General features: G+C 69.0%; 53 protein-coding genes and 7 pseudogenes (1 of these 60 only partly in view). 29 read left to right on the forward strand and 31 right to left on the reverse strand.

Features of this window, described 5'->3' with window-relative positions:
* Positions 1–342: 342 nt before the first annotated feature.
* Positions 343–489, reverse strand: a pseudogene (locus ACWD6R_RS21275) (DNA mismatch repair protein MutT); the annotation flags it as partial.
* Here ACWD6R_RS21275 and ACWD6R_RS21280 point away from each other — a divergent pair.
* Entirely contained in the window at positions 471–1,436 is a 966-nt protein-coding gene (locus ACWD6R_RS21280; RefSeq protein ID WP_451820117.1) for an FG-GAP and VCBS repeat-containing protein, read from the forward strand. The pseudogene ACWD6R_RS21275 and the gene ACWD6R_RS21280 sit on opposite strands and share 19 nt — an antisense overlap.
* 142 nt (positions 1,437–1,578) lie before the next feature.
* On the opposite strand, the gene ACWD6R_RS21285 is transcribed toward ACWD6R_RS21280, so the two are convergent.
* The 11 genes and pseudogenes from ACWD6R_RS21285 to ACWD6R_RS21335 all read right to left on the reverse strand — a co-directional run.
* Positions 1,579–2,103 carry a DUF6099 family protein gene (locus tag ACWD6R_RS21285; protein WP_451820118.1) on the reverse strand — a complete coding sequence of 175 codons (525 nt, stop codon included), beginning with the start codon at positions 2,101–2,103 and terminating at the stop codon, positions 1,579–1,581.
* 124 nt (positions 2,104–2,227) lie between these two features.
* Positions 2,228–2,587: a nucleotide pyrophosphohydrolase gene (locus ACWD6R_RS21290; protein ID WP_451820119.1), complete on the reverse strand. Its 360-nt coding sequence runs from the start codon at positions 2,585–2,587 to the stop codon at positions 2,228–2,230.
* Complete coding sequence (locus ACWD6R_RS21295; protein ID WP_451820120.1) at positions 2,584–3,813, reverse strand: AAA family ATPase; 1,230 nt, start codon at positions 3,811–3,813, stop codon at positions 2,584–2,586. Before ACWD6R_RS21295 ends, ACWD6R_RS21290 begins: the two co-directional genes overlap by 4 nt.
* Positions 3,814–3,868: 55 nt before the next feature.
* A complete protein-coding gene (locus ACWD6R_RS21300) occupies positions 3,869–4,267 on the reverse strand; it encodes a cell division protein SepF (RefSeq protein WP_366136485.1) in 399 nt (132 codons plus the stop codon).
* Between the two features lie 98 nt (positions 4,268–4,365).
* Positions 4,366–4,866 (reverse strand): hypothetical protein, encoded by a 501-nt coding sequence (locus tag ACWD6R_RS21305; protein ID WP_451820121.1) that lies wholly within the window; start codon positions 4,864–4,866, stop codon positions 4,366–4,368.
* Between the two features lie 49 nt (positions 4,867–4,915).
* A complete protein-coding gene (locus tag ACWD6R_RS21310; protein ID WP_451820122.1) occupies positions 4,916–5,206 on the reverse strand; it encodes a hypothetical protein in 291 nt (96 codons plus the stop codon).
* A 71-nt stretch (positions 5,207–5,277) separates the two neighbouring features.
* Positions 5,278–6,276 (reverse strand): MBL fold metallo-hydrolase, encoded by a 999-nt coding sequence (locus tag ACWD6R_RS21315; RefSeq protein ID WP_451820123.1) that lies wholly within the window; start codon positions 6,274–6,276, stop codon positions 5,278–5,280.
* A gap of 300 nt (positions 6,277–6,576) precedes the next feature.
* Complete coding sequence (locus ACWD6R_RS21320; RefSeq protein ID WP_451820124.1) at positions 6,577–6,753, reverse strand: hypothetical protein; 177 nt, start codon at positions 6,751–6,753, stop codon at positions 6,577–6,579.
* Positions 6,750–7,754, reverse strand: a complete 1,005-nt coding sequence (locus ACWD6R_RS21325; RefSeq protein WP_451820125.1) for an IS5 family transposase — start codon at positions 7,752–7,754, stop codon at positions 6,750–6,752. Before ACWD6R_RS21325 ends, ACWD6R_RS21320 begins: the two co-directional genes overlap by 4 nt.
* A gap of 75 nt (positions 7,755–7,829) precedes the next feature.
* Complete coding sequence (locus tag ACWD6R_RS21330; protein ID WP_451820126.1) at positions 7,830–8,168, reverse strand: YciI family protein; 339 nt, start codon at positions 8,166–8,168, stop codon at positions 7,830–7,832.
* Positions 8,169–8,268: 100 nt separating this feature from the next.
* Positions 8,269–8,973: pseudogene (locus tag ACWD6R_RS21335) on the reverse strand (Gfo/Idh/MocA family oxidoreductase); the annotation flags it as partial.
* A 281-nt stretch (positions 8,974–9,254) separates the two neighbouring features.
* Between ACWD6R_RS21335 and ACWD6R_RS21340 the strand changes: the two are divergent.
* Together ACWD6R_RS21340 and ACWD6R_RS21345 are read left to right on the forward strand one after the other, a co-directional pair.
* Positions 9,255–10,922 carry an IS200/IS605 family accessory protein TnpB-related protein gene (locus tag ACWD6R_RS21340; protein ID WP_451820127.1) on the forward strand — a complete coding sequence of 556 codons (1,668 nt, stop codon included), beginning with the start codon at positions 9,255–9,257 and terminating at the stop codon, positions 10,920–10,922.
* A gap of 555 nt (positions 10,923–11,477) precedes the next feature.
* Positions 11,478–11,660: pseudogene (locus ACWD6R_RS21345) on the forward strand (hypothetical protein); the annotation flags it as partial.
* Between the two features lie 117 nt (positions 11,661–11,777).
* Here the strand turns inward: ACWD6R_RS21345 and ACWD6R_RS21350 are convergent.
* Positions 11,778–12,578 (reverse strand): DeoR/GlpR family DNA-binding transcription regulator, encoded by an 801-nt coding sequence (locus ACWD6R_RS21350; RefSeq protein WP_345514160.1) that lies wholly within the window; start codon positions 12,576–12,578, stop codon positions 11,778–11,780.
* A gap of 185 nt (positions 12,579–12,763) precedes the next feature.
* Between ACWD6R_RS21350 and ACWD6R_RS21355 the strand changes: the two genes are divergently transcribed.
* Entirely contained in the window at positions 12,764–13,648 is an 885-nt protein-coding gene (locus ACWD6R_RS21355) for an SIS domain-containing protein (protein WP_451820128.1), read from the forward strand.
* Between the two features lie 453 nt (positions 13,649–14,101).
* Here the strand turns inward: ACWD6R_RS21355 and ACWD6R_RS21360 are convergent, their stop codons facing one another.
* Both ACWD6R_RS21360 and ACWD6R_RS21365 read right to left on the reverse strand, forming a co-directional pair.
* Complete coding sequence (locus ACWD6R_RS21360) at positions 14,102–14,485, reverse strand: hypothetical protein (RefSeq protein ID WP_451820129.1); 384 nt, start codon at positions 14,483–14,485, stop codon at positions 14,102–14,104.
* Complete coding sequence (locus ACWD6R_RS21365) at positions 14,482–15,078, reverse strand: RNA polymerase sigma factor (protein WP_451820130.1); 597 nt, start codon at positions 15,076–15,078, stop codon at positions 14,482–14,484. Before ACWD6R_RS21365 ends, ACWD6R_RS21360 begins: the two co-directional genes overlap by 4 nt.
* Positions 15,079–15,861: 783 nt before the next feature.
* Here ACWD6R_RS21365 and ACWD6R_RS21370 point away from each other — a divergent pair.
* Positions 15,862–16,179, forward strand: coding sequence for a hypothetical protein (locus tag ACWD6R_RS21370; protein ID WP_451820131.1), 318 nt, complete (start codon positions 15,862–15,864; stop codon positions 16,177–16,179).
* Here the strand turns inward: ACWD6R_RS21370 and ACWD6R_RS21375 are convergent.
* Positions 16,166–16,966, reverse strand: a complete 801-nt coding sequence (locus ACWD6R_RS21375) for an alpha/beta fold hydrolase (protein WP_451820132.1) — start codon at positions 16,964–16,966, stop codon at positions 16,166–16,168. The two genes, ACWD6R_RS21370 and ACWD6R_RS21375, sit on opposite strands and share 14 nt — an antisense overlap.
* 134 nt (positions 16,967–17,100) lie before the next feature.
* Between ACWD6R_RS21375 and ACWD6R_RS21380 the strand changes: the two genes are divergently transcribed.
* Entirely contained in the window at positions 17,101–17,694 is a 594-nt protein-coding gene (locus tag ACWD6R_RS21380; RefSeq protein WP_451820133.1) for a TetR/AcrR family transcriptional regulator, read from the forward strand.
* Positions 17,695–17,873: 179 nt separating this feature from the next.
* On the opposite strand, the gene ACWD6R_RS21385 is transcribed toward ACWD6R_RS21380, so the two are convergent.
* On the reverse strand, positions 17,874–18,458 hold the full coding sequence (locus ACWD6R_RS21385; protein ID WP_451820134.1) for a hypothetical protein: 585 nt from the start codon (positions 18,456–18,458) through the stop codon (positions 17,874–17,876).
* 54 nt (positions 18,459–18,512) lie between these two features.
* On the opposite strand from ACWD6R_RS21385, the gene ACWD6R_RS21390 reads away from it, so the two are divergent.
* Positions 18,513–18,683 carry a hypothetical protein gene (locus ACWD6R_RS21390; RefSeq protein WP_451820135.1) on the forward strand — a complete coding sequence of 57 codons (171 nt, stop codon included), beginning with the start codon at positions 18,513–18,515 and terminating at the stop codon, positions 18,681–18,683.
* Positions 18,684–18,723: 40 nt separating this feature from the next.
* Here ACWD6R_RS21390 and ACWD6R_RS21395 read toward each other — a convergent pair whose 3' ends face one another.
* A complete protein-coding gene (locus tag ACWD6R_RS21395) occupies positions 18,724–19,065 on the reverse strand; it encodes a hypothetical protein (protein ID WP_451820136.1) in 342 nt (113 codons plus the stop codon).
* 549 nt (positions 19,066–19,614) lie between these two features.
* On the opposite strand from ACWD6R_RS21395, the gene ACWD6R_RS21400 reads away from it, so the two are divergent.
* Entirely contained in the window at positions 19,615–20,967 is a 1,353-nt protein-coding gene (locus tag ACWD6R_RS21400; protein ID WP_451820173.1) for a helix-turn-helix domain-containing protein, read from the forward strand.
* Positions 20,968–20,988: 21 nt separating this feature from the next.
* Here the strand turns inward: ACWD6R_RS21400 and ACWD6R_RS21405 are convergent, their stop codons facing one another.
* Positions 20,989–21,936 (reverse strand): adenosine kinase, encoded by a 948-nt coding sequence (locus tag ACWD6R_RS21405; protein WP_451820137.1) that lies wholly within the window; start codon positions 21,934–21,936, stop codon positions 20,989–20,991.
* A gap of 226 nt (positions 21,937–22,162) precedes the next feature.
* On the opposite strand from ACWD6R_RS21405, the pseudogene ACWD6R_RS21410 reads away from it, so the two are divergent.
* A pseudogene (locus ACWD6R_RS21410) lies at positions 22,163–22,582 on the forward strand (helix-turn-helix transcriptional regulator); the annotation flags it as partial.
* Here ACWD6R_RS21410 and ACWD6R_RS21415 read toward each other — a convergent pair.
* Positions 22,576–23,064 carry a carboxymuconolactone decarboxylase family protein gene (locus tag ACWD6R_RS21415; protein ID WP_451820138.1) on the reverse strand — a complete coding sequence of 163 codons (489 nt, stop codon included), beginning with the start codon at positions 23,062–23,064 and terminating at the stop codon, positions 22,576–22,578. The pseudogene ACWD6R_RS21410 and the gene ACWD6R_RS21415 overlap by 7 nt on opposite strands.
* A gap of 122 nt (positions 23,065–23,186) precedes the next feature.
* On the opposite strand from ACWD6R_RS21415, the gene ACWD6R_RS21420 reads away from it, so the two are divergent.
* Positions 23,187–24,170 carry a pirin family protein gene (locus ACWD6R_RS21420; protein ID WP_451820174.1) on the forward strand — a complete coding sequence of 328 codons (984 nt, stop codon included), beginning with the start codon at positions 23,187–23,189 and terminating at the stop codon, positions 24,168–24,170.
* A gap of 27 nt (positions 24,171–24,197) precedes the next feature.
* On the forward strand, positions 24,198–24,539 hold the full coding sequence (locus ACWD6R_RS21425) for a GNAT family N-acetyltransferase (protein WP_451820175.1): 342 nt from the start codon (positions 24,198–24,200) through the stop codon (positions 24,537–24,539).
* A 324-nt stretch (positions 24,540–24,863) separates the two neighbouring features.
* Here ACWD6R_RS21425 and ACWD6R_RS21430 read toward each other — a convergent pair.
* The 5 genes and pseudogenes from ACWD6R_RS21430 to ACWD6R_RS21450 all read right to left on the reverse strand — a co-directional run.
* Positions 24,864–26,903: pseudogene (locus ACWD6R_RS21430) on the reverse strand (MMPL family transporter); the annotation flags it as partial.
* A 322-nt stretch (positions 26,904–27,225) separates the two neighbouring features.
* Positions 27,226–27,813 carry a LuxR C-terminal-related transcriptional regulator gene (locus ACWD6R_RS21435; protein ID WP_451820176.1) on the reverse strand — a complete coding sequence of 196 codons (588 nt, stop codon included), beginning with the start codon at positions 27,811–27,813 and terminating at the stop codon, positions 27,226–27,228.
* Between the two features lie 195 nt (positions 27,814–28,008).
* A complete protein-coding gene (locus ACWD6R_RS21440) occupies positions 28,009–28,149 on the reverse strand; it encodes a hypothetical protein (protein WP_451820139.1) in 141 nt (46 codons plus the stop codon).
* A gap of 4 nt (positions 28,150–28,153) precedes the next feature.
* Positions 28,154–29,386 carry a HupE/UreJ family protein gene (locus tag ACWD6R_RS21445; protein ID WP_451820140.1) on the reverse strand — a complete coding sequence of 411 codons (1,233 nt, stop codon included), beginning with the start codon at positions 29,384–29,386 and terminating at the stop codon, positions 28,154–28,156.
* A 93-nt stretch (positions 29,387–29,479) separates the two neighbouring features.
* A complete protein-coding gene (locus ACWD6R_RS21450) occupies positions 29,480–33,370 on the reverse strand; it encodes a metallophosphoesterase (protein ID WP_451820141.1) in 3,891 nt (1,296 codons plus the stop codon).
* Between the two features lie 471 nt (positions 33,371–33,841).
* Between ACWD6R_RS21450 and mptB the strand changes: the two genes are divergently transcribed.
* The 3 genes and pseudogenes from mptB to ACWD6R_RS21465 all read left to right on the forward strand — a co-directional run.
* Positions 33,842–35,308: a polyprenol phosphomannose-dependent alpha 1,6 mannosyltransferase MptB gene (mptB, locus tag ACWD6R_RS21455; protein ID WP_451820142.1), complete on the forward strand. Its 1,467-nt coding sequence runs from the start codon at positions 33,842–33,844 to the stop codon at positions 35,306–35,308.
* 228 nt (positions 35,309–35,536) lie between these two features.
* Complete coding sequence (locus ACWD6R_RS21460; RefSeq protein WP_451820143.1) at positions 35,537–36,745, forward strand: glycosyltransferase 87 family protein; 1,209 nt, start codon at positions 35,537–35,539, stop codon at positions 36,743–36,745.
* Positions 36,746–36,894: 149 nt separating this feature from the next.
* Positions 36,895–37,082: pseudogene (locus ACWD6R_RS21465) on the forward strand (nucleotidyl transferase AbiEii/AbiGii toxin family protein); the annotation flags it as partial.
* A 490-nt stretch (positions 37,083–37,572) separates the two neighbouring features.
* Here the strand turns inward: ACWD6R_RS21465 and ACWD6R_RS21470 are convergent.
* Positions 37,573–37,710, reverse strand: a pseudogene (locus ACWD6R_RS21470) (3'-5' exonuclease); the annotation flags it as partial.
* A gap of 555 nt (positions 37,711–38,265) precedes the next feature.
* The gene (locus ACWD6R_RS21475) at positions 38,266–39,735 is read right to left on the reverse strand and encodes a hypothetical protein (protein WP_451820144.1); all 1,470 of its coding nucleotides are present in this window, start codon (positions 39,733–39,735) and stop codon (positions 38,266–38,268) included.
* A 218-nt stretch (positions 39,736–39,953) separates the two neighbouring features.
* On the opposite strand from ACWD6R_RS21475, the gene ACWD6R_RS21480 reads away from it, so the two are divergent.
* The 4 genes from ACWD6R_RS21480 (at position 39,954) to ACWD6R_RS21495 (ending at position 43,964) form a co-directional block, all read left to right on the forward strand.
* A complete protein-coding gene (locus ACWD6R_RS21480) occupies positions 39,954–40,412 on the forward strand; it encodes a hypothetical protein (protein ID WP_451820145.1) in 459 nt (152 codons plus the stop codon).
* Between the two features lie 13 nt (positions 40,413–40,425).
* Positions 40,426–42,720, forward strand: a complete 2,295-nt coding sequence (locus ACWD6R_RS21485; protein WP_451820146.1) for a hypothetical protein — start codon at positions 40,426–40,428, stop codon at positions 42,718–42,720.
* 3 nt (positions 42,721–42,723) lie between these two features.
* Entirely contained in the window at positions 42,724–43,422 is a 699-nt protein-coding gene (locus ACWD6R_RS21490; RefSeq protein WP_451820147.1) for a hypothetical protein, read from the forward strand.
* Positions 43,423–43,487: 65 nt separating this feature from the next.
* Positions 43,488–43,964: a hypothetical protein gene (locus ACWD6R_RS21495; RefSeq protein WP_451820148.1), complete on the forward strand. Its 477-nt coding sequence runs from the start codon at positions 43,488–43,490 to the stop codon at positions 43,962–43,964.
* A gap of 3 nt (positions 43,965–43,967) precedes the next feature.
* Here the strand turns inward: ACWD6R_RS21495 and ACWD6R_RS21500 are convergent, their stop codons facing one another.
* Both ACWD6R_RS21500 and ACWD6R_RS21505 read right to left on the reverse strand, forming a co-directional pair.
* Positions 43,968–45,026: a VWA domain-containing protein gene (locus tag ACWD6R_RS21500; protein WP_451820149.1), complete on the reverse strand. Its 1,059-nt coding sequence runs from the start codon at positions 45,024–45,026 to the stop codon at positions 43,968–43,970.
* A gap of 289 nt (positions 45,027–45,315) precedes the next feature.
* On the reverse strand, positions 45,316–46,425 hold the full coding sequence (locus ACWD6R_RS21505; protein WP_451820150.1) for a cell wall protein: 1,110 nt from the start codon (positions 46,423–46,425) through the stop codon (positions 45,316–45,318).
* A 113-nt stretch (positions 46,426–46,538) separates the two neighbouring features.
* Here ACWD6R_RS21505 and ACWD6R_RS21510 point away from each other — a divergent pair, with 113 nt between their 5' ends.
* The 4 genes from ACWD6R_RS21510 to ACWD6R_RS21525 all read left to right on the forward strand — a co-directional run bounded on the left by ACWD6R_RS21510 (position 46,539) and on the right by ACWD6R_RS21525 (position 48,807).
* Complete coding sequence (locus tag ACWD6R_RS21510) at positions 46,539–46,811, forward strand: hypothetical protein (RefSeq protein ID WP_451820151.1); 273 nt, start codon at positions 46,539–46,541, stop codon at positions 46,809–46,811.
* Between the two features lie 183 nt (positions 46,812–46,994).
* On the forward strand, positions 46,995–47,303 hold the full coding sequence (locus ACWD6R_RS21515; protein WP_451820152.1) for a hypothetical protein: 309 nt from the start codon (positions 46,995–46,997) through the stop codon (positions 47,301–47,303).
* A 452-nt stretch (positions 47,304–47,755) separates the two neighbouring features.
* The gene (locus ACWD6R_RS21520; RefSeq protein ID WP_451820153.1) at positions 47,756–48,625 is read left to right on the forward strand and encodes a helix-turn-helix domain-containing protein; all 870 of its coding nucleotides are present in this window, start codon (positions 47,756–47,758) and stop codon (positions 48,623–48,625) included.
* Positions 48,622–48,807, forward strand: coding sequence for a DUF397 domain-containing protein (locus ACWD6R_RS21525; protein ID WP_451820154.1), 186 nt, complete (start codon positions 48,622–48,624; stop codon positions 48,805–48,807). Before ACWD6R_RS21520 ends, ACWD6R_RS21525 begins: the two co-directional genes overlap by 4 nt.
* A gap of 194 nt (positions 48,808–49,001) precedes the next feature.
* Here the strand turns inward: ACWD6R_RS21525 and ACWD6R_RS21530 are convergent, their stop codons facing one another.
* On the reverse strand, positions 49,002–49,286 hold the full coding sequence (locus ACWD6R_RS21530) for an SHOCT domain-containing protein (protein ID WP_451820177.1): 285 nt from the start codon (positions 49,284–49,286) through the stop codon (positions 49,002–49,004).
* Positions 49,287–49,444: 158 nt separating this feature from the next.
* Here ACWD6R_RS21530 and ACWD6R_RS21535 point away from each other — a divergent pair, with 158 nt between their 5' ends.
* Positions 49,445–49,585 carry a hypothetical protein gene (locus ACWD6R_RS21535; protein WP_451820155.1) on the forward strand — a complete coding sequence of 47 codons (141 nt, stop codon included), beginning with the start codon at positions 49,445–49,447 and terminating at the stop codon, positions 49,583–49,585.
* Positions 49,586–49,812: 227 nt separating this feature from the next.
* Here ACWD6R_RS21535 and ACWD6R_RS21540 read toward each other — a convergent pair whose 3' ends face one another.
* Positions 49,813–50,571: a GntR family transcriptional regulator gene (locus ACWD6R_RS21540; protein ID WP_451820156.1), complete on the reverse strand. Its 759-nt coding sequence runs from the start codon at positions 50,569–50,571 to the stop codon at positions 49,813–49,815.
* Between the two features lie 216 nt (positions 50,572–50,787).
* Here ACWD6R_RS21540 and ACWD6R_RS21545 point away from each other — a divergent pair, with 216 nt between their 5' ends.
* The 6 genes from ACWD6R_RS21545 to ACWD6R_RS21570 all read left to right on the forward strand — a co-directional run.
* Entirely contained in the window at positions 50,788–51,945 is a 1,158-nt protein-coding gene (locus tag ACWD6R_RS21545) for an ABC transporter substrate-binding protein (RefSeq protein WP_451820157.1), read from the forward strand.
* Positions 51,942–52,868: an ABC transporter permease gene (locus ACWD6R_RS21550; RefSeq protein ID WP_451820158.1), complete on the forward strand. Its 927-nt coding sequence runs from the start codon at positions 51,942–51,944 to the stop codon at positions 52,866–52,868. Before ACWD6R_RS21545 ends, ACWD6R_RS21550 begins: the two co-directional genes overlap by 4 nt.
* Positions 52,856–53,683, forward strand: coding sequence for an ABC transporter permease (locus ACWD6R_RS21555; protein ID WP_451820159.1), 828 nt, complete (start codon positions 52,856–52,858; stop codon positions 53,681–53,683). Before ACWD6R_RS21550 ends, ACWD6R_RS21555 begins: the two co-directional genes overlap by 13 nt.
* The gene (locus tag ACWD6R_RS21560) at positions 53,680–54,816 is read left to right on the forward strand and encodes an ABC transporter ATP-binding protein (RefSeq protein WP_451820160.1); all 1,137 of its coding nucleotides are present in this window, start codon (positions 53,680–53,682) and stop codon (positions 54,814–54,816) included. Before ACWD6R_RS21555 ends, ACWD6R_RS21560 begins: the two co-directional genes overlap by 4 nt.
* Before the next feature lie 122 nt (positions 54,817–54,938).
* Positions 54,939–55,628 carry an HAD family hydrolase gene (locus tag ACWD6R_RS21565; protein WP_451820161.1) on the forward strand — a complete coding sequence of 230 codons (690 nt, stop codon included), beginning with the start codon at positions 54,939–54,941 and terminating at the stop codon, positions 55,626–55,628.
* Between the two features lie 4 nt (positions 55,629–55,632).
* Positions 55,633–56,595, forward strand: partial view of a phosphocholine-specific phospholipase C gene (locus tag ACWD6R_RS21570; RefSeq protein ID WP_451820162.1) — the 5' portion only. Its footprint extends 924 nt past the window's final position; 963 of the gene's 1,887 nt are visible here — the first part of the coding sequence; its start codon is at positions 55,633–55,635; the stop codon falls past the right edge of the window.

Below are 56,595 nucleotides of genomic sequence, written 5' to 3' on the forward strand. Positions count from 1 at the left end.
CCCAACGTCTCCGCCCACCCCGGCTGCACCTCATCCGTCACCCCCGCATCCTAGGGGTCAACGGCATCCATAAGCCGAGGAGTTATTAATCGACAGCCCCCAGGGCCCCGGCGTTTGCCGGGATCGTCCGATCTTGAGCGGGTTGGGGGTGGCGGCCGACCCCGGAAACAGGCGAACACGGCCCCTGTGGCCGGAGTCTGTCCCGCCAGCACATAGTACGTGTGCTACGCGGACCCCTCTACCTGCTTTTCCGCAGGTCAAGTGTTGTTTGCTGGTCCGGTGAAGTACGTGGGTGTCCGTGGTTGTGCGGGGTTGTTGCCGTCACTACTGCCGTCAGTTGGTTCAGCCCAAGTACGGGCTCTCGCGCTGTTCCAGGAAGTGCTGGAGCCTGAGCCGTTGGGTGTGGTGCATCGACAACTGCTCGATCTCGTCCGGCGGCACGAGCCGAAGCTCGGTGGACTCGTCGGAGATTGCCAGTCGGCCGCCGGTGGCTGGGAGCCGCAGTCACCACCGGCGACTTCAACGCCGACGGCAAGGCCGACATCTTCGCCGCGGGCACCGGCAACGGCGGCACCTGGAACGCTCACCTCACCGGCGCCGCCACCCAGTACGGCGCCCTGACCACCGCCACCGGGTCGCTCGCCTACGAGGACGCCGCGTCCGGCGACTTCAACGCCGACGGGTACGCGGACGTCGCTCTCAACTACCGCGACAGCACCGGCGTCGGCCGCGTCGTCTGGTTCAAGGGCGGGTCGGGCGGGCTCACCAAGGTGGCTGTCCTGTCCGTGAAGGGCGGACGCTCCATCGCCGCGGGCGACATCAACGGCAACGGCGCCGACGACATCGTCATCGGCCGGCCCTCCACCGCCGAGTCCGGTGCGACCGCTGGCGGCGAGGTCACCGCGGTCTACGGCACCGCGGGGACGGGCCTGTCCTCCACCGGCGCCACGAGCATCTCCCAGGCCACGTCCGGCGTACCGGGCGCTGACGAGTCCGGCGACGCGATGGGCGCCTCGGTCTCCGTCGGCGACTACAACAACGACGGCTACGCCGATGTCCTGGCCGGTGTCCCGAACGAGGACATCACCCGCAGCGATATCAACCGCTCCAACGCGGGTACGGCCCTGCTTCTCAAGGGCACCTCCGCCGGCCTCTCCGGCACCGGCGCCATCGCCGTCTCGCAGGACACCTCGGGCATCCCCGGATCCACCGAGACCGACGACAAGCTCGGCTCCGCGGTTTCCCTGACCGACCTGTCCGGCTACGGCCGCGCCGACCTGATCATCGGCGCCGAGGGCGAAGACGCGGGCAATGGCACGCTCCTCTACATCCCGAGCAACAGCACCGGCCTGGGCGTGTCGACGTCCGTCTACTACGGCAGGACCCAACTCGGCACCGCGACCGGCGTCCACCTGGGAGCGAACCTGAGGCACTGAGCACCAGGGTGCCGACTTGACAGTCCGGCTCAATGGGTGGGCGCGGCATGTGCCGTGCCCACCCATTGCGTTGTGCCGTTCGAAGGTCAGAACTCCCCGTAATGAGGCAACCCGGAGCGGTTCGCGTTTCATGCCGGCGCCGTCACGGCTGGCCCGCCGCCGAGCCCGCCGGTCCGCGCACCGCACCGTACGCACCGTCCCGCTCCCGCTGCCGGTCCTGCTCCCGGTCCTGCTCGGCGAGGAGCCGGAGCATCCCGTGCACCCGGTCCAGCGCCTCGTCGGCCGCATCGATCGCCTCGATGCACTGCCAGTAGAGGCTCTCCTCGCCGGTGTCACAGGCCACCGCGACAAGAGCCATCCCCATCTCCCCCAGCAGCGCGCCGAGACCGGTCAGGGCCGCCCGGGGATCGGCGACCTCGGCAAGCTGCGCGGCCCGCGCCGTGCCGGTCCGCACCACCGGATGGTCCGGCGCCCCGCCGCCGTTTCCCCCGATCTCGCCGAGCCCCCGTGCCTCGCCCCGCAGCGCCTTCGGCCCGTACGCCGCCAGGTGCTCGCCGATCGCCTGGGCCAGCGCCTGGATCTGCCAGGCCTCCGCCATGATGGACGGCGCGCCCCGGCTCTGCGCCAGAGCCCGCCGACTTACCTCTATGAGCCGCTCCGCTTCCATGCGTCGCCCCCGTCCGAACGAAAACCCGCTCACCTCATCCATTACCCACAGTGAGGGGAGTGGTACCGAAAGGCCAGGGGATTTCGGAAATCTGTGGACACGAAGTCGACTGTGAAGAAGTCGATCACTCCGAAGAGTGACGATCTTGGGGTTCTGGGGGCTTCGGAACCGGGAAGCGCGCTTCGTTCCTGTCGATCTTCTCCGCCAGCGCCGCCAGCGCATCGATGCTCAGCACCTCGCAGAACTGCAGCAGATACGCGAGCACATCCGCGACTTCGTCCGCCACCCGATGCGCCGTCTCGGGCGTCTCCATCACCCGCGCGGACTGCTCCGGCGTCAGCCACTGGAAGATCTCGACCAGTTCGGACGCCTCGACGCTGAGCGCCGCCGCCAGGTTCTTCGGGGTGTGGTACTGCTCCCAGTCACGGGCGGCCGCGAACGCGGCGAGCCGTCGCTGCAGTGTCTGTACATCGAGTCCGTTCACGGTCCCAGGTCTACCACCGTCGCACCGGCCGTCCCGCGGGCCCGTGCGGCGGCCGCCTCCGCGGCCGTCCCCACCAGTCTGAGGTGCCCGGTCGTGCCGACCGACGCGGCCAGGGCCAGCAGTTCCGCCACCTGCCGTCCGTCCAGGTCCCGGTCGAGCCCGTCGACCAGAACGGTGAGCGTCTGCATGGCCGACGGCACCTCCGACGCGGCGTCCATGGCCAGCACCCCGGGGCCGGTGAGCAGGACCAGGGCGAGCGCCAGGTACCTCAACTCGCCGTCGCCGAGCCGCCCGACCGGGGTGAGGTGCCCGCCGTCGCGCTCCACCACGGCGTGCAGCAACCCGCCCAGGAGCCGCTCGACGCCCAGCCCCCTCACCGTCCCCGCGCATCCGGCAGCGGCCGCCGCAACCAGCCGGGCATGCCGCTGTCCGCACTGGGTGTGTGTCCGTTCCAGTACTGCCGCGAGGTTGTCGCAGTCCCGGCGCAGCCGGCCCTCCCCGCTGGGCACCGGCGCCCGCATCCGCTGCGGCTGCGGTTCGCACACGAAGACGGAGCGCAGGGCCACGACCATCTGTTCGGCGGCCGCGAGGACCCGTAACTGTGCCTCGGTCGTGCCCGCGACCCGCAACGGCAGCAGCGCCGTACCGAGCAGGTCGTCCGGCAGCGGCGCCCGGGTCACCGGGACGGTGCCGGCCGTGTGCCAGGCCGCCTGGACCGTCGAGCCCCTGGGGTCGCGCAGCGCGGTGGTCAGCAGCGTCTCGCCGCCGCCGGTCAGCCGTTCGCCGACGATCCGGAGGGAGGGCTCGGCCTGCACGGCGACGTCGAGCCGGACCCGTCCTGCCGGGCCGGTCGCCGTGCAGCCGATCCGGAAGCCGCGGCGGCCCTGGGCGTCGGGACCGGCCCGTTCGGGCACGTACGCCGCCGGATCCGGGAACACCTCGTCGAGCGGGTCGCCCGCGCCCAGCCGGGCCAGCGCCTCGTACGCCCGCAGCGCGCTGGACTTGCCACTGCCACCGGCCCCGGTGAACAGCGTGAGCGGGCCCACCGGGAGGACGGTGCCACGGTGCGAGGCGAAGGCGGAGAGCCGCAGTTCGGTGACGACGGGGCCGGCGGAACGGACCGCCCCGGTTCGGGGAGGCTCGGTTCGGACAGCCTCGGTCCGGACTTCTCGGGCGGCTGATGTCACTGGGGTCGCCCACGGGTCTTCCGGGCAGCGTGCAGTCATGAGCGGACCGTACGCTCGCCGTCGACCGGCGAACCGTTCCGCCCGCACGACCTTCCTACGATCGGGGGACGCCCGCCGCCGTGACCCCCTCGACCTCGATGCCGACCGGCGACAGAAGAAACACGTTCCGGTCGACGCGGTGCATTCCGCTGCCGAGCCCGAAGACCACACCGCTGGTGAAGTCCAGGATCCGCTTGGCCACATCGGTCTCGGCGCTGGTCAGATCGAGCAGCACGGGGATCTGTGCTACCAGATACTCGGCCACCTCGCGGGCGTCCGCAAAGACCTGAACGCGCAGCACGACCATGCGGCGCTGTTCGGCGGTCTCGTGGTCGTCGGGGACGGCGCGGTGGTCGACCCGCGACGGCCATTCGTTGCGGCTGCGCAGCGGCACGACCTGGGCCAGACCCTCCCACTGCTCGTCCGTGACGTCATACCTGTCGTACCTGCTCACCGGACCACCCCGTCTGTGCTTCGGTCGGCGTTGCGCCACTCGCTGTTCATCGGGCAATTCTCGCGCCCCTCACCCGTTCGGCGTACCACCGACACGGGTCAGCGGCTGATCGACACCTCCGACGAGGCCGAAAGCGCTGCGTCGCCGGTCACGTCGAGCGGGGTGAAACGGACCGGGAGACGCACCAGGGCGCGGTGGAACGAACCGGGCCGCCACATCAGTTCGCTCGCCGGAACGGCCAGCTCCGCATCGCACAGCTGGCTGGTCAGCAGCTCGATCGCGGTCATCGCGATGAGTAGCGCCGGCTGCTTCGCGGGGCACCGGTGCAGCCCCGCCGACCAAAACAGATGGGCGCTGCCGCCGGAGCGCACGCCCGGGTCCGAAGGGGCGGGCAGGGACTGGGTGTTGGCCCCTGCAAAGGAGACCAGGAGCAGTTGCCCGGCGCGCAGCCGAACGCCGTGGAACTCGGTGTCGTGGCGGGGGTAGTGAGCGGCGGAATTGGCCGGCGGCGGGTCCTGCCAGAGGACCTCGTTGATCGCCTCGTGGGCAGTCATCGCTCCGCCGTGCGGCGAGCCGGCATAGCGCGCGTAGGTGAGCATGTGCAGAAGCGCGTTGCCGATCAGGTTGGTCGTCGGGCGTGGCCCGCGCTCATGGCCAGAGTGATCTGACGCACAGTCTCGTCGTTGTCGAGACCGGCCGGATGGCCGAGGAGGTACGAGGTGAGGTCGCGGCGGGGACGGGCACGTCGAGCGCGGCGGCGGGCATCCGCTTCCGGGCGAGCTGCCGGATCTCGTCGGCGAGGGCGGCGGTACGGGCATCGGCCGCCTTCGCCTGGCGTTCGGGCAGCTCGGCGCGGGCCCACGCCACATGGGCGTCCCGGGCCACGTTCCGAGAACGGACCACGGCCACAACGGCGGTGACGACGGCGATCAGCGCCACGATCCATGCCCGGCCGTCACCGTATTTCTGTTGCCGGGTCGGACCCGCCCGGGCGGGAGGGGATCCGGGTGTCACCTCTCGAGGTCTGCCGCCCCACGGGACTGCTCCACTTCCTGGGCGACGACGGCGACATCGGTCATCACCTGAAGCACACTGGGCAGTTCGGAGCCGTCGAGCTGCCGGTACTCGCTGCCGATCGTCACCACAAGGCGTTCGGCCAGGCCGAGTTCGGGGTGGCGCCCCTCGGCGATCACCCGGCGGGCCGCCTCCAGCGCGGGCACCCCGGCCGCGTGCAGGGCGTGGGCGCGTTCCCGTACGTACTCGAGGTAGCCGATGTGTGCGCGCACGCCGGCCGGGTCGAGGACCGGACCGTGGCCCGGGACGATGGTCTCGGCGCCGGTGGCCAGCACCTGTTCGCAGGCGGCGATCACCTGGGAGAGGGGGCCCGCCCAGTGCACCGGGTGGTCGCCCGGCTGCTCCGGGGTGGAGGCGAAGATGACGTCGCCGCTGAACACGGTGCGCTGAGCGGGCAGGTGCACGATGAGGTCGCCCGTGGTGTGGGCGGGGGGCAGGGCCGTCACCTGGACCGGGTACTCCCCCAGGGTCAGTTCGAGCTCGCCGGTGAAGTACGTGGTCGGCTGCACGGGTTCGGTCCGTGACCAGTCGAACGGGCCGAAGTGGCGCTTGAGGTACTCACCGAGCGCGGTGGCCGGATCGCTGCCCTGGACGAGGGCATGCTGCTGCTTCGGGGTGGGTTCGTAGTGAATGTGTTCCCGGGCCTCGCGGGTAGCGATGATCTCCGCGTCGGGGAGTACGCCCGCGCCCCAGAAGTGGTCCCCGTTGGCGTGGGTGACGATCACCCGGTCGATGGCGGCGCCGTCGGGCAGCCGTTTCGCGGACTCCGCCAGGAACTGGCCGGCGAGCACGGGGTCGTACGGGGTGTCGATCCAGATCGCGCCACGCGATGACGTCAGGAGACCGCAGTTCGCGAGGCCCCAGCCCCGTTTCGGCGGGAGCCATCCGTAGAGGTCCCGGCCCAGCTCGACGAAGTCTCCGCCCGTGATCGACATGGACGCGATTATGCCGACCGCGATCCGGCAACGCGTTCGAACTCGGCCACCGAGGAATCCGTTTGGCGCAAACCCACCGCCCGTTCGCACCGATTGCGATGCGGCGGTGACGGTACGAGACCGGGCATCCTCACCCCCGTACGACATCTTCCGGACGTTCGGCTTCATTTCCCCCGACGGTGCCACGCTTCGCGGCCGTGGCCGATCGGGCGGCCGCCAAACAGGAATGGGCCGATTACCCACCGAGCATGGCTGAAAACAGACACAGAGAGACCTCCGGCGACGGCGCCGGGCTCGCTGTCACTCCGTCCAGTCGACCATGCCGGACGGCGAGATGGCGGTGGCGGGCGTCTTGATGCTGCCGAGCTTGTACGACGTACCCGCGGTGGCGTCCGCGACGGTGGCGCCGAACCAGCCGTCGCCCTCGGCCGCCACCTTGAAGGTGTACGTATGGCCGGCGGTCCAGTCGAGGTTCATCGGCAGCTCATGCCGACGCCCTCGCCGCCGAAGCTCTGGCACCAGGAGCCGGTGGAGCCGGCCGTGGCTTCCGAGACGTCCCGGACGGAGAAGAGAAGCACCCTGCTCGATCCGCCGTTGGACTGCATCCCGAGGTAGGCGCCATTGCCCTGGTCGAGACCGACCGGCAATTGAGGGGTGGGTGAAGGAGCGGGGCTGGGGTGCGTGCATCGCAAGGCGGAGCGGTTGAACATGCACTCCACCGCGTGCCGCTTCTTGTAGTCCTCGTAGTCGACCTTCGGCGGCCGCCCACCCTTCGAGCCCCTCGCCAGCCGGTTGGCGCGGTGGTCTTTCTTGTCCGGGATCGTCGCGGCGATCCCGCGCCGACGAAGCCGGCGCCGGTTGGCCGCTGAGGCATACCCCTTGTCCGCCCGGACCCGGTCAGGGCGCGTCCGTGGCCGCCCGGCCCCGCCGGGACGCTTCACCCGGACCTGGTCAAGCACCGCGGCGAACTGCGGGCTGTCGCCCCGCTGCCCGGCGGTGACGACCATCCCCATGAGCTTCTGCCCCTGCTCGCAGGCCGCGTGGATCTTCGTGGTCCACCCGCCCCGGGAACGACCCAGCCCGTGATCGGCGGGCTCGGCCCCTGGCGGCTCCTTCTGCCCGGCGCTGTCCCGTCGGGCGCCAGCGGCGTGCTGGTGCGCCCGCGCGATCGTGGAGTCGACCGAGACTTCCCAGCAGATCTGCCGGCCCCCGTCGGCCAGGGTCCACAGCGCGTCCAGGACCTGGTCCCAGACGCCCTCGCGCTGGTAACGGCGGAACACCCGATACAGGCTCGACCACGGCCCAAACCGTTCAGGCACGTCCCGCCACGGGCACCCCGCCCGGACCCGGTGCCGGATCCCGTCGACCTGCCGACGCAGGTTCCGCGCCGGACGACCGCACACTGCGACCGGCAGCAACGCCTCGACCACCGCCCACGCCTCGTCCGTCAGATCATGCCGCCCAACCGCGTCACCCACGGGCCCGCAGCATGCCGAACCCGCAGGTCACACGCCACTTCCGAACCAGGCCCTAGCCGCGGCGGTCGTCTTCGATCAGACGGTCGGGTCGGGCATGATCTCCCGGACCTCTTGTGCACAGCGGCACGCGGCGGCGATCTTGGCAGCCCACTCCAGCGCGTCCTCGCGTGAGGGTACATCGATGATCGAGAACCCGCCGAGGACCGCCTTGGTCTCCGGGTACGGGCCGTCGGTGACGGTCCCGTCGGTGGCCACGACGCTCGCCTGCTGGCTCTCCAGTCCACCGCCGAAGACCCACACGCCGGCGTCCTGAGCCTCCCGCACCACCTCGTGCGAGGCCTCGGCCACCTCGGGCAACTCCTGCTCGGGGAAGGTCATCGCGCCGTCATCGAACGAGATCAGGTACCGCGTCATCCATGGCTCCCTTGTCCGGTGGCCTCCTTCAGCCGCCTCTCACCCTACGACGAACGCCTCCCTCCAGAACCGACGCTCCTCCTAGCTTCCGAAACAGGCCCTAGTGGACCTGACCGCGTTCGAAGTACGCGATCAGCTCGGGGTCGAGGGCGGGCACGTCGTACGGCGCCCCGCCCTCACGCAGCGAGCGGGTCGCGAGGACCCCGGCGGCGACGCTCATCCGGGCGGCGACCGGAGAGGTGTCGGTGACACCTCCGTCGCGGACGAACCGGCAGAACTCCTCCATGATCCGGGTGTCACCGCCGCCGTGCGAGCCATCGGCCTCCGGCACCCGGTAGGTGATGTCGGCCTCGGCGCGGTATCCGCTGGGTCCGGTGTTCCAGACCTTGACCTCGCCACCGGGGCCGTCGCCGAAGTTCTCCAGCCGCCCCTCGGTGCCGATGACGGTGTAGTTGCGCCAGTAGTCCGGGGTGAAGTGGCACTGCTGGTAGGCGGCCACGACGCCGTTGTCGAGCTGCATGTTCATCACCGAGACGTCCTCGACGTCCACGATGTGGTGCAGATCCTTGCGGGCCGTCGGCGGCCAGTCGAACTCCCGCAGCCAGTTCGCCGGGCGCGGGGTGTCCGGCTCGCGGCGTGGCAGGTCCCCGTAGACGAGGAGGTCGCCGAGGGCGTTGACGCGGCGCGTGTAGCCGCCGGCCAGCCAGTGCAGCACGTCGATGTCGTGCGCGGCCTTCTGGAGCAGCAGCCCGGTGGTACGGGTCCGGTCGGCGTGCCAGTCCTTGAAGTAGTAGTCACCGCCGTAGAGCAGCCCAAAGAAGCGATTCCCCCCACGCCTGAAGGCGAGGGTCCCCTCGCTAGATCGCTGATGGAACGGCGGAGGCCGAGCCCGATGACGCCGAGTCGGAGGTCTGATACGGGGGTTGTGAGCTGCTGTCGGCTTGCTGAGCTGAAGTGAGTGGTGGTGAGCGGGAGTGAGTCCCGTCGGTGGGGGAACGGGGGTTCTGGGGTCGAATGGGTGACCTTGGCGGCTGTGGCTCGTTGGGCTTGATAGCGGGTGTCTGGCCTTGAGGGCGGGGTGATGTGGTGGGTGGTTTGCGGGAGCTGGCCGTGTCCTTCGTGGTGCCTGGGCCTTGCGGGGTGGCGGTCCGGGACCGTCTGGGGCACCTCACGCCCCAGGACGAGAGGGTGCTGCGTGCGGTCGGTGAGCAGCAGGGTGCGCTTGCTTCCCGTGATCTCAAGGCCCGCTGTGCGGACGGTCCGGAGCACAGTGCGGACGCCTGGGCAGCGCGTAAGCGGGAGCTGACGAAGGAGTCGTCGTCGCGGATCGCGGGGGCAATCACCAAGGCCACGCACGATCAGTGGGCGCTCGCGCGCCGTTGCCAGGCGGCGCATATCCAGAAGCTGGCAGCCGGGATCAACATGCTGCGGCACCGCCTGTCCCTCCCGATCGGGGAGAAGGGCACCAAGCGCGCGGCGGGTGGCTACCGGTCGAAGAGCGAGTGGTTCCGTAAATCCCGCCGCCTTGCGATGCTGGAAGACCGGCACGCCGCTGCTGTTGCCGACTGGCAGGCCGGGCGGGTGCGGGTGGTGCGGGGCGGTAGACGTCTCCTCAACACCCGCCACCACCTCGCCCAGGCCCAGCTCACCGAGGAGCAGTGGCGGGAACGCTGGGAGGCGGAACGCTGGTTTCTTGCTGCTGATGGTGAGTCGGGGAAGCGGTTCGGGAACGAGACGATCCGCGTCACCCCGGACGGCGAGGTCAGCATCAAACTGCCTGCCCCGCTCGCGCACCTGGCCAACGCCAGGCACGGCCGGTACACCCTCACCGTCCGTATCGCGTTCGCGCACCGGGGTGCGGAGTGGGCCGACCGCATCGAAGCGAACCGGGCCGTCGCCTACCGCATCCACCTCGATACGGGGCGCGGACGCTGGTACCTCACCGCATCCTGGCAGCGCCCCGTCGTCCGGACCATCCCGTTGGAGACCGCCCGCGCCCGGGGCATGGTCGGCGTCGACACCAACGCCGACCACTTTGCCGCCTACCACCTCGACCGGCACGGCAACCCCATCGGAGACCCGCGCCGCTTCCCCTACGACCTGTCCGGCACCGCCGGCCACCGCGACGCACAGATCCGCCACGCCCTGACCCGGTTGATCAACTGGGCGGGGCGTGTCGGTGCCACCGCGATCGGCATCGAAGATCTGGACTTCACCGCCGAGAAGACTCGGGAGAAGCACGGCCGCCGGAAGCGGTTCCGGCAGCTCATCTCCGGCATGCCGACCGGCAAGCTCAAGGCCCGGCTGGTGTCGATGGCCGCCGAACACGGCCTGAGCATTGTCGCGGTCGACCCCGCCTACACCTCCCAGTGGGGTGGCCAGCATTGGCAGAAACCGCTGGCCACCCCGCACCGAAAGATGTCCCGTCACGATGCCGCGGGCATCGCGATCGGACGACGCGCCCTCGGACACCCGATCCGGGATGGGGTATCCCCTGCTCGAACGGAGTTGAGAGCTTGGGGAAGGACGGCACCGCCCCCGCACGACCGGAGTGATCGTGTGGGGCATCGGACCGTCCAGGCCGGACCGGACGCCCGGGGGCGTGAGGGAACCCGCCCGCCCGCGACGGACCACGCCCCCGGAGGCGTGCCGCCGAGTGGGAAGCGAAAGCGGGAACCCAGTGCATCCAAAACCGTTCGGGATGGGCCCAGTACGCAGCAGTGGGTCCAAGACTCACTCACGCACACTGGTTAGGAACGGCGTCCCGCGATCACGGCTGCGGCACGCACCGAGCCGAACCCCCTGCCAATGGGTTCACCGCGAGTCCAGGATGCACCCCCATGCTCGAATTTGCTCCAAAAGGCGCATCTCCCAACATTCTCATGCAGAGGCGGGTAAGCCCGCATGAGCTCTCGCACGTCCAAGTCCGGCTTCGGCCGGCTCGGCCGCGTCGCCGGAAGTGCCGTCGCGACACTGGCACTTGCAGCCCGTATCGAAATGTCCACGACGGCCACGGCGGACGCCAATGAGGACGGCTGGGGAGACGCGCCCGGCATATACACCCACTACACCCTCCCAGCCGAGACCCCGACCTGTCGTCCGCGACATGGAGCACCACGGTCGCTGCCGACCCCGGCTTCACCTCGCACACCTTCTGGTCGCATCAGTTCAGCTTCAACCAGGGGAACGGCGGCTACATCGACATGCAGGACAACGGTGACTGCGCCAACGTCACCAGCACGACCGGCCCCGAGGGCGGCGAGCAGATCCTGGGCATCGGCAACTCCACCCGGGACGCCGTAACCGACCGTGCGGGCAACTGCCTGGACGTGGAAGGCGTGGACTACGCCCAGCCGGAACGACAAGAAGGTCCCGGTCACGATCACGACCTGTGCGGGCACGCCCGAACCGCTGACGACCTGGACGTACGGCGCACACGGCTCGATCGTGAACGACGCGACCGGCCGGTGCCTGTACGCCCCCGGCGGCAACGAGACCGGGCACCGCGTGGAACTGCGCGACTGCACCGGCAAGGCGGACCAGCGGTGGACCGCACCCCGCAGCCGATCCTGCGGGACGGCGTCACCGCCGGGCGGTCCGGCGTCACCCTCACACAGCGATGACGGTGACGCCGGCCTCGGTGAAACGGGCCTTCGCGTCGCGGGTGATGCCGGTGTCGGTGACCAGGAAGTCGACCTGGCTGAGATCGCAGACCCGGGCGAAGGCCCGCTTGCCGATCTTCGAGGAGTCGGCGGCCACGACCACCCGCTGCGCCTGCTGGGCGAGCAGCCGGTTGATGCTGGCCTCGCCCTCGTGGTGAACGTACGCCCCGCGCTCGGTGTCGATCGCATTGACGCCCAGCACGGCGACATCCAGCGTTATCTCACCGAGCACGCCACTGGCCAGCGGCCCCGTGAGCTCGTACGACTGCGGCCGGGCCACTCCACCGGTCACCACGATCTTGATCTGCGGCCGTATCACCAGCTCGTTGGCGATGTTGAGGGCATTGGTCACCACCGTCAGGGTCGGCTGCCCCCCGGCTCCGGGGCCGGTGTCACCGACGAGGTCGGAGCGCACGGCCAGCGAGCGGGCGACCTCGGTGATCGTGGTGCCACCAGTCAGCCCCACCACCTCGCCCACCGCCACGAGTTCGGACACCGCGCGGCCGATGGCCTGCTTCTCCGGGGCGTTGCGTCCCGTCTTGTAGCGCAACGCCAGTTCGTAGGAGACTCCGTGCGCGACGGCGCCGCCGCGGGTTCGGGTGAGGAGCTGCTGCTCGGCGAGCTGGTCCAGGTCACGGCGGATGGTCGCGGCCGAGACGTCAAGCGTCGTCGCGGCGTCCTCGACCTCCACCCGGCCGTGTTTGCCGACCAGCTCAAGCAGCGCGTCCCACCGGGCATCCCTGGACAAGTGAACTCTCCTTACGGGTCCGGGATTCGAGCGCCCATCCCCTTGGGCAGTGTCACCGGACATGCGCAAGGGTCGCACAAGGCGCCGATCAGTCAAGTCTCATGCAAGCAGAATGCTTGATAATGATTGTAGAACCCGTATAACGTGCGTTAGCGAGCATCCCAACACCCACACGGAGTGTAAAAGTGTCGTTTGTCGAGATTGAGACAGCCAGCCAGCCGGAGTGCTGGCGCCGCGCCGCGGACCTGGCACAGAGCCAGTCGGCCGCCCTGCCCGCCACGGGCGAGCGCATCGCCGTCGTCGGCTGCGGCACCTCGTTCTACATGGCCCAGGCGTACGCCGCGCTCCGCGAGGAATCCGGGCAGGGCGAGTCCGACGCGTTCGCCGCATCGGAGTTCCCCTTCGGCCGCAGCTACGACCGGGTCGTGGCGCTCACCCGCTCGGGCACGACGACCGAGGTGCTGGAGCTGCTCGGCCGGCTCCGTGGCGTCACCCGTACCGTCGCGATCACGGCCGACCCGAACACCCCGGTGATGACGTCCGCCGACGATGTCGTCGTCCTCGACTTCGCCGACGAGCAGTCCGTGGTGCAGACCCGGTTCGCCACCACGCTGCTCACGCTGCTCCGTGCCCACCTCGGCCTGCACACCGACGCCGTGGTCCGCGACGCGGAGACCGCACTGGCCGAGCCGCTGCCCGAAGGACTGCTGGAGTGCACCCAGTTCACCTTCCTCGGCCGGGGCTGGACGGTCGGTCTCGCCAACGAGGCCGCGCTCAAGATGAAGGAGGCGTCGCTCTCCTGGACCGAGTCCTACCCCGCGATGGAGTACCGCCACGGTCCGATCAGCATCGCCACCACCGGCACCGCCACCTGGGTGTTCGGTACCGCACCCGAGGGTCTTGAGGAGCAGGTCGCGTCGACCGGCGCCCGCTGGGTGGCGAGCGGCCTGGACCCGCTGGCCGAGCTGGTCCGCGTACAGCGTCTGGCGATCGCCCGCGCCGAGGCCGCCGGCATCGACCCGGACAGCCCCCGTCACCTGACCCGCTCGGTGGTTCTCGCCGACGCCTGACCGGCGGACGGGCATCATCGAACGCGCGCTCACCGTTCCGCACGACGGTGTGCGCGAGGGCGCGTGCGAGGGGTTTCCTCACCGTGCCTGCACGGGGCAGCAATACCGGCCCGCTCGTCCTTCCCGGGTCCAGTGGACGGATCGAGGACGAGCGATGCCGGATCCTGACGCGGGAGGGCCTGACCGGCCTGTCGGTCCGCTGGTTCGGCGGCGCCGGGCAGCCGCCGGGGATCTGTGAGGTCCCGCTGGAGACGTTCGTGTCCGCGACCGAGCTGCTCCGGTCGCGCGGGGCGCGGTGCATCGGGGTGCTGGGCACCTCCAAGGGCGCGGAGGCAGCGCTGCACCTCTCGGTGCTGCACCCCGGGACCGATGCCGTGGTGGCGCTCTCCCCCACGTCGCTGACCTGGGCCAATGCCGGGGCCGGGCAGGACGGTCGGACTCACCGTGGACCGGTCACCGGGAAGCGGTCGGGGTGCTGCCGTGGGTCGTCGCCCCGTGAGTGGCCTTCGCCGCCGGATGCGCCTTGGTGAGGGTGCAGACACCATCCACGCACTGGCGCTCCAGACGCCCACGGGAGATGGTCTGCGCCAGGCCGACCATCCAGCAGGTGGGGCAGCCGCGGAAGGCGATCAGGGCCAATGGGGCCGCCAGCAGGGTGGCCGGGCCGGCGACGGGCACCATGGCGATCGAGCCGATGATCAGCCCGAAGCCGATGGCACCGCGCGCCAGGTGGCGCGGCACGGACTTGCTGGCGAAGTTCATGTCGGACGCCGGGGACTGTGCGATGGCCCGGTCCTTCGTACCCTGCGAGGGCTTCACGATGTTCACGGTGTTCACGGTGAGTCTCCTTCGACTGGTCGGTCGATGGCTTGATCTGGTGCTTGGTCGGTCGCTTCCAGTGCGTGACGCAGTGCTGCGCGTGCCCTGTGCAGCCGTGACTTCATCGCGGCGGTGCTCAGGCCGAGCGAATGGGCGACGGTCTTGCCGGGCAGGCCCTGGACGTCCCGCATGATCAGGACCTGTCGCTGGTCATGGGGAAGGGCGCTGACCGCGGCCGCGATCCGCTCCACCTCCAGCCTGTGCAGCACCGCCTCCTCGGCGGACGGCTCCGCGCACGCCTCCGGTTCGGACGACGCCTCGTCGCGCCGCGCGACGAGCAGCCGTACCTGCCGGAGGCACTCGTTGCGTACGATCCGGAACATCCATGAGGCAAGCGCGCCGGTGGCCCGCAAGGTGCCGATCTTCCGGTAGAGGATGATCAGCGCCTCTTGTGCCGCGTCCTCCGCGTCCTGCGGCGAGGCGCACAGCGATATGGCGAACTTGCGCACATGAGGCTGCGATTCCATGACCACGGTGGTGAGCGAAGAGACGTCGCCGTCCTGAGCAGCCTTGATCAGCCGCTCGTCCGGCCAGGGGAAGCGTTGGTTCATGTGCTACTCATACCGGAAGGCGCCCCGCGCACAGGCGCTGGTCAGCTTCGACTCTTGTAGCGCCGCATCAGGTGCCAGCTGCACGCACCCACGAGCAGGACTCCGATGACTACGAGGCCCGTGACCATCATTGGTGTTTCCTCCCGGTTCCTCCGGCGCGTTCGGCCGGTACACACATAAGAGACGGGGATGTGCCGAGAGGATTCACCTTCCGCCGAACCTTTTTCTTCGAACCGTTCGAGACCCCGCCCGCGGGGCCGTGGCACGCGGGCCGACATCCGGGTTACCGACCCCTGAGGAGATCGCCGACCACCGCGATGCCCGTGGTGATGGGGCGCTCGCCGACGTTTCCGAACCCCAGGACCGGTCGTGACGACGGCGCGGGCGCCGGTCGCAGCGTGTACCCGCACGTCGATGCCGCGCTCGTCGACCGGTACGGGGATCGCCGACATGCCCGCCCGGGACGCGGCGGAGGAGATCGCGGCCGGTGATCCCGGGTCCTCGTACGCCACGGTGCGGACCCCCGACCCGGCCAGCGCCCGCAGGGCCAGACCGAGGCTCTGCAGGTGGCCGGAGCAGACCACGATCCATTCCGGATCGCGTCCCGCAGTCCGAGTTCCAGCTGGGGTCGCAGCGGCTCGCCGCTCTCCCGGTCGATGACCAGCAGTAGCTCGGACCACGCCACAGGCATGGAATCGGATCTTACTGACGAGCCACCCGGCCCATAGCTTCTTCGGCGCACCGACCGGCGCACCTGAGCCTCCCAGCCCGGGACCGGAGACCGTGCCCGCCTACGCCGCCGATACCGGCGACCACGATGCCCTCCTGGACACATTCCTCGACGCTCACAGCGACTGGGAGAAGCGGTGGACCTGGTCAGGCGACACCACCCACGCCATCCACGAATCCCAGACCCTGCGCATCGAGCGCATTCACGAAGCTCCCGCCCACGAGACCGCTTGGACCGTGGCGGCGTACGAGACTCCCGTCTCCGATCGCACCAGCCATAGCCTCTCGGACAAGTCCTCGACGAGCTCGTCTTTGATCGACTCGGCGTGCGACAGGACAAAGCTTGCCGGGAGGGGCACTAGATCGTGGTGAGGAAGGCGCGGACCGCGGCGGCGAACGTGTCCGGGGCGGTGGAGGGGATCAGGTGGTCACCTTCCAGCTCGGAGGTTACGGTGCCGGGACGGCGCTCGACCATGGCGCGGATCTGCTCGGGCGGGATGATGCCCTTGGTGCCGTGAATCAGCAGGGCGGGGCAGGTGGTGGCCGTCCAGTCGTCCCAGTGGTCACCGTGCACCTGCTCCTCGGACCGGTGCATGTCCTGCGGGTGGAAGGGCAGTCGCCAGCTGCCGTCGGGGTTCTCCCGGATCCGGTCGGAGAAGTACGGCGCGGCCGGGCCCAGCCCGGCCACGAGCGCGTCTCGGGTGGGCGCCCGGTAGGGCAGCCCCAGGAGGAAGCCGAGCGGATTCGGCCCGTCCAGGTCGAGCGCGGCGGGGCCCTCGGTGTTGACGAACGCGCTGACGCGCTCGGGGTGGCGGGCTGCGAACTGGTAGGCGTTGATGGCTCCGAGGGAGTGGCCGAGCAGGACGACGCGGTCCAGATCGAGGTGGTCCAGGAGCGCCAGGACATCGGCGAGGTAGCCCTCCCGGGAGTAGTCGGAGGTGCGGTCGGACTCGCCCTGGCCGCGCTGGTCCGGTGCGATCAGCCGCCATTCGGGGCTCAGCGCACGGGCAAGCGGGGCGAACGTGGCGCCCTCGGACAGGTGTCCGTGCAGCGCGACCAGCGGGCGGCCGGTGCCGCCGAAGTCGAGGTAGGACAGCCGACGGCCGTCGATGGTCAGTTCGGCGCGGGCTGTGGTGCCGTTCGAAGCCGTGTCGTTCACTGCGGATCTCCCCTGCTCGATGGCGATGGAAGGACCGTAGGAGAAATTGGGCGCTTGCACAAGACGCTTGCCTCATTCGATCGCCTAAGGCTTTTGTCTGATGCGGTCGATCCACCGTTGGATAGCATGCGGCCATGGGAAATCGCGAAGACCTGCTCGCCGGGGCCCGCCGCTGCCTGGAGGAAAAGGGATGGGCGCGCACCACCATCCGCGACATCACGGCCGCGTCCGGCGGCGTCAGCATGGCCGCGATCGGCTACCACTTCGGCTCCCGCGAGGCGCTACTGAACGCGGCGCTCATCGAGGCGATCGACGAGTGGGGGACGCACACCGGCCGCACCCTCGCCGCGTTCGAGCGGGACGGGGCCACGCCCGCCGAACGCTACGAGGCGATGTGGGACCGGGTGATCGAGTCCTTCGGCACGCACCGCGCCCTGTGGCTCGCCTCGATCGAGGCGCTCGCCCAGGCCGAGCACTCCGCGGACCTCCGCCGCTATCTCGCCGGGGGCCAGGCCGAGGGCCGGCGCGGGCTGGCGGCCATCCTCAGCGGTGTCGACGAGGACGCAGTCGACGACGACGCCGCGCGCACCCTGGGCGGCGTCCAGATGGCCCTGCTCGGCGGCCTGATGACGCAGTGGCTCACGGATCCCGACCAGGCCCCCACCGGCGCCGACGTCGTCGCCGGGCTGCGCGCGTTGGCCCGCATCGTCGGCCCCGGCCGGTCCTGAGCCGCCCGCCGGGCCCGGCCGATCGATCGCATCGATGGCCGCGAATCGAGATCAGGAGTGCCGGGAGGCGACCGCCTACCGGCACTCCGGCTCCGATCACCGACCCGCAGCTGGTCAATGTCGAGAACTCATGCCGGACGTCAACGGCGTTGAACGGCCCGTCCGGCCACCGCCTCGGGCTACTCCTCGAAGTAGGCGTCGAGCACCACGTCGAGTTCCTCCGCCCACGCCTTGAGACTGCTTCTGGCGGCCGCCTCGACCTCGGCGTTGAACCAGCGGCGGGACGACATGTGGACGGTGACGGTGAACCGGCGCCCGAACCGGGGGACCTTCACCTCGACCGCACCGACCTCGTCCCAGAGGAACTCGGCCTCCTGGTCGTCCAGCCGGAACCGGATGCCGTCACGGTCCGCGGTGATCGAACCCCGTCGGTCGCTGACCTCGAATACGGGCCCGTTCTCGTCCTTCTCGTCCTTCTCGTCCTTCTCGTCCTTCTCGTCCTTCTCGTCCTTCTCGTCCTTCTCGTGTTCCTCCTGCTCCCCGTCCTTTGCGTCCTCCGAGCCGGAATCGGCGGCGGTGCCCCCGGGGACACCCTCCGCAAGGGCGTCGTCAGGGGCGGCACCCTCGGGCACCGGCTCCTCGGTCTTCTCCTGGTCCGCCTCGGACGTCCCGACGGTGCGAGGGGCCGTGAGACCAGGTATGTACGCCGGGTCTGTCCCTGCGGCGTACGCGGGCTGAGTGTTCGGATCTATGCGCTGCTCCACGGCGGGCAGTATGGCCGACGAACCTGTACGAGACCAGTAAGAACCGGCCGGGCCGTGACGTCACCCGAGAACGTACCGAGTTGGCGGAGCAGAAACCGGCGTACGCAGGACCTCCGCCGCATCCGCGGCCAGGAGCCCCGGCCGGCCGCGGACGGCGAGGGCGCGGAAGCCACGATCGAGGAACTGGCCACGCTCCTCGCCCGAGACCTCGACGCGGCGCCGTAAAGCCGCAACGCCGCCGGACGGCGCGGCAGCACCTCGTCATTCAGCCGGAATGGCGATCTCGAACCAGGTGGTCTTGCCGCGCCCCGCGGGCGAGCTTCCCCAGTCGCCGGCGAGCGCGTCGACGATCAGCAGTCCGCGCCCGGACTCGGCCTCCTGGTTGGTCCGCCGCCATGCCCGAGGGCACCGTGAAACTCATGGTGGTGTCGACCATCATCGCGGCCGCCAGCGCCCGGTCGTCCTCCGTCAGCAGATAGGCGGTGCAGGTGCTGAAGTCGACATGGCGATTCAGGCGGCGCAGCGCCGCAGCGATGACGCGGTCACGGGACGCCGTCGGGCGCCCGGTCGGCCTGTCGGGGCCTGCCGCGGAGGATGGGGAGTCCATGAGATCCACCCCGGTGCGTCGGCGACAGGTGGGGGCTGCCCGGCTGCTCGGCGATACGCGCCGTAGCCATTTCGGTATGGGCGTAATCCCCGAGGTACGCGCCCGCGTGACGTCATTCGGTGTCCCCACCGGTGCACGGACGGCCGGGCGGAGACGTCGCGGTCGCGGCGCCGCATCGAACTCCGGGATCTCGCCGCATACCCGTCCGCGCTGCCCAGGCCGGCATGCAGGCCGGACGGGCCCTTGAATCCCGTATTAAACCCATGTGGCAGTTCGCTTGGCTCAGGGGCTGCCTCCTGATCCGAGGCGCTCCCTGGCAGGAGGCGGCCACCGATGAATAAGGTTGCGCTTGCACATCCCACCGAAGAATCCGGCCATGGGAAACAATCCGGGCACACATCCGTCCTTGCTGCCGCGTGGGACGTTCACCCGTACCGAGCAGCCGACAGCGGAGGAGCAGGCACGATGTCAGGGACCGGCCGGGCAGCCGCGGCCGACGAGGCAGCGGGAACCCCCGCGCGCGGCGTACCGGAGCGGGCGGACCGCCCGATGGGCCAGGACGCCCCTCTCATGATCGGCGAACGGGTGAAGCGGCTCCGCAAGGAGCGTGGGCTGACCCAGCGCCAGCTGGCCGAGCCCTCCTACACGGCCGCGTACATCTCCACCCTGGAGGCCGGAAAGGTCCGGCCCTCCGAGGCGGCGCTGCGCCACCTCGCCGAGCGGCTCGGCGTCTCGTACGAGGAGCTCGCCACCGGGCGCCCCAGTCATCTCGCCACCGCGATCCGGCTCCGCCTGGCCGACGCGCAGCGGATCCTGGCCACCGGTGACGCGGCCGATGCGGCAGTGGAGTACGAGCGGCTGCTCGCCCAGGCCGAGGAGTACGGCCTCCGGACCGAACAGGCCACTGCCCTCACGGGGCTGGGCGAATGCGCCCTGGAGACGGGTGAACTCAACCAGGCGCGTGCCCACTTCGAGGCCGCCGAACATCAGCTGGCCGACGCACCCCTGCCCGAGCGGGCCCGAGCGGTACGCGGCCGGGCGGTCGCCCACTTCCTCGCAGGCGAACTCCGCTACTCCTGCTACCTGCTGGAAAGCGCCCTCGACGAACTGAACACCTCGGGCCTGCAGGACCCCGGCGCCCTGCTCCAGCTCTACACCGCCTCCATCGCGCCCTACATGGACCTGGGAGCGCACGCCCGCGCCGCGCAGGCCGCCGAGCTGGCCCTGGCGCTGGCTCCGCAGGTCTCCGACCCGGCGCTGGTCGCCTCCATGCACCGCTCGGTGGCCCGCACCCTCATCGCGGAGGGCCGGGCAGCAGCCGCCGATGCCGCGCTCGCCAAGGCGGCCGAGCTCTACCAGCAACTGCAGATGCGCACCGAACTCGCCCACTGCCACTGGATGCGCGGCTACGTCCACGCCCAGCACGACGACCTGGAAAAGGCGGAGAGCGAACTGCGCACCGCGCACTCCATGCTGGTCTCCAAGCGCGCCGCCCTCTACACCTCCCAGGTCGAGGTGGAGCTCGCCGATGTACTTCGCCGCCGCGGCAAGGCCGACGAGGCCGCGGCCCTGTTGCGCGCCCTGCTCGGCGGTCTCCATCCCGACCGCGGCGCGGTCCACGCGGGCGGAGCCCATCGGCTGCTCGGCCTGATCGCCGAGGAATCCGGTGACGCGGAGGCCGCCGAGGAGCACTACGTCACCGCTCTCTCCCTGCTCGAACGCGCCGGAGCGGCGGGCGACCTCGCCGACATCTGCAGGCTCCTGGGCGATCTGCTGCGCAGCGAGGGCCGCACCGAAGCCGCCATGGATGCCTACCGCACCGGTCTCGGTCACCGCTCCAGCCCGGGCACCACCACCCTCGGCCCGGCTCCGGCCCGCCCGCCGGAGACACCCTGGAGCTGACGGTCCCGGCCGTGGCACCGTTTATCCAACGGCCTCCCCCGCGATGGAGAGTGGGCTCCCGACGCCCTGCGACTCCGCGACGCGGGCGAGGAGTTCGTCGCGGCCGATCGGGTCGGTTCGCGTCGACTCCACCGTGCAGGCGTGGGCTCCGGCCACCGCACCGTAGAGGCCGCACCGCTGCGGCGGTTCGCCGGCCAGCCAGCCGAGGAGGAAGCCGGATACGAAGGCGTCACCGGCGCCGTTGGAGTCCACCACCGGCCCCGGGGGCGTGACGGCCGGAATCCGGGTCACTTCGCCGTCGGCCAGCAGACAGGCGCCCTCGGCTCCGGCCGTGGCAACGACCACCTGGGCACGTCCCCGCTCGGCGACCCGTCGCATGGTCCGCTCCGGGTCGGCCAGGGCGACGGCGGAGACGAAGACGAGGTCCGCCTCGTGGGCGAACGGCTCGTGGTACGGGTTGACGCCGTCCCAGTTGTGCAGGTCGGTCGAGATCGTCACTCCGGCCTCCCGCAGCGCGGGAAGAGCGAAGGCGCACGGGTAGGTGATCGAGACATGGGCATGACGGCTCGCCGCGGCCAGGGACCGCACCGTCGCCTCGGGCAGCCGGTCCCCCTCCCGCGACCGGCTGTCGTCGTACAGGGACAGCCGTCGCCCGTCGGGGCCGACGAGATTGACGGCGCGTTTGGTGCCGCCGGGCAGCGGGAACTCGGTGAGTGCGATGCCACGGTCGCGGTGCAGCGCCCGGATCAGGTCACCTGCGTGGTCGTCGCCGATCATGTCGAGGTGATGCGTGCGCAGGCCCAGGGCGCTCACCCCCAACGCGACGAAGTCCCCGGTCTGCCCCGCCCGCGTCTCGATCCCGGGGCGGATCATGTAGCTGTCGGCGTATGGGAGGGGCAGCTCCGGGACGTACACGATCGTGTCGACTCCCGCGCCTCCCAGGACGAGGACATCGGTCTCGGCGCTCATGGGTGTTCCTCTCCGGCCGACCGGCAACTGTGGCTGTCGGCAGGCGAGTCAAGCAGGGCAGCCACGACGATCGCAAGATGTTGCAGAATATTCCCGCAAGCTTTTGCCCCTCATCTGCGGACCCGGCCGGCGGGAGGATCGCCCCAAAGGCGGCACCCTGTCGGAGACCGGCGGCCACCTCGGGGTCCGTCATCACCAGACCGTGCCGGGCCCGGTGCAGGGGGCCGACCCGGCCTGCCTCCGATGGCCTTTCGAGCACGCCCTCGCGCAGCTGGACTTCGGCGAGTGGCTGCGGCGGCGCCGACGGGCCGCGGAGGCGCGCCCCGTTCTCGGCACCGCCCTCGAGATCTTCGAACGGCTCGACGCACGCCCCTGGATCGAGCGCACCACGGCCGAACTCCGCGCGGCGGGCGTGACCGTGGCGGATTCCGCGGCCCCCGAAGCGGTGGCCGACCTGACGCCGCAGGAGCTGGAGATCGCCCAACTGGCCGCGGAGGGGCTGACCAACCGGGACATCGGCGCCCGGCTCTATCTGTCTCCCCGTACCATCGGCTTTCATCTGCACAAGATCTTCCCCAAGTTCGGCATCACGGGCCGCACCCAACTGCGCGATGTCCTCGGCCCGGCGCGCCTGCCGGATCACTGAGGGGGGATTCCCCGCACGGGATGCTTGCTCAGGATCGAGACCCGGTTGAAGGCGTTGATGGTGATGGCCACCCAGATCACCGCGGAGATCTCGTCCTCGGTGAGGACCTGGCGGGCCGCGGCGTAGGCTCTCTCCTGCTCGACGGCGTTCGCGGGTTCGGTCGTCGCCTCCGCAAGGGCGAGTGCCGCACGTTCCCGGACCGTGAACAGTTCGGTGTCGCGCCAGGCGGCCAGCACGCCCAGGCGCTGCGTCGTCTCGCCGGTGCGCAGCGCGGCCCCGGTGTGCACGCTGAGGCAGTACGCGCAGCCGTTGATCTGCGACACGCGGAGGTTGATCAGCTCCACCATGCTGCGGTCGATCCCCGCCTCGGCGGCGGCCGCGCGGACCGCGTCGGCCGTCCCGACGAGTGCGCGGTAGGCCTTGGGGCTCTGCTTGTCGATGTAGACCCGTCGGTTTGCCAGGTCTGCTGTCGTGTCACTCAACGTGGACTCCTCCAGGGCCGCTTCCGGCCCTCGCTCCTCTGCCGTGCGCATGCGGGGACATGGACTTAATATCAGGCATGATTGTTGAATGTGAAATCATTCTTGAGTGAGAGGGGCGTGCGATGAGCAATGCCGAAGTGGATCCGGTCGAACGGCGCCGGGGTGCGGCAGACCACGGTGAGTCTGCCGTGCAGCATGTCGATGTGCTGTCCGCGCGGGATGTCCCGTTGGGCGGGCCGCGCGCGATGACTGTACGGCGCACGCTGCCGCAGCGGGCGCGGACACTGATCGGGGCCTGGTGCTTCGTCGACCACTACGGCCCCGACGACGTCGCCGACACGGGTGGCATGGACGTGGCTCCTCATCCGCACACCGGTCTGCAGACCGTGAGCTGGCTGTTCAGCGGAGAGATCGAGCACCGCGACAGCCTCGGCAGCCACGCGCTCGTCCGGCCCGGAGAGCTCAACCTCATGACCAGCGGGTACGGCATCAGCCACTCGGAGGTCTCCACCACCCGCACCACCGCGCTGCACGGCGTCCAGTTGTGGGTGGCTCTGCCCGAAGAACACCGGCACACCGGAAGTGACTTCGAGAACTACGTCCCGCGACGGGTCCGGGTGGACGGAGCCGACATCAGGGTGTTCCTGGGGTCGTTGGCGGGTGACACCTCTCCGGTACGGACCTTCACGCCCTTGCTCGGCGCCGAACTCGTTCTCGACCCGCGCTCGACGACCAGCCTCCGCGTGGATCCGGGTTTCGAGCACGGCCTGCTCGTCGACGAAGGGAACGTCCGCGTAGACGGAACACTTCTGCACCCGGCCGAGTTGGGATACATCGGCACCGGAGGCGACGCCCTGACCCTGACGAACGAGACGGAAAGCCCGGCCCGCGTGGTGCTGTTGGGCGGCACACCGTTCCAGGAACCGATCGTCATGTGGTGGAACTTCATCGGTCGCAGCCACGAGGACATCGTCGAAGCCCGGGCAGCGTGGGAGAACGCCTCCGATCGCTTCGGAAGTGTCGACGGTTACGACGGCGGCCGCATTCCCGCGCCGGGCCTTCCGAACGCCCGCATCGCACCACGCAAGAATCCTGCACACCGCTGAGTGACGTACGACACCGAAAGGCCCCTCATGACCCAGCACGCATCCGAGCCGACCGTTCAGAGAGTCGACTCCAGGCACCGTTACGAGGTTCTGGTCGACGGCGAGCGCGCGGGCCTCACCGCCTACCGCGACCGCGACGAACAACGTGTCTTCTTTCACACCGAGATCGACGACGCCTTCACAGGCCAGGGCCTGGCCTCGCTCCTCGTGGAGCAGGCCCTGACCGACGTACGCACCTCCGGAAAGCGCCTCGTGCCGGTCTGCCCGTACGTGGCGAAGTTCCTCAAGAAGCACGACGAGTTCGCGGACATCACCGACCCGGTGACGCCCGAGGTCCTGCAGTGGCTGGAGACCGCCCTGAAGCGGTGACCGCCCCGCGGCTCGCGTCGCGCGTCCCCCTCCTGGCACTTCCGGGTAAACAGCGGCGGGTCCGATCGGTCGGTGGCATGCTGCGGCTCCCGGTGGGTAGGGCGGCCGCCGCGCCGGTCGGACGGGAGAGCGCGAAGGGCCGGAAGGCTGAGCGGAGCTGCCCGCCGGAGTTGTCCGGCTGAACAGGCCCCTGCCTTCCGGCCCTTGGCTGTATCCGGGCTGTACGCCACCGCCTCGGCTGCCCGCGGGTACCGCGGCCGGCGTGGGCTGTTCGCCCGCCGCGGGCGGTGCGGTGTCCGTGCCGACGGGGCGGCCCGGCCACCAGAAGGTACGGCCGACGTCCAGGGCCAGGGCCGGGACGAGGACGGACCGCACGAGGAAGGTATCGATCAGGACACCGATGGCCACGACGATTCCGATCTCGATGAACGCCACCTGCGGTGCCGTGGTGAGCGCGGCGAACGTCGCCGCCAGCACCGCGCCGGCGCTGGTGATGACGCCGCCGGTGGAGGTGAGTCCGCGCAGTACGCCGGCGCGGTGGCCGCGGTGACCGACCTCCTCGCGGATCCGGTGGATGAGGAAGATGTTGTAGTCGACGCCGAGTGCCACCAGGAACAGGAAGCCGATCAGCATGACCTGGATGTCCACCGCCGGGAATCCCAGGACGTGCTGGAACAGCTGCCAGCTGATGCCGAGGGCGGCGAAGCAGGACAGCACCACGGTCGCCATCAGCAGCAGGGGCGCAACCAGGGCCCGGAGCAGGACGACCAGGATCAGGAAGACCACGGCGAGCACCAGCGGGATCACCACCTTGCGGTCGTGTGCCTGCGCCTCGGTCTTCTCCTGTGCCATCGCGGTGGGGCCGCCGACCTGGGCGTCGGCGTCGGGGACGGCGTGCACGGCGGCGCGGATGCGGTCGACCGTACGGGCCGCCGCCGCGCTGTCCGGGCTGTCCTTCAGTACGGCCCGGGTGCCGGCGAGAGTGCCGTCCGTGGACTTCTCCGGCGCGGCGACCTCGGCAACCCCGTCGATGCCTGTCAGCGCGGCGGCGACCGCGGGTGCGGCCTCGGCCTTGCTGATCACCTCGGCGGGCCTGCTCTGGCCGGCCGGGTAGTGGTCGGCGAGGAATTCCTGGCCGGCGATCGAGCCGGGCTTGCCGACGATGAGGTGCTCGTCGTCGAGACCGGTCTTCAGGCCGAGCGAGCCGAGGGCCAGCACGGTGAGGACGAGGGCGGAGCCGATCCACACCAGGCGCGGACGGCGGGAGATCCTGCCGCCGACGCGGTCCCACAGGCGGTGGTTGGCGTTCTTCACAGCCACTCCGGCGCGCGGCACATTGGGCCAGAACACCCAACGTCCGAGGATCACCAGAACGGCCGGGAAGAGCGTGGTCATCGCGGCGAGACCACAGATGATGGCGATGGCCCCGGCAGGACCGAGCGTGTAGTTGAAGCCGACGTCCGCCTGCGTCAGGCAGAGCAGCCCGATGCTGACGGTCGCCGCGGACGCGGCGATCGCGGGGACGGCCCTGCGGACCGCGGTCTGCATGGCCTCGTGCCGGTCCTCGTGGACCCGCAGTTCCTCGCGGTAGCGGGCCAGCAGCAGCATCGCGTAGTCGGTGCCGACACCGAACAGCAGTGCTGTCACGACGATCTCGTTGCCGCCGCCGACCGTGAGCCCGAAGCCCTTGGCGAGGAGGTACGAGACGGCCTGCGTGGTGAGGAACGCGACGCCGACGGTGAGCAGGGGCAGCAACCACAGGATGGCGCTGCGGTACGTGATCAGGAGCAGGGCGGCGACGACGAGGACCGTGATGAGGGTCAGCGCGCGGCCGGTCGACTCCCGGGCGTCGGCGGCGTCCAGCGAGTTGCCCGCCGGACCGGTGAGTCTGGCTTCGAGGCCGTCCGGCCGGTCGGCGGTGGCCCGGTCCCGTACCTTCTCCGCGTTGTCCGCGAGTGCGATGGCGTCCTCCTTGTCGAGGGGCACGAACGCGGTCAGTGCCTTGCCGTCGTCGGACGGCCTGGCCGGCCCGACCTCGCCGGCCGCGAAGGTCGCGAACTCCTTGATGTCGGAGGCGACCTTGGCCTTGTCCTCGGCGGTCAGCCCGCTGTCCCGTACGTAGACGACGATGCCGAGGGAGATCTTGCCGTCGGCGAACCGGTCGGCGAGTCCGGCGACATCGGTGGACTCGGCCCCTCGGGGCAGCTCGATGGTCAGCTCGTCCTTCGCGATCTCCGAGAGCTGTCCGGCGAGGGGCACGGACGCGACGACGATGATCAGCCAGGTGATCAGCGTCAGCCACTTGCCCTTCCTTCCTCCCGGTATTTTCAGGAGCCGGTCGGCCCAGCGGTGCGGTCGTGGCATGGGGACTCCTCGTCCAGGGTGTGGGATGTGCGGGGCACGGGCGCGTTATGCGTGGTGCGTGGTGCGTAGGGGAACGGTTCAGGCGGCGGGCTGTTCGGCGAGCGCCGCCACCGCGTCGTGGCGCTGGATCCAGGAGGTGTCGGCGACGAGCGCCTTCATCTCCTGGTCGCCGCGAGGCCGCTGAGCCGGCCGGGGCCGGTCTGCCCGGCCCGTATCTCCTGGACGACGACGGTGATTTCTCTGATTTCCCCGAATGAGGTCATGACTCATCGGGCGCAGCATCCCCCGCGGGGGCTATACGGCGCCTGTACAGCGAGAGTTGTCAGGAATTCAGATAGGCGAGGACGGCGAGAACGCGGCGGTTGTCGTCGTCGGACGGTACGAGGTCGAGTTTCGTGAAGACATTCGATGTGTGCTTGGTGACGACCTTCTCGCTGACACCGAGCCGCCCGGCGATGGCGGCGTTGGAGCGGCCCTCCGCCACCAGTTGGAGCACTTCCCGTTCCCGTGCGGTGAGCCGGCCCAGGGGGGCGTCGGAGGCGTTGCCCGCCAGGAGCTTCGCCACCACATCGGGGTCCATCGCGCTGCCGCCCGCGGCCACCCGGCGCACGCAGTCGATGAACTGGCGGCTGTCGAAGACGCGGTCCTTGAGCAGATAGCCGACCCCGCCCGAACCGTCCGCCAGCAGCTCACGGGCGTAGAGCTGTTCCACATACTGCGAGAGCACGAGCACCGGGAGGCCCGGGATCCGGCTGCGCGCCTCGATGACGGCGCGCAGGCCCTCGTCGGTGAAGGTGGGCGGGAGCCGTACGTCGACGAGCGCGATGTCCGGCCGGTGTTCGATCAGGGCGTCCAGGAGGGCGGGGCCGGTGTCCACGGCGGCGGCGATCTCGAATCCATGGGCGGTCAGGAGGCGCGTGCGGGTGTCGTCATCCGGGCCTCCTCGGTTCGGAACCTCTTGGTCCCTGCAGGCATCAGTCTGTCCTGCGACCGCTCCGGGAACATTGGGCCTGTCCCCCCTCTTCCAGGAGGGACCTAGGTCCCCCCTGGAAGAATGCCTGGTCGGAGGCCCTGCGCGAGGACCGGGCCGGGGGTGAGCCAGGGGTCAGCGAGGGACGGCTTCGATAAGCGCGGCCCTGGCTCCCCGGTGGATGTCGGCGGTGTCGAAACCGCCCCGGTCCAGCAGGGCACGCCACTGCGACTCGGTGGTGAACAGGGCATGACGCGTCCCGCGCTTCCCGCCCACGCGGTCACACCGCGTCTGCCACCCGGCCCCAGAACCAGTACAGACTGACCATCACGATGGGCGCGGTCATCGCGGGCAGGGCCCAGCGGTGTGCGGGAGTCCGGCGAAGGAGGACCAGCAGCGGGAACACCAGGGCGACGATGCCCAATTGCACCGCCTCGATACCGGCGTTGAAGCTCAGCAGCGACAACAGCAGTTCCCAGGACCGGTTCTCGTCGATGCCGAGCGCGCCGGCGAAGCCCAGGCCGTGGACGAGGCCGAAAAGGAAGACGGCCGGCAGCCGCCAGCGCCCGGTCCCCTCGCGGTTGCGCAAGGCGACGTTGGCCAGCGCCACGACGGCGATCGAGGCGGCGATGACGGGCTCCACGACCGATCCCGGCACGTTCACGACGCCGGTGGCCGCCAGGAGGAACGTGACGCTGTGCGCGGCCGTGAAGGTGGTCGCCGCGAGAACGATGTCGCGCAGGCCACGGGCGCCGATGAGCAGCGACAGCAGGAAGAGGATGTGGTCCAGGCCGAACAGCAGGTGCTCGGTGCCGAGCAGGAAGAACTCCACGATCTGGTGCGACTCGTGGTGTCCGCCGGTCTCCAGGGTCGGTTCGGCGGCGGACAGGACCTGGGAGCCCCTCTGCCCGGCGATGTCGTAGTGGACGATCGTCTCCGCGCCGTGGACGAAGCTCTCGGTGTCGGGGAACAGGGCGCTGGAGATCGTGTAGGTGCCGTCGGCGCCGCCCGCGCAGTCGTAGGCCAGGGTGAGGACGGCGAACGGCCGGGTGGAGCGGGTGCGGATGTCCGCGTCGCCGGCGCGGCGGGGTGTGCAGGCCTTGCCGTCGTGGGTGACGGCGAAGCGTCCGGTGACGTACTCGGTCACCGCGCCGGCGTTGGCCTTCAGCTGGTGCAGCTGCTCTGCGCGGTCCTTCGCCTCGTACGCCTCGGCGTAGAGCCAGGCCGACTTCATGAGCAGGTCGTATTCGAGGTCCAGGGTCGCCTCGACACGGGCTCCGGTGCCCTCCACCTCGACGTACGCGGTTGAGGTCACATCGTGCGCGACGGCGGGGGACGGATGGGCGAGGCCGGCGGCGAGCACGGCCACCAGGGCCGCGACGGTGGTGAGGAGCGCGGCGGACAGCCGACGCGGCGGGAACCGGGGCAGCCAGGAGGAGGGCAGGAGCGTTGGCAGGGGCGTTGGCGTGGGCGAGGTGGCGGGACGCATGGAGGTCTCGGTTCTCGTTGTCAAGGGGCGAACGGCGGCGAGCCCGTCGTCCCGGACCGGTCGGGTCCGGGACGACGGGCGTGGGTGCCGGACAGGTGTTACCGGCGGGTCAACCGGTCAGCGCCGGTCGGTGGACGACGTGAACCAGGGGTAAGCGGGCACGTCCGCTCCCCAGACGCCGGGCCGGCCGTGGGCGTCCTTGGTCACGAAGGCACTCGGCTCGGAGGCGCTCACGCCGCCGCCGGTGGAGCGCGCCGTGACGAACCACGCGTGGGTCGTGCCGGGCCCCAGTCCCTTCCAGGTCACCGAGGCGATCTCACCGGAGCCGACCTCGGTCTTCCCGATGACGCTCACGGGGTCGTAGAGCGCCAGCGAGTCGGTCTTGAAGGTCGTCTTGCGGCTGCTGAGGTCGATCGGCAGCACCATGTTGTCCTCGGTGCCGTTGTAGCGGTGGTTCTTGTCGTACTCGGTGGCGCCGAACTCGTCGAGCAGCGGCGAGTAGGTGTCCACGGTCAGCTCGGAGCGGTCGACGTCGAACTGAAGCATCCGGAAGAAGCTCGCGCCGAACTGCAGCTGGTCGTCGGGCTTGTAGCCGCCGATCTCGGTGAGCCCGAGCCGGTCAGCGGACACCGTGTAGAACTGGTAGTCCGCGAGCAGCTCGACGACGTCGTGTGCGACCTCGCCGACCTTGGGCTTCACGTTGGTTCCGACGCCGTGCTCGTGACCGGCAAGGATCAGGAACACGTTCGGGTTGTCCTGGACCACCGTCTTGTACAGCATCGAGCCGTCGGGCGCGGAGAACGGGGCGCCGCGTCCGTTCGGGCTGCTGCTCGGCGCGAGGTAGTCGTGCGAGAGCAGGATGCCGTTGCGGTCGGGGAAGCGCTTGAAGACCGAGTCGGCCCATTCGGCCTCCTCGCGCATCACGCCGTAGGAGAGGCCGACCACGACGAAGTCGAGGCCGCCGGCGGAGAACAGGTCGTAGTGGTTCTGGTTGTCGCCCTCGCGCCACGGGCCGCCGTACTCGGCGTGCTTCCAGCCCTTGGAGAGCGCCTGGTAGCGCTCGGGCCCGTAGTACTGGTTGTAGATCGCGTCCGGACCGTTCTCGGTGCCCGACTGGTTGTCGTGGTTGCCCGCGATCACACCGTTGGGCACACCCGCGTCGTCCAGGATCTTCTGCTGCTTCGAGGACAGTTCCAGCTCGCCGGTGATCTGGCGCTGCATGGCCTCGTCGGCGGGCTTGCGAATGTTGTTCTCGATGATGTCGCCGGTGTGGGCGACGTACGCGATCTTGCGCTTGTCCTTGTTGTCGGCGATCCAGCGCGACACGTCGCCGTACGCCTTCTCCCAGACCGCGCGCTCCTCGGGCGTCTCCTGCTCCACCGCACCCTCGGAGAGGTACTGGGTGTCGGTGTAGTGGACGATCGAGAAGTCGTACGAGTCGGGGTCGGCGAACCGGTTCGGGTCACCGGCGTCGATGTCGTCGGCGAACGGATCCTCGCCGGTCACCATGGTGTGGACCTGCTGCCGGTCGACGTACTTGCGGTCGACGACGGCGGTCAGGACGGTGTCGCCCTCGGCGGCGCCGCGGGCGCTGGTCAGGACGTCCCACTTCTTCGTCGCGGTGTTCCACACGCGCAGCGCGGCGAGCCGTTCGGGGTCGATGACACCCTCCCAGCGCAGCACCGGCGCGTCGACGTGGCCCTTCACCTGAACGTCGAACCGCTGGAACGTGACGTCCTCGGCGGCCGGCGCGTCGAGCGTCCTGCCGTCGGCGGGGGCGAGGCCTGCGGCCGTCACCTTCTTCTCGCCCTTGACCGTCAGCGTGGTGGGAACGGACGCGGCCGTGCCCTGGTACACCTGGTTCGGGGTGAGGATCTCGGCCTCGGAGAACGTGGCGCTCACCTCGCCGCCGTCGGGCTCGGCCACCTTCGCCGACAGCTTGACGCTGCTGCCCGCGTCAGTCGTGCCGGACTTCGGGGTGAGGTTGGCGGGGACGTCCGGGATGCCGGCGGAGGCGAACTTCACCTCGCGGGTGCCGCTGTTGCCGATGCCGTCGGTGCCGGACACCGTCAGGGTGTGCTCGCCGGCGGACAGGCCCGGACCCACCGGGGCGCCGAGCTGGACCGGCTTGCCGTCGAGCTTGACGTCGGGGCCGTTCACCACGCCGGAGAGGTCCTCGAGCCGGACATCGAGGACGACCGAGGCGGTGATCTTCTGCCCGGCGGCGGGGACGCTGGCAGCCACCCGCGGCGCGGAGTTGTCGGTGACCAGGACCCGGGTCGCGGCCTTGCCGGTCTTCGACGTCGCGGCCAGGGTGTGCTTGCCGTCGTCGGTCTTCGTGGTGTCGAGGTCTGCGCGGAGGCCCTGGGCCGGGCCCTCGACGAAGAACTCGAGGTCGATCTCGGTCAGCGGGTTGACGTTGTCGCCGCAGTTGCCGTCGCCGAGGCTGTACGAGCCCTTGAGCATCCGGCCGGTGGCAGTGCCCTTCGCCGGGGTGAGGGTGATGTCGGAGAGGGCGAAGTCGTCGTGGTTGTCGCCGCACGACGTCGGATAGGTGCCGGCGACGAAGTCGACCGTGTTCCAGCCGGGGACGAGCCACTCGTTGGGGAAGGCCAGGTCGACGTGCCGGCTGACGAAGTCGCTTTCGAGCACGTGCTTCTGACCGTTCACCAGAATGTGGTTCTGGTAGCGGGCCTCGATCGAGTTGCTGCCCACGGTGAAACCGAGGGTCGCGTTGCCGGAGCCGAGGGTGTCGGAGACGTGCACGGCCGGGGCATCGATCGTGTAGCGCAGTTCCACCTCGCGCAGGCGGGTGTCGCTGTCGCCGCAAGTGCCGTCGCCCATGGCGTAGGAGTCCGCGATGTCGCGGCCGGTGACGGCGCCACCCTCGAAGGCGAGCGCGAGACGCGAGATGTCGAAGTCGTCGCGGTTGTTGCCGCAGCTCTCCTTGTAGGGGCCGGTGACGACCTTGACGGTGTTGTCACCGGGCACCAGGAAACGCGCCGGGATCGCGATGTCGACCCGCTGGCTCACCCAGGTGCCGCCCAGGTCGATGCGCTTGCCGTTGACCAGCAGGTAGTTGTCGTACCGGTCGTCGATCGAGTTCGGCCCGATGTCGAAGGAGAAGGTCGCCGCGCCATTGCCGAGGTGCGGATCGGTGACGGGCGCGTCACCGTCCACGGTCAGCGACTCGACGCTGCCCTCGGCGCCCGCCGGGAAGTTCGCGAACACGGGCTGCCGGCCGCCCACCAGCGTGCCGTCCTTGGGCAGCAGCCGGGGGGCGCCCACCGGGGCGTTGTTCACCGTCACGGTGTTCTTGACGGTCTTTCCCGAGGTGGTCGTCGCGGTGAGGGCGTGCTCGCCGTTGGCGAGCTTCGTGGTGTCCAGGTCGCCCTGCAGGCCGGTGGTTCCCTGCGGTTCGCCCAGGACGAAGAAGCTGAGTGCGGCCTTCGTCAGCAGCGAGGTGTTGGAACCGCAACTGCCGTCGCCGAAGGAGTACGTGTACTCGTTCTCCTCACCGTCCGCGACCTCGCCGAGCAGGCCCAGGCTGATGTCGGACAGCACGAAGTCGTCGTGGTTGGTGCCGCACGAGCTGTCGACCGTGCCGGCGAAGAACTCGATCTTGTTCTCGCCCTTGACGAGGTGCTGGTTCGGGATCTCGATCGTGCCCCGCTCGTTGACGAGGTCGCCGATGTCGGCCCGGTACTCGCCATTGACCAGCACGTAGTTGTGGTAGCGGGCCTCCGTCGAGTTCGACCCGACGTCGAAGCTGAGCCGGGACACCCCGACCGTCCGCTCGCCGTCGATCGCCTTCCCGTCGACCGCGAGCCCCGTCACTGAGTCACCGGCCAGCGTCGGAGTGGCCGCAACCTTCTGCGTGCCCTCCAGATACGCCCCGTCGCCGGGGGTGAGGGTCGGCAGACTCGTGGCGTCCGCCGTCCCGCTCTGCCCTGGTGTGCGCTGCTCCGCACCGGTTTCGGCGTACGCCGCCGTCAGGTTGCCGCTCACGAGGAGCAGCGCCGCAAGCGCTGCCCCCGCGAGCCGTTGTCCACCTGATCCGCCAACCGGCCGTACTCGACGCTCTATGGGCCGCATCAGCAGCCGTCCTTCCTGCTCGCCACAAGGTGAAGGGCACGCCGTGACGATGTACGACATGCCCGTGGCGAATCCTGGGCGGCGCAGATGAATGGAGTGACATCACCCGTGAACGACCAGTGGAAGGATTGTCGATGGGCTAGGTTCTGGATCACTTTCAGTGTCGGCGCCAGAGCCACGGAGGGTCACCGCAACCGAGATCATGAAGAGCGGCCGCGACGGACGCGAACGACTCCGCCCGGTCCGTGAGCGTCTGTCAGACGGGCTCTGTCGCACTGCCCCCGTCACGGACCTGACCGTGGACAACAGGCCGACATCCTGAGTTCGCCGTCCATTTCGCGGGTGCTGGTTTGGCAATCCGGGGAAGAATTTAGGTTGGGCCGAATGAGAGCGATGGAGAGCGCGGTCCGGGTATGGACGCGACGGGGCATGTGGGGTTCCGTGCTGCTCTCGGCGGGTGCGTGGGGCGCTGGTGCGTTGCCGCAAGGCGTGCGGGACGGGGTGTGGGGAGCACCGGGCCCGCTCCTCACGGCGGTGGGTGCGACGGCGGCGTATGCCGGACTCGGGCTGCTGGTGTGGGCCTGGTGGCAGTTGGGCACGCTGTTGCGGGCCGGTGCGGTGATGAGCCGGAGGCAGCAGTGGAGCACGCTGGGATGCTGGGCGTTGCCTCTGCTGCCCACGCCGTTGCTGTTCAGCGCTGACGTCTACAGCTACATGGCCCAGGGTGCGCTGGCCCAGCGCGGCTGGAATGTCTACGAGGTCGGCCCGACGGCACTGGGCGGCTCGCTCGCCGCCAATGTCCCGGAGATGTGGCGGGACACACCGGCCCCGTACGGGCCGGTGTCCGTGCTGGTGAGCCAAGCCGTGGTATCGGTGACCGGGGAGCATCATGTGGTCGCCGCGGTCGTGGGGCTTCGGCTGGTGGCGCTCGCCGGGCTGGCCCTACTGGCGTGGTCGGTACAGCGGCTGGCGGCGCGGACGGGCGCCGACGGTGGAGGGGCCTGGTGGGCGGCGCCGCTCAATCCGTTGGTGTTGGCGCATGTGGTGGGCGGGGCGCACAACGAGGCACTGATGGTCGGCCTGATGATGGCCGGTTTCGTGGCCTTCCGCTCCGGGCGATGGGGTCTGGGCGCTGCGGTGCTGATGGGGGCCGTGCTGGTGAAGGCCCCCGCTGCGGTGGCATTGGGGTGTGCCGCGATGGTGGCGGTGGCCGCGCAGTCGGGCCGGCGACGGCGCTGCGGTCGTGCTCTGGGGATCTCCCTGGTGGCCGGCGGGACGCTGTGGCTGGGTGTGACCCTGTGCGGGCAGGGCTGGGGGTGGCTGCGGACCATGCACACGCCGACCGAGGTGTACACGCTGCTGTCGGTGAGCACGGACGTGGGCCGAGTGCTGGAGTGGATCGCGGCCGCGGTGGGATGGAACGCGGCGCCGGGGGCGGTGACCGCGGCACGTACGGTCGGGACGTTGGCGGGACTGGGCGCGGCGGTGTTCTGCATGTGGCGTGCTCCCCGCTATGGGGCGGAACGCGCTGCGGCAATGGGGCTGCTGGCCTTGGTGATGTGCGCTCCCGCGATGCAGGTGTGGTACCTGCTGTGGGGCGGGGTGCCGCTCGCTGTGGTGGCGTGGCGCACTCTGGCGGATGCCCGGGCGAAGGGGGCGGTGGTCGCTCTGCTCCTGCTGGTGCTGCCCGCGGGCCGGGGGCCCACCTGGACCTATGCGGTCGCCGCCGTCATCGGGGGGTCGGTGACCGTGGTGTTGCTGGCGTGGATGGCTCAGCGGAGTCGGGCACAGGCAGCCCTCGCCATGACCGGAGCCGCCGAAACAGGCCGGTTCCCGGCGCCTTCACCCTGATGGTGGCATGACGGCGGCACCCCGGCCGGCAGAGGTCCTCCGGCCGGGGCTTCCCGGGCATTCGCCCGGGATCGAGCGAAGTTGTTGGAGGGCACAACCATGACAACCGCCGTGGACGACAACGTCGTTCCGCCAAGTGGCCGAGAACCGCAGGACCCACAGTTTCGGTGGCCACCCCTGCCGGCGGTGCGGACCGCGCTGGCCCGCCGAGCGGCATGGGTGCTGGCCGTGAGTTCCCTGCTGATGCTGCTGCTGGTGTGGATCCCCGCCTGCACCCGTTCCGGCATGGTGGATCTGCGGGTCTACCGCACCGGTTCCACCCATCTGCTCTCCGGCGACCTGTACGCCTTCCGGCTCGACCTGCCCGGCCCCGACATCTTCCCTCTGCCCTTCACCTACCCCCCGTTCGCCGCTGCCCTCTTCCTTCCCCTCTCCACGCTCCCGTTCCCGCCGGCGGCCGCCGCCTGGACCACGGCCTCGCTCCTGGCGCTGGTCGTCTTCGTTCACGGCAGCCTGCGCCTGGCTGCCCCGGACACACCACCCGAGCAGCACCGGCAGCGGGTACTGCTGTGGAGCGCCGCCCTGATGTGGACCGAACCGGTCACCACCACACTCGCCTTCGGGCAGATCAATCTGCTGCTCGCGGCCCTGGTCGTCCTCGCGGTCCAGCAGCGCCCGGCAGCCGCGGCGGGATTCGGTGTCGGAATCGCCGCCGCGATCAAGCTGACCCCGGCGGTCACCGGTCTCTACTTCCTCATCCGCAAGCGCTGGACAGCTGCCGCGTGGTCGGCCGTGGCGTTCTTCGCCGCGGCGGCGACCGGATGGTGGCTGGCGCCAGGGCCCTCCCGCGCCTTCTGGCTCCATGCGGTGGGCGATGCCGCACGGGTCGGCCCCGTCGGGTCCGGGCTCAACCAGTCGTTGCGCGGGGCGCTTTCGCGCTCCCTCGGCCACGATGTGGACATGTCCGCCCCATGGTGGACGGCAACCGCCCTGGTGGGCGTGCTGGCACTCGTCGCCGCGGTGCGCAGCGCACAGCGGTCCGACCGGCTCGGCTGCCTCCTCGCGGTGCAGGTCTTCGGCCTCCTCGCCAGCCCCATCTCGTGGTCCCACCACTGGGTCTGGGCCCTCCCCGCCCTGTTCTGGCTCCTCCACACCCCGCACCGCACCCGATGGCGCTCAGCCGCTCAGGCCGCCTGGGCGACGACGCTGCCCTGCCATCTCGCTTTCTGGCTGGTACAACTCCATCCCCGGATCACCTCGCTCGACTACTCATGGCCCCTCGCTGTGCTCGGCTGGGCCTACCCCGTGTGCGCACTGCTCACCCTCGTGGCTCTGACCTCTGCAGCCGCCCCTTCCCCGGCTTCCCTGCACGCCGGGGAAGCCGGCAGTCCACTGTCGCTCTTCCGGGTAATGACGGCCAGGCGGGTCTCGAAGTAGCTTCAACGGGTTCGACGCCGGGCCGTAGTAGCTTCAAAGGTTCGGCGTCAGGCCGTAGTCCTGCCCGGGAAAGTTCACCGATCGGCTCGTCGAACTGCTCGGACGTCCGCCGCAGCCCCTGGACGCGCCTGTCGAGCAATTTCTGACGGCCGGTCGCCCAGACCGAGTACGTGCCGGTCCTTGAGGAGGAGGACGTGATCGGGACCAAGGTTCGCGCTCTCGCCGACCGCGGAGCGCACCGCGATCTCATCGACGTCTTCGCCGCCTACCGCGGCTGGAACACCACCGACCTCGAAAACTCGGCCGCAGGCACGCCCGCGGCCGATTCGAGCGGGAAGCGGCAGGTCAGAGGGCATTCCGGCTGATCGACCGATTCCCTGACCGCAAACAGGTCAAGCAACCCCACCACCCCGCAAACCCCCAGCTCAGTGCCCCTTCTCCACCGGCTCCAGGATCGCCACGCACTCCACATGGTGCGTCATCGGAAAGACGGCACGGGAAACGACGGACGAAGAACGAGCAGGTCAGGCAGGGTTTCCCCGCTGTGAGGGAAGGTCGCCGGCCGTCGAGAGCGTCAAACGAGCGTCACGGCCGAGGTACATACCGACCTCGGCGAGCCACGCAGGCCAGCCGCTGACGCATCGAGGAGAGTCAGGACAATCGGCACGTGGCAGGCGGTGCAGGACGATTCAAGGACCGGTACTGCCGGTCTCAAAGTGCGTGAAGATCGTGCCGATGGTCGCAGGTTCACATGCCCGAACGGCCCGGACGGCTCGACCGAGACGTCCGGGCGTGGCTCGCTCGGCACGGCCCTGCCGGTGCCGCAGTCACTGGTTCCGGCCGGCGGCCGTAGCCCGCAAGGGCTTCAGGAAGCGGCTCGGTTCCCCGTTCCACGAGATCGCGAGGGCGTCCCGCGCGCGGGTGACCGCGACGAAGAGCAGCGAGCGGGCGCGCTGGAGTTCGCGCTTGTGGCGGGTGCGGTCGGTGCGTTCCCACTGGTCCACCGCCCGGCGTTCGGCGCGCAGTTCGCGCGCACGGCGCTGGTGTTCGGGGTCCCCGGCGACGAGTTCGGCGTTCGTCCGGTCGATGGCGGCGATGCGACGCTGCATCTCGCCGCGCCGCTCGGACCACCGGGCCTCGGCCCGGTCGAAGGCGCCGATGAGGGTCTCCGCTCCCTCGGGGGCCTCCGCCGGCGACCGGGTGGCGAACGCCCGCAGTGCCTCGGTGGCTTCGGGGCTGACTCCGGTGCCGCGTTCCTCGTCGTATGCGGGCAGCAGGCCGAGGAACATGTCGACGAGCCGGGGCCCTTCGGCGAGCGCGGGGGCCCGGAATTCGTTCAGCCAGCCGGAGCGCCCGAAGAGCGCGGTGGCGAGCCGTGGCAGCGGGTGGACGGTGTTCTCGGCGTCCGGGGTGCGGAGCTGTCCGGCTCCGGCGAGGTCCAGCAGATGGGCGAGGTACTGGCGGCGCAGGATCTCGACGGCGGACAGGAAGCAGCCGGGGGGGCTGAATGTCACCGGCGATCATCTGTGTCGGGTCTTCGAGGTAGTAGCGGTCGCGCGGACCCCGGTCGACCATGGTGAGCAGGTAGGCGTTGCCGGTGGCGCGGCCTGCCCGGCCCACACGCTGCACGTAGTATCGACGCCCTTGACGACGTGCAGGTCGGGCGGGATGACGGCCGCCCGTACGTCCCGCCGGTCGGCGACCTCCTCGATGATGTCGGCCGCGAGGTCGTTCAGCGCAATGGGGGTGTCCTCGTCGATGCGCCGGGCGATCAGGGAGCGCAACGAGAAGGTGTACGAGCGGCTGGCGACGTATCCGGCGCGGTGGGCAGCGTCCTGGACGGAGTCGTTGAACAGGAGGGTCTTGTCCTCGCCCAGGTCCTTGTCGAGTTCGCCGCCGGTGAAGAGCTGGGTGAGGGAAGCCGCGGCGAGCGCGGCGAGGCCGGTGCCGAGGTAGCGAATGCTGTTGACGGTGCGGCAGGCGGGGCAGCGGTCCTGCTCGGCGGCCCGGTCGCCCGTCGGATCGACGACCACGAACGCGGCGTCACGCAGGGCCTTCGGGGCTCGTGGTTCGCCGGAGCCGTCGCGCGGTGGTTCGAAGTCCGCCTCGGGCGACAGAGGAACGAGCCGCCCGCCCGCCGCGTCGAGCCGCATGACGGTGGAGCCGCTGCGGACGGGCTCCCGGGCGAAAGCGCTCCGGTACGCCTCGGCGCTGGTCGCCGCGATCATGTTGCGTACGCGCCGTTTGTCCCGTCCCACCGAGGCGCGGCGGATCCGTCCGGCATCCAGGTCGAGGGCGGCGGGATCGGCCTCCGGGGAGAGCGCCGCCCATCCGGAGCGCCCGCATTCACGGCAGAAGATGGCGGGCAGGAAGGTCTGCGCGGGCGGTGCGGCACTGTCGCCCGCGGGTTCGGCGGGCCGTTCGTCGGCGGGTTCGGGAAGCGCCGCGTCGGCGTCCGGTCCGGATGTGGGTGTGGTGACGGGTGTGCCGAGGGGCCTGATGCGTTCGTCGTCCCAGCGGAACTCGGCCCGTGCGGCGCCGACTCCGCGCAGGACCCGGGACACGGACCGCACCCAGTGGTGGATCTCGATGGACAGCAGGGGCCGGCCCGGGTCCTTCGGATCGCGGGCCATGGACAGCAGCGAGATGTAGCGGGCGAGGGCGTCGGAGGCCTCCTTGGGCCGCTGCTGGACGGCCATGCCCCAGTGGTACGCGTACCGGGGCAGCCCTTCGAGTACGTCGGCGAGGGTACGGGGGCGGTCGTCCAGGATTTCCAGTACGGCGGCGGTCAGCCGGTGGCTGCGCAGCCGCTCCCCCAATTGTTGCGGGGCGAGTCCGCTCTCGTGGGTGAAGGCGGCCATCAGTCGGCCGGCGGCGTCTTCGTCGCGGGTGGGGTCGCCGTGTTCGAGCACATCGTGCGGGGAGGGGAAGGGCAGCGAGAAGTCGGTCTCGCCCGCGAAGTCCTTGATGCTCTGACGGTCCTCAGCCACGACCGCGTCGGCGGGGAACCTCGGGGAAGGAGGACAAGCTCATGAAGCTCCCGGTTGGCACGGACGATCTTGGTTGTGAAACCCGTCTACCAGGAACTTCATCAGTTCGTATAGCCCACCAACGGCCGGCCCATGCCGTCCGGCCCGAACGGGCTCCTTGATACGTTGCCATGTGCACGGACCTTCTGATCGCGCATACCGGGGGAGCTGGCTGACGCATGGCATGGGACGAGTGGGAACAGGCGAAGGCCGAGGTTGCGGCGAACGGCAGCACGGTGCAGATGCAACTGAACCAGGCGGCTGCCTCCGGTGGCGGTGGCGGTGGCGGTCAGAAGGATCTGGTGGTCCACAACGACCAGCTGGGGAAACTCGGCAACCTGGCTTACACGCTGCGGGAGGGTCTGCGCGTGGACGCGGATCATGCCCGTCAGAGCACCTTCGACGCCTCCATCGAGCTCTTCAATGACGGTCTGGACATGGGTTCCGCCCTCACGGAACTGCACGACGCGTGGAACACCCAGGTCGGCACGCTCAAGGAAGCATGTGCGCACATCTCCAACCACCTCGACTACTCGCGGGCACAGCACGCCAAGGACGAGGTGCAGATCGCGACCGAGATGCGGGATGTGGCGGGGAAGTCCATGACCCAGTCGCGCATACAGGACTACTGGAAGTAGAAGGGGGAGCAGCATGCTGAAGGTCTCGGAACTGCTCAACCTGCGCCTCGGGAAGCTGCAGTCGGCGGTGACCGACTGGGGGCAGATGGTCTCCAAGCTCCAGTCCCTGGCCACGGGCGAAGGCTCCGCGGGCACTGGTGGCGTGAATGCCTCGGAGCTCAGGGTGCAGGCGGAAAACGCCGAATGGGAAGGACTGAACGCCAGTGTGACGCGGCAGTTCGTCACCAAGACCGCGGCGGAGTTCGCCGATGTGGTGACCGAGGCGCGCAGCGTGCACAAGATCCTGCAGGACTCCCACGACGATCTCAAGAAGCACAAGGAAGACCTTCAGACCACCATCGACCGGTGGGCGAAGCACAACGTGCATATCAACGAGAACGGCGGGGCGGTCAGCTCCGTGCCGTCCGGAGCGGCGGCCGGCACGGCGAAGATCGAGCCGGCGACCCAGGAGGAGGTCGACAGGGCTGCCCCCGAGGTGGGCCGGATCCTGTCGGCGGCGGACGAGATCGACAGGATCGCCGCACGTGCGCTGCGTAAACACGCGGCGAGGAAGTACAACTTCAGCGAGACCGGCTACAAGGGCCTGGCGGACGCGGACCGCAAGCAGGGCATCGAGGACGCGGATGCGATGCTGAAGCTCGCGGCCAAGGCCGACGGGATGACCGACGCGCAGCTGAAGCACTTCAACGAGGTCGCCAAGTACCAACGGGACAATCCGGCTTTCGCCGAACGTTTCGCGACGAAGCTGAGGCCGGAGGGCACGCTTGAGTTCTGGCGCAGCCTTGCCGATCCCGGCCACGGTGACGCCCCGACCGGGAACCGCGCGAAGATCCTGGCCACGATGCAGGACAATCTCGGCCTGACGCTGGCCACCGCGTCACGCTCCGACTCGCCTGCCATGCAGGAATGGAAGGACGGGATCATCGCCGCGGGCGATGACCGGATCAAGCACCCGGGGATCATGAGCGCGCCGTACGGATACCAGGTCATGAGCAGTCTGATGACCAAGGGGAAGTGGGACGGTGCCTTCCTCAACAACTACGGCGACAGTTTGATCGCGTTCGAACGCAGCAACAAGCAGGCCGGCCCGGACTGGCTCTGGGGCAACCCGGGCCACACGGCACAGCTCGACTACCCCCCGAACACGAACAAGCCGGACAACGACCCGGTCGCCGGGTTCATGGAGGCGCTGGGACACAACCCCGAGGCTTCCCTGGACTTCTTCAACGGATCGTCCGGCACGGGTGCGAAGGACGACCTGGACACGGTCAGCAACTGGGATTATCTGGTCGACAAAGACAGCAAGGACGCCCGCACCTGGCCGCTCGACGACGACGGCAAGACGACCGGCTACACGAACCTCGGGCACGCCCTGGAGTCGGCAACCCTCGGGTACGCGTACGATGACTCGCCGCCCTCGATTCCAGAGCTGGGCTCCGAGGCGCAGAACGCGGCGCGCGACGAGCGGACCGAGCTCATGGAGAAGGTCGTCGACCATTACAAGACCGCCGACGCGATCGAGAAGCAGGACGGAATCCGCGACAGCCTGACCAACATGGCGGCAGGCCACATCGACAGTTTGAACTACTCCATGGACAACATGGGCGGTAGTGGCGATCTCGTGGATCGAGACGGGCTGTTCGGGAAGGAGGCCCATCGTCTCCGCGATTTCGGCGAGACGGGCAGCATGCAGTTCATGCGGGCCCTGGGAGCCGACGAGGATTCGCACGCGACCCTCTCCGTGGCCCAACAGGTTTATGGGTCGAGCCTCATGACGGCTCAAGGCGACGACAGCGACTCCGCTGTCGCGGCCGGCCTGCACAGTGTCAAGATGCACGGCATGCTGGACGAATCCCGTATCGAGGCCATAGGCAAGGAATTCGGGGACGACAAGACCGAACGCAACTTGAAGCTGGAACAGCAGGGCGCCTGGCGCGACTTCGCCGCCGAGGCCACGATCGGCGTTGCGGTGGGTGCCGCGACGGCGGCGATAGTTCCTGCTGGACCGGTAGCCGTGGTTGCTGTTCCTCTGGCCATCGAGACCATCGGCGGCGCTGCCAACACACAATTCGGCAACGAAACCATGCAGTGGCTCAAGGACCACGAGTTCGAGAACCACGACGAAGCAGCCCAGGGCATCGACAAGGCCAAGGCTGAAGGGCGGCAGAACGCGATGGGGCCCCTCCTCAACTACGTGGAGGCACACAATATGGAGAGTGGTGAGGTCCGCACGCTGATGGGGACGGCCGAGGACACGTACAACAGGGGCGGACGGCTCAGCGACACCGACGACGCCCGGGGGTGGTGACCGATGAGGAATCGTGTCTGCATTCTCCTGCTGTGTTCCTTGGCTCTCGGGGCGAGCGCCTGCTCGGAAACGACAAACGATACGGACGCGGATACGGCCGCCGCACAGCGCGGGACATGCGAGGAGCTCTTCGGTGAGTCAGGGCTGAAAGAGATCGACCGCGGGATCGAAGGATCCGCCGAACTGCGTTTCAAAAGCCCGGCCTCCCTGGCCGAGGCCCGTACGCGCCACCTCGATCAAGTCCGGAAGTGGACTCCCGAGAGTAAACTCACCCCGTACGTCGAGTCGAATGTTTGCATGATCCGGACGAATGCCTCCACGGGAATGCAAATCGGCCTCACATACGAACCGTCCCTCTTCCCTTTCGACACCTCTTTCGAAAAAGAAACCAAGAACGGAATCATTCCGGAGCCGCACCTGACGGAGGTAAATCTGGATGTGAAGCTCGTTCACGGTATCGATAAATACAGAGAAGCCAGATACCAGGTCTACGTGCGGTGCAGGATACCAAGCACCCCGGCAGGGCAGGAGCGCGAAGTTCCCCTGATGGGCGAGCTGACCGACACGCTCACCGACAGCGTGAGCCTTCGAGGCCATCTCTCGCTCCTGCTGCACTCGGCCCGCGTCATGGCGAACACGCTCGACTGCCAGAACAAGCCCGTCGTGCCCAGCATGCTGCCCGCTTCGGTAGGGGTCTCCTGAGGAAGACCACTGACGATCTAGCTAGTGTCACCGTTGCCGTCGCAGTGGCCGTCACCGTCTGCGCTGTGGGCGAGTTGACCACAGTCGGCAGGCCGAAGAAGCCGAACAGCAAACCGGCCACGGCCGCGAAGGCCGAGATCAGCGCCGCAAGGTCGGAGTCCGGCAACAACACCATCCAGGCGAACGTAGACAGCCCTGGGGCACAAAACGGGATGCAACAGGAGCATGAGCAGCGGGGGCAGCTCAGCTGTCACCAACTGGTCCAGAGGCTGCGTGCGGATGCCGCGCACGTGCCGCAGGAGCAGGCCGACAGCGCACAGAGTCACGCGGACGCCCTCGAGGCCGCACTGGCCGTCGACGACGAGCGTGCCCGCGAAGTCGCGGTGGGGCGTATCGAGACCCTGCGGGCCACCTGTTCCGCGGCTTCCGGTCACTCGTGTGACGGCGGCCGTACACGTGGAGCGCCGGAATGCCGCAGGTTCTTCGTCTGCTGGTGGTACAGGTCATACGCGGGCCCATACCAGACTGAACTCTTTTCTTGAATTTCAGAGCATGATGAGCAGACGCGTCTTCGGCTTGAGCTTTCTGTTCACCGAACGACTCTGCACGTACACCTCCAACTTGGGATTGTTCCCCGCCTTCACGGAGACGGTCCCCTGGATACCCGTACCGAACAGAAGGCTGCGCGCCGCGTCGCCCGTATAGGCGCGATCGGTGTCCTTCTCGACCACGACGACTTCCTTGTTCGGCTGAACCTGAGCCCGGGTGCCCAGCTGGTAGTAACACGAACCGCGTTCGTACGTCACGCCCGGATGCGAATCAACGAAGGGTCGAATCTCGACCTCCTTGTCGACCTTCAGGAGCCGATACTTGTCGGCCGGAATCGGATCGAGGTTCGCCCGCACCTCGTCAACCGATATGTCCTGGCCGACGGCGAACAGGTTCTTCGTGCCGCGCACGCCCTGCTCACGGCCCCGGAGGAAGCTGGTGGCGGCAGCGCGCACAGTGCCGATCGCCTCCTCGACACCCTCCTGGGAATCCGCATCCCAGATGGCGATGTTTCCGGCCGGGAAACCGTAGTTCTGGGCGGTGCGCTTCGCCAGGGAGTTCGGAACGAGGATCGCGGACGTCCAGTGGCCCGGAAGCCCGCCCATCTTCGCCGCGATCTTGTCGAGCCAGGGGCCGAGAATGGCCATGTCGCCGTCGTGCCGCCTGTCGCCGCCGGAGGCGTTCTCCTCGCCGTCCGTCACCACGATCTGGAGGAAGCTGTGCTCGCCGTATTCCTCCCAGATATGACCCAGGTCGTCCAGGGACTTCAGAGAAGCCTCGATGAGGGCCGTAGCGCCATTGTTGACCTTGTACAGACCCCGCATGGACGGCAGATGCTTCACGTCCATGTCCCAGACCAGGTTCTCCACCTTGTGGTCGAAGGAGTAGAGGCTGATCCGGGTCTCATGGCCGAGGCTGTCCGACTCAGCCTTCAGACCCGCCACGAACTCGTCCACGACGCGTATGAGCTGACTCTGGTGCTGACGCATGGAACCCGAACAGTCCACTACCAGCGCGACGTGATTCACCTTGTGCTGGATCTTGTTGGCGGACACGTTTGTGCTCCTTCTCCGAGGCTCCCCGAGTGATGCTTGAACCCTATGGGGAGGCACTGACACCGGCGTTTGACGCACGATCACCTGCCTGCACCTGGCGACGTGCTCGGCACCCAGGAGACGCCTGCGGGCGGGGTCGGATCAGCGTGGTGCGGCCCGTCAGCACATACGGCCCAAGGCAGAGCGTGGCCAAGCCGCACGGACCGTCGAAGGTCCGCAAGGTTCTTCCCTCGTTCGCGTGCCACGCCCTGACCGGAACACCGAACGAGGGGTGTGGGACGGCGAGCGCTCACCGTCGCTGCCAGCTCTCGGAGCCGCGTTTGACGGCGTAGCAGCACAAGCGGGTGCCGTAGAGGTCGAGGGCATCGTCGGGGTCCGTCTCGTAGTGGTCGGCGATCTCCGCCCACCGGTCCCAGCCGTAGAGGCGGGCGCGGCGGCGGTCGTCGTCGGTGCGCTGGGGTTCGCGGAACTCCGGTGTGGTGGAGCGTTGTTGGAGCCATGCCTGCCATGCGGGGTTGGCGGTGGGTCCGGTGGTGTGCGGGTGGGCGTCTCCCCTGAGAGTCTCCGGCGAGGGCGCCGCTGCTGCCCGGTCGCGGAGTTGCGCGGTGATGTAGGCGGCGGGCTGTGCCGGGCTCCAGTCGAGCCACCAGGAGGTGAGTTCGGCGGCGATGTTGTGGGCGTCGAGCCCCTGGTCGATCAACGGCCGCAGCGCGTATGCGAGGCGGCGCAGGCCTTCACTCTGGGTCCATCCGATGCGCGGCCGGACCTGTCCGGCGATCCGGATGTCCTGAGCGACTTGTCGTGGGCTTCGCAGCGTCGAGCTTCTGGGGTGGGAGGTGGTCCGGGGCCTCGCGCGCTTGCGCGGGGTGTCTTTACACCTCTCCCCCACCTCAGCTGTACGAACGCGGGGATGTGCGCCAAGAGATTGGGGCTCGCGCACCCGGCAACCCGGCACGACCGCAGCCGAGTTGCCCACAGGGCGTTCCTCCGTCCCGACGACCCGGGCCGTGAACCCTTCACCGTCGATCCGGTTGCCATGCACCCGGTCGTAGACCGCGGGGATCGTGGCCGCATAGACCGTCGCCGTACCAGCGTACGGGCGCCCGGGAAGCCGCAGGTTGCACCGCGATCCGTGCCGCACCCAGACCAGCGCACCCAACTCCCGCAGATAGCCGACATGGCGCTTGACCGTCGCCCTCGACAGAGCGCACCGCGCGGCCGTTCCGTCGAGGTCGTACAGGACGGTCCCGGCGACGTAGTCCATACGCCCGGCCAGATCCCGCGCGACACGTAACGTCGCTTCCCCCGCGCGTGGATGGAGCCCGGCCTCCTCGACCAGCCACACCACAGCCCGCAGCCACGCCCGGGGCTGCGCATGCCGGGCAGCCGTCGCAGACACCTCCTGCCCGCAACTGTGATCGCCCTTATGGCGGCACTTGCGTTACTTCTTTTCGCCAGAGCCCACAGCCGAGGACGGGCTCTGAGGACGCGCGGGATACGGGTCTCGTCGGTGTGCGTGAACAAGGCGAACGGCCCAGCGAGACCGCCCGCCTCCTGGTACGGCACACCACACAGGCTGGGCAGGTTCTCCATTTCCGCGTCGGCCCGTTCGTCTACCCGCCCGCCCAAATCGGCGGCCGGGTCGATGTGATCTACGATCCGCGGGACCCGACCAACGCGGAAACCCCGGAGGACGTCCCGAGCGGGAAATTCTGGCTGGCGCTCACGGCGCTGTCCGCCGGAGCCTTCCTCCTCTGCCTGACCGTCATCCTTCTCACCTTCTGAACGCTGCGCGGCCTGAACTCTGTGCGGCATCAAGCCTTTCCGCATGAGCCCAAATCTGATTTGCTACGATCCATGCATGATCTGGGAACTGTTGCGGCATATGCCGAAATTTGCATTGGCCTCGGTGCCATAGTCTGGGCCGTATTGATGGCCCGGAGCTGCCTGCAGGAACACCGAAGGAGTGTGACCGTCGAAGTCGAGATTCTCGGCAGCCTAGAACTCGCAGCCGGGCTCTCCTACCAATTTTCGCCAACTGCGGGACGGATCGAGAGTCCGGGGTCGGAACCACGCTGGAAGGCAGCCACTCCACATAAGTTCGGGAACCGACAATTCACCAAGGGTGAAATCGTCGTGATTGACTACGACCCCGGATACGCGTCTTCCTTCTACCCTGCGGGGCAGTATCCTCGCTTTCGGCTTTGGCCGATTTTCCTGGCTGCGGCCGCCATCGGAGGAATGACCATCACCTTCGGAACAATCAACCTGCTGTAGCGCCACAGAAGCAGCCGAACGCGGTGTCACATGAAGAACGTGCCGAGTACTACAGCCGCAGATCTTCCCCGCCGTGATCGTGACTGATCACTTCACGTCCCGACGGCCACCTGACTCACGCGGTGCGACAGTTGGAGCGGGCTCGCTCGGCGGTCTGGCGATCGCGATTGACCAGTTCTGGCCGTCGTATCAAGATCTGCGGCTGTGGTATTAGGGGTCGGCTCCCTTCCCCGGAATCCAAACCCTGAGTGAACATACGTACGGCGACGGCCGATTGACGAGCCCGGGAGCGGCTGTTCGCACGTGGGGCGATGCGACCTGGACATGTACCGGTGCGCCAGATCGACGGGTCGTACGCTGAGCCAGCGCACGAGTGCGGAGAGTGGGCGTTACTCGTAGCGACGCGTGACCATGGGTGGGTTGGCGGGAGAGCGTATGCGGAGGTGGGCGGGTTGGATGAGGCGGTGAGCGCAGGTGGTGCCTGTGGGGGGACGGCGGGCGGCAACGGCGGTGCGGAGCCGGAGGGTTCGGACAGCCTGAAGGCGTTCGGGGAGGTCGTGAAGGCGTTCCGGGCGCGGGCTCGGCTGACGCAGGAACAGTTCGCGACGCAGGTGCAGTACTCGGTGCCGACCGTCGGCTCGATCGAGCAGGGGCGCCGGCTTCCGTCGGCGGAGTTCGTGGACCGCGCGGAAGAGGTCCTGGACGCGTTCGGGGCGCTGCGGGGTGCGGCGCGGCATCTGTCGCGGCGGCCGGGGCTGGCGAGCTGGTTCCGACAGTGGGCGAAGTTGGAGCAGGAGGCGGTCAGCCTCTACACGTACGAATGCCGGTTGATTCCGGGGCTGTTGCAGACGGAGGCGTACGCGCGACGGCTGTTCGTCAACCAGTTGCCGCCGTTGGGTGACGAACAGATCGAGGTCCAGTTGACGGCTCGGCTGGAGCGGCAGCGGTTACTGCGGGAGCGGCCGAATACTGCCTACAGCTTCATTCTGGAGGAGCACCTCTTCCTGCGGCGCACGGGTGGGCCGGAAGTCACGGCGAAGCTCATCGATCACGTGTTGCGCCTCGCGAAACTACGAAACATCGAGATCCAGGTCATGCCCCTGGCGCGGGAGGATCACGCGGGGCTGCACGGTCCAATGCAACTGCTGGAGACCCCGGATAATCGCTGGCTCAGCTACTGTGAGGGCCAGGAAAGCGGCCAGCTCACCCCCGATTCCAAAGTGGTCAGTACGCTCCAGATGCGGTATGCCAGGATGCGGTCACAGGCTCTCTCACTGGAGGACTCCCTGGGCCTGTTGCGGCAGATGCGAGGAGCGGTATGAACACCACAGAGCTGACTTGGTTCAAGAGCAGCTACAGCAGCGGATCGGGCGACAGTTGCGTCGAGGTGGCGATGGCTTTCGAGGCCATCCGTATCAGGGACTCGAAGGTCGAGGATGGCCCGCAGTTGGCCGTCACATCCACGTCGTGGACACACTTTCTCTCGTACGCGGCCCAGGTCTGATGGAGCGCCCCGTGCCGGTTCGAGTCCGGCTCCGGGGCGCTCCCCTCAGGCGTCCTTCATCCGCTGGGTGAAGTAGGCGTGCGCTGCACGCATCTCGACTTCGCGGTCGGCCTTGTAGAAGGGCGCGGTGTAGCCCTCGGGGGTCACCTCAGGACCTCCCCAAGTAGGGAGAGCCGCCGGTCGGCGGCTGAGATTTATGCCGGGCCCGGTGGTGAGCCACGCAGGGTGGCCAGGCGGCGCCGGTATTCCTCCTCGTCGATCTCGCCGCGCGCATACCGCTCGGCGAGGATCTGCTCAGGGCCGCCCGGCGGGGGCGTCTTGTGCCAGGCGGGGTTCTCGCTGCTGGGCTGGGTGGGGCGGGCCAGAGCCCGGTAGAGCAAGACGCCGACGACGATGATCAACGCCCAGAACAGTAGCGTGCCAATCGTCATCACGAACCAGCCCCAGCCGCTCATGCCGTGGTCGTACCAGAACATCATTTGCACGTCACTTCCCCAGGTCGTCCCGCGTAGGGGGACTGACGGGACAAACTCCTTCGCCATCCATCGTCGCTCGCCGTGGGGCCGGCAGCGAAGGGCCGGACGGCTCGGCCCCCAGGGCAATCGGGCCCGCCTTCGCCAGGCGATGCAGGCTGGAGGTGAAGGCGGTTTCCGGCCAGCCACAGGAGGCCCGTGACGGGTTCGCCGACATCGTCGTGGCCATTGGTGCGGCGGGGCCGATCGCGGCGCTGGGGTGGTTCTTCTTCGGCCCCCGCAAGGCCCGGCACCACAGCCATTGAGGGCGGGGTGCAGCAGGCCGAGATCACCGTGCGGGGCGGCTGCACAGCATACCCCTTGGGGGTATTCGACGGGTCGGACTTGGCTCGGTGGCGGCGTGCAGCTTGCGGTGTGCGGCCATCGGCCGGGTGGGGACCCCGACTACTTCGTGGCCGGCCAGCAGGCTGTCGGCCAGGCGGCGGGCGAAGCCGCGGCCGTCCTCGATGGCCCAGGTGAGCGGAGCGGTCAGTCAGCCTCGTCGGCGCGACAGAGCCGTTGTCGCCACTGAATTGTGCACTGTGAAGGCAATCGTGCCCGGCAGAAAGCGGTCGTCCGACCACAGCAACGGTCTGCCCGACTGGTCCGTGGCCCGCCGCCGCTCTCGCATCAGCGGCACGTCCGGGGAGCAGCCGAGCAGGCGCGCATCGTCGGCCTCGGCGTAGACGAGGTCAATGGTGTGTTCTGTGTCCGCAAACACCACTCCCTCCTCCGTCAGCAGCTCGGTGTGTGAAATCGCATGGGGCTCAAGGCGGGCGATCATGGCGCCGATGTGCTCAGGGTAGAGGGTCCGCTCGATCATGATCGGGACACGCGACAGCGTCCGCAGCCGCAGCACCCGGTATATCTGCGATTCGGACGCGAGGCTGAGTTGCTCGCACTCCAACGGGTTGGCCAGACAACTTTTGATGTCGATCGTGCGGCCTCCCGGCTCTTCTCCGAGCGAGCGCGCCCAGCGGGTGAAGCTCAGCAGTTCGAAGAAGCTCTGGGTACGTGCGGTGCCGAGCACGACCCGCCGCGTGCCACGTCGGGATGTGACCAGGCCGTTGGCGCGCAGCACCGCCAACGCCTGACGGACGGTGCCGCGTGACACGCCGTACTGCTGGGCGAGTTTTTCCTCGCTGGGCAGCCGGCCGTCCGAGCCGAAGGCACCAGCAGCTATGGCCTCACGCAGGCTGGCCGCCAACGATCGATACCGGGCTTCGGTGGTGCCGCCCCCCGCAACTGCCATGTCGTTCCCCTTCCCTCAGCCGCCCATCGACGCTCCGACTTGACCCTATCCGCTCCCCGAGCCCGGCTCACCGGCCAGGCGCTCTCGTTGCGTGACCCGTGATCTCTTCCCGAGAAGCTCCCCGGCCCGTGCATCGGCGTTTACCTCCCGTACACAGCCCTCCGAGGTAATGAGTCAAGTTGTACAGCCAACTTCACCTCTTCCCAGGAGAACCCTGTGAAACTGCACCGCGCCCGCTTTGCGGGCCTTGTCTGCTCCGTCGTCGTGGCCGCGCTCGGGCTCAGTGCATGCGGCTTGACCAGTGGAAATGAGGCCAGTGGCAGCGGTGGCAAGGCCGCGACCGCCACTTCGGCAAAGGACTTCGGCGGCATGGACGCCCTTGTCGCTGCCGCGAAGAAGGAGGGCAAGTTGAACGCCATCGCCCTTCCCCGTGACTGGGCGAACTACGGCGAGATCATCGACGCCTTCGAGAAGAAGTACGGGATCAAGGTCGAGGTCGAGAATCCCGATGCCTCCAGCCAGGACGAGATCAACGCGGCGACCTCCCGCAGGGGCCAGGACCGGTCTCCGGACGTCATCGACGTGGGCAGTGCCTTCGCCATCAGCGCGGCCGAGCAGAACGTGTTGGCGCCGTACCGGGTCAGCGCGTTCAACCAGATCCCGAAGGCGCAGAAGGACGCCCAGGCTCGCTGGTACAACGACTTCGGCGGCTATGTCTCCATCGGTTGCGACGCGGCCCGCGTCAAGAAGTGTCCAAAGACCTTCGCCGACCTGCTCGATCCTCAGTACAAGGGTCAGATCGCGCTGACCGGCAACCCGGCGAAGTCCGGCTCGGCCTTCGGCGCCGTGTACGCCTCGGCACTCGCCCGCAAGGGTTCCTTCGACGACATCAAGCCCGGCCTGGACTTCTTCGCCCACCTGAAGAAGGCCGGCAACTTCAATCCTGTCGAGTCGAGCCCTGCGACCATTCAGAAGGGCGAGACGCCGATCAGCATCACCTGGGACTACCTCAACACCGGGTACGCGGACGATCTCCGCGCCAAGGGCGTCGACTGGAAGGTGAGCATCCCGTCCGACGGCGTGTACTCCGAGTACTATTCGCAGGCGATTGTGAAGTGGGCACCGCACCCGGCTGCGGCCCGCCTGTGGCAGGAGTTCCTGTACAGCCCTGAGGGTCAGAACCTGTGGCTCAAGGGCCACGCCCGGCCGGTGCTGATGCCCGAGATGCGGAAGTCCGGGACTCTCGACGCGACCTTCGCCGCCAAACTGCCGCGGACACCTGGCAATGGCATGGTCGCCTTCCCGACCGAGGGTCAGATCAGCAAGGCCAAGCAGGCCGTCGTCCAGGGCTGGGCCCAGGCAGTCGCCGGATGAGCGCCATCCAGACGGCCGGGGGTGGCAACCGGACCCGCTCCTCCGGGCGCAGAGCCGGACTCGGGTCGGCCCGGCCGCGCATTCCGCGCTCGGCGGGGTGGCTCGGTGCCGCGCCGCTGCTCGTATTCACCACCGTGGTGTTCGGTCTGGTTCTCGGGACGATGGTCTTCGGCGCTTTCACGACACCCGAGTCCGCGCCGGGAGGGGCCCGCCTCACCGGAGCGAACATGAGTTCCTCGCTGCAGGGCCCCTACCTGACCGCGTTGCTCGGCAGCGTCAAGCTCTCCGCCGCCTCCGCGTTGATCGCCGCCGTCGTCGGCCTGCCGATCGCCCAGGTGATCGTGACCTCGCGATTCCGCGCCCTGCGCGAGGCGGTCCTGGCCGGGTCGGGCGTACTGGCGAACTTCGGCGGTGTGCCGCTCGCGTTCGCGTTCGTGGCCACACTCGGCAACGCCGGCGTCCTGACGAGCCGATTCCACCTGCTCAGCCATGGCTGGAGCTTGTACAGCTTCTGGGGTCTGACCTTGGTCTACCTTTACTTCCTGGTGCCGCTCATGGTGCTCACGCTCACCCCGGCTCTGGAGGGGCTGCGACGGCAGTGGCGGGAAGCCGCCCGCAACAACGGCGCGAACGCCTTCCAGTACTGGACGCGTGTCGCGCTGCCGATCCTCATGCCATCGCTGCTCGGCGGCTATGTGCTGCTGTTCGGCACCGCGTTCAGCGCTTACGCGACCGCCGCAGCAATGGTCGGCAGCTCGGTACCGCTGGTCACCATGCAGATCGCGGACGCGTTGTCCGGGAACGTCCTGGTCGGCCAGGGCAACATCGCACTCGCGCTCGGTGTCGACATGGTGCTGGTCGCGGGGCTCGTCACGGCCGTTCAGCTGCCGCTGCAGCGCAGGAGCGCGCGATGGCTCGCCTGAGCACGCTCCGCTATGGGCGCGCCGCAGTGTTGTTGCTCACCGGTGCGTACTTCCTCGTCCCGCTCGCATGTGCCGTCGCCTTCAGCATCGGCGCCGGCGTCCCGGGTCAGCGCATCGGCTTCGAGGCCTACACCGGCATCTTCACTGCCGGCGGCTTCACCGAAAGTCTGGCTCTGACCCTGAAGCTGGCCATCGCAACCATCGCGCTCGTTCTGGGTCTGCTCGTGCCCGCTCTGGTCACGGTCCGGCTGGCCGCACCACGCCTGCGCACACTCGTCGAGATCGTGTGTCTGCTGCCGCTGGTCGTACCTGCCGTTGCCCTTGTCGCCGGATTCAGCGAGGTGTTGCGCTGGGGATCGGATCATTTCGTCGGCACGCCGCTCTTCCAAGCCCTGGTCGCACTCCAGAATCCGCAATTCCCCCTCGTCCTGGTTCTCGCGTACACGCTGATGGCGCTGCCGCTGGCGTACCGCACGCTCGACACCGGGCTCGCAGCCATCGACCTGCGTGTGCTCGTCGAGGCCGCTCGGGCCTGCGGGGCGCCATGGCCGCGCACCCTCCTGCATGTCGTTCTGCCCAACCTGCGCGGAGCGCTGCTCAACACGGCGTTCCTCACCCTGGCGCTGGTGCTCGGTGAGTACACCGTCGCCGCGATCCTCGGCTACCAGCCCTTCGCCGTGTGGATCCTCGCCATCAGCGGATCACAGGCCCAGATGTCGGTGGCCGTGTCGATGATGGGCCTGCTCGTCACCTGGGTGCTGCTGTTGACCATCGCCACAGCCGGACGCGCTCGCCGTCCCAAGGAGACCTCATGACCGACCTGATGACCGATCCCGAAACCATCAGCCGGACGCGGACCGGCGCCACCGTCGAGTTCCGCGGGCTGCATCGTTCCTTCGGCGCCACGACGGCGCTGGACGGTCTGGACCTCACGGTCGAGCCGGGCGAGCTCGTGGCGCTGCTCGGCCCGTCCGGTTGCGGCAAGACCACCGCACTGCGGACCCTGGCCGGATTCGAGCGGCCCGACTCGGGCAAGGTGCTCGTGGACGGCGAGGACATCACGGGCGTCCCCGCGCACCGCCGCGACGCGGGCATGGTGTTCCAGTCCTACAGCCTCTTTCCCCACCTGACTGCCATCGACAATGTCGCCTTCGGGTTGCGGATGAGCGGCATCGGCAGAGCCGCTCGGCGGGCTCGCGCCGCCGAACTCCTGGAGCTGGTCGGACTGGCGCAGCACGCCGGCCGCTTTCCGCATCAGATGTCCGGAGGTCAGCAGCAGCGGATCGCCCTGGCGCGGGCTCTGGCACTGCGGCCACGCGTACTGCTGCTCGACGAGCCGCTGTCGGCGCTCGACGCACAGGTACGGCAGACGCTCCGTGAGGAGATCCGCCGCCTCCAGCAGCAACTAGGCATCACCACCCTGTTCGTGACACATGATCAGGAGGAGGCCCTCTCCATGGCCGACCGGGTCGCGGTGATGCGTGCCGGGAAACTGGAGCAGTGCGCGCCTCCGGCAGCGCTGTACGAGCGTCCGGCGACCGCGTTCGTCGCTGAGTTCGTGGGTGTGATGAGCCGGATCCCGGCCCGGGCCGGAGCGGACGACGGGACCGTGGACGTGTTCGGCCGCACGCTGCCGGTCAACGGGACGCTGCCCGGCGCCGCCGAGGTCGCCGGTGGAACGGGTGAAGTGGACGTACTGGTACGGCCGGAGGCGGTCGAGGTCACCGCGGACGGGAAGGGCACGTCCCAGATCCTGGGGGCAACGTTCCTGGGCGCGACGACGCGGCTGACCGTGCGGCTGGCCAACGGCGGCGAGGTGATGGCCGATGTGCCGACTCACGCCATGACCACGCTCCCGGTCGGTGCGGCGGTGACGCTGGGGCTGCCGGACCGACCAGTGCTCGTGGACCGCCGCCGCCGGGGAAACGGCGGCGGCGACAGGGGCTGACGGCTCCCGCCGACGCTCGACCGGACGACGCTGTCGGCCCAGATCAACCCGCCCGACGCCCGGCAACCGAAGCGGGGATCCTGCACATCCGCCCGTTCCCCGCATTACCGGAGAAACTCGCCTTGAACCATCGCATCGCAGCACCCGGCCTTCCCGCCGCTGTCCTGTTCGACATGGACGGCACACTCGTCGACACCGAGCGGCTGTGGTGGGCCGCGGTGGAAGAGGTCGCCGACAGGATCGGGCGGCCACTGACCGACGCGGACATGCCACATGTGCTGGGTCGACCGGCCGCGCACACCGCCGCTCACCTGCACTGCACCGGCGGCCCGGCGGCCCCCGGACTCAGCACGCTCGCCACCGAGCTGGATGCTGCTTTCGCCGCCCGCGTCGCCCGCGAGGTCGTCCCGCGCCCGGGCGTACTGCGCCTGCTGGACGAACTGGCCGCGGCCGGCGTGCCTGCGGCGATCGTCTCCGCTTCGCCGCGCCATGTAGTCGACCTGGTACGCAAGGCGCTGGGCGAGGACCTGTTCGCTGTGACTCTCGCAGTTGAGGACACCTTCCGCACGAAGCCGGCGCCTGACCCGTACCTCGCCGCGGCTGCCGCCCTGGGCGTCGAACCGCACGCGTGCGTGGTCGTCGAGGACACGCCCACGGGTGTCGCCTCGGCCGAGGCAGCCGGGTGCGCGGTGCTGGCCGTGCCCTCCACCGTACCGATCCGGCCCGCAGCCAACCGGACCGTCCTCGACTCCCTGGAGCGTGCCGACCTGGCCCTGCTCGCCTTCCTTCTTACGTCAGCGGAAAGGAACTAACGCCATGGACGACGTCCGCCACGTCGTGATCCTGATGCAGGAGAATCGCAGTTTCGACCACTACTTCGGCACGCTGAACGGCGTGCGCGGGTTCGACGACCGCCAGGCGCTGACGTTCCCGAACGGCGACAGCGTCTTCCGCCAGCCCGCCCTTGCCCGGCCCGACGACGGGTTCCTGCTGCCTTACCGTATGGACTCCACGAAGTTCAACGCGCAGAATGCGGACGGCCTGCCACACGACTGGGAGAGCGGTCACGAGGCCATCAACAACGGCGCGATGAACCGCTGGACGTCCGCCAAGGGTGAGCAGAGCATGGGCTACCTCACCCGTGAGGACATCCCCTACCAGTACGCGCTGGCCGACGCCTTCACGCTGGGCGACGCGTACTTCTGCTCACTGGCCGGGCCCACCAGCCCCAACCGCCTCTACCTGTGGACCGGCACGGTCGGCCCGGGCCGCGACGGCACGACGGGCCCGTGGATCGACAACACACCGCTGCCCGAAAGCCCGGTCTGCGACTGGACCACGTACGCGGAGCGTTTGTCGGCCGCCGACGTCACCTGGCGCGTTTACCACACCCCTGGCCTGGACGAGCGCTACGGCAACTACGAGGACAACGCCCTTGAGTACTTCGGCCAGTTCCACAACTTCGACAAGGACGACCCGCGTTACATCAACGCGATGACGAAGTGGGACCTGTCGGCGTTCGATGCGCACTGCAAGGACGGCACCTTGCCGACGGTGTCCTGGCTGGTCTCGCCCTACCTGTTCTGCGAGCATCCGACCGCCAGCCCCGCCTATGGCGCGCGTTGGGTGAACACCGCTCTCCAATCGCTGTTCGCGAACCCGGAGGTGTGGCGGCACACGGTGTTCCTGGTGATGTACGACGAGAACGACGGCTACTTCGACCACGTCGTGCCGCCGCTCCCACCCGCGGGAACCCCTGACGAGTTCGTGGACGGGCAG

Source organism: Streptomyces sp. NPDC005151, assembly GCF_053599875.1.

Bases quoted from the DNA above. Each gene is read 5' to 3' on its own strand.
- ACWD6R_RS21555 (WP_451820159.1), top strand. From the start codon at position 52,856: ATGGCTCGCCTGAGCACGCTCCGCTATGGGCGCGCCGCAGTGTTGTTG.
- ACWD6R_RS21395 (WP_451820136.1), bottom strand. From the start codon at position 19,065: ATGGACTCCCCATCCTCCGCGGCAGGCCCCGACAGGCCGACCGGGCGC.
- ACWD6R_RS21400 (WP_451820173.1), top strand. From the start codon at position 19,615: ATGGGCCAGGACGCCCCTCTCATGATCGGCGAACGGGTGAAGCGGCTC.
- ACWD6R_RS21365 (WP_451820130.1), bottom strand. From the start codon at position 15,078: ATGAACCAACGCTTCCCCTGGCCGGACGAGCGGCTGATCAAGGCTGCT.
- ACWD6R_RS21285 (WP_451820118.1), bottom strand. From the start codon at position 2,103: ATGGAAGCGGAGCGGCTCATAGAGGTAAGTCGGCGGGCTCTGGCGCAG.
- mptB (WP_451820142.1), top strand. From the start codon at position 33,842: ATGAGAGCGATGGAGAGCGCGGTCCGGGTATGGACGCGACGGGGCATG.
- ACWD6R_RS21530 (WP_451820177.1), bottom strand. From the start codon at position 49,286: ATGATGTTCTGGTACGACCACGGCATGAGCGGCTGGGGCTGGTTCGTG.
- ACWD6R_RS21405 (WP_451820137.1), bottom strand. From the start codon at position 21,936: ATGAGCGCCGAGACCGATGTCCTCGTCCTGGGAGGCGCGGGAGTCGAC.
- ACWD6R_RS21425 (WP_451820175.1), top strand. From the start codon at position 24,198: ATGACCCAGCACGCATCCGAGCCGACCGTTCAGAGAGTCGACTCCAGG.
- ACWD6R_RS21420 (WP_451820174.1), top strand. From the start codon at position 23,187: ATGAGCAATGCCGAAGTGGATCCGGTCGAACGGCGCCGGGGTGCGGCA.
- ACWD6R_RS21295 (WP_451820120.1), bottom strand. From the start codon at position 3,813: ATGACTGCACGCTGCCCGGAAGACCCGTGGGCGACCCCAGTGACATCA.
- ACWD6R_RS21485 (WP_451820146.1), top strand. From the start codon at position 40,426: ATGCTGAAGGTCTCGGAACTGCTCAACCTGCGCCTCGGGAAGCTGCAG.
- ACWD6R_RS21540 (WP_451820156.1), bottom strand. From the start codon at position 50,571: ATGGCAGTTGCGGGGGGCGGCACCACCGAAGCCCGGTATCGATCGTTG.
- ACWD6R_RS21560 (WP_451820160.1), top strand. From the start codon at position 53,680: ATGACCGACCTGATGACCGATCCCGAAACCATCAGCCGGACGCGGACC.
- ACWD6R_RS21380 (WP_451820133.1), top strand. From the start codon at position 17,101: ATGGGAAATCGCGAAGACCTGCTCGCCGGGGCCCGCCGCTGCCTGGAG.
- ACWD6R_RS21550 (WP_451820158.1), top strand. From the start codon at position 51,942: ATGAGCGCCATCCAGACGGCCGGGGGTGGCAACCGGACCCGCTCCTCC.
- ACWD6R_RS21315 (WP_451820123.1), bottom strand. From the start codon at position 6,276: ATGTCGATCACGGGCGGAGACTTCGTCGAGCTGGGCCGGGACCTCTAC.
- ACWD6R_RS21525 (WP_451820154.1), top strand. From the start codon at position 48,622: ATGAACACCACAGAGCTGACTTGGTTCAAGAGCAGCTACAGCAGCGGA.
- ACWD6R_RS21330 (WP_451820126.1), bottom strand. From the start codon at position 8,168: ATGACGCGGTACCTGATCTCGTTCGATGACGGCGCGATGACCTTCCCC.
- ACWD6R_RS21305 (WP_451820121.1), bottom strand. From the start codon at position 4,866: ATGCTCACCTACGCGCGCTATGCCGGCTCGCCGCACGGCGGAGCGATG.
- ACWD6R_RS21490 (WP_451820147.1), top strand. From the start codon at position 42,724: ATGAGGAATCGTGTCTGCATTCTCCTGCTGTGTTCCTTGGCTCTCGGG.
- ACWD6R_RS21480 (WP_451820145.1), top strand. From the start codon at position 39,954: ATGGCATGGGACGAGTGGGAACAGGCGAAGGCCGAGGTTGCGGCGAAC.
- ACWD6R_RS21320 (WP_451820124.1), bottom strand. From the start codon at position 6,753: ATGAACCTCGACTGGACCGCCGGCCATACGTACACCTTCAAGGTGGCG.